This window comes from Streptomyces sp. NPDC001732 (assembly GCF_053596315.1).
The window spans coordinates 64599-122269 of the sequence record NZ_JBSFFY010000017.1; the positions used below are offsets into that span (position 1 = coordinate 64599).

46 protein-coding genes, 1 tRNA gene and 1 riboswitch (1 of these 48 only partly in view) are annotated in these 57671 nt (G+C 72.5%); of the genes, 10 read left to right on the plus strand and 37 right to left on the minus strand.

Annotated elements, in window-relative coordinates; all coding sequences use genetic code 11:
- Positions 1 to 500 precede the first annotated feature (500 nt).
- Complete coding sequence (locus ACWCXX_RS18860; RefSeq protein ID WP_451128666.1) at positions 501 to 1331, plus strand: hypothetical protein; 831 nt, start codon at positions 501 to 503, stop codon at positions 1329 to 1331.
- Between the two features lie 125 nt (positions 1332 to 1456).
- Here the strand turns inward: ACWCXX_RS18860 and ACWCXX_RS18865 are convergent, their stop codons facing one another.
- The 9 genes from ACWCXX_RS18865 to ACWCXX_RS18905 form a co-directional block, all read right to left on the minus strand.
- Positions 1457 to 1774, minus strand: coding sequence for a hypothetical protein (locus ACWCXX_RS18865; RefSeq protein WP_451128546.1), 318 nt, complete (start codon positions 1772 to 1774; stop codon positions 1457 to 1459).
- Between the two features lie 260 nt (positions 1775 to 2034).
- A complete protein-coding gene (locus tag ACWCXX_RS18870; RefSeq protein ID WP_451128548.1) occupies positions 2035 to 2922 on the minus strand; it encodes a Bax inhibitor-1/YccA family protein in 888 nt (295 codons plus the stop codon).
- A 338-nt stretch (positions 2923 to 3260) separates the two neighbouring features.
- Positions 3261 to 3602 (minus strand): ArsR/SmtB family transcription factor, encoded by a 342-nt coding sequence (locus tag ACWCXX_RS18875; protein WP_451128550.1) that lies wholly within the window; start codon positions 3600 to 3602, stop codon positions 3261 to 3263.
- 273 nt (positions 3603 to 3875) lie between these two features.
- On the minus strand, positions 3876 to 4097 hold the full coding sequence (locus tag ACWCXX_RS18880; protein ID WP_451128552.1) for an alkylphosphonate utilization protein: 222 nt from the start codon (positions 4095 to 4097) through the stop codon (positions 3876 to 3878).
- Positions 4097 to 4549 (minus strand): ATP-binding protein, encoded by a 453-nt coding sequence (locus ACWCXX_RS18885; protein ID WP_451128554.1) that lies wholly within the window; start codon positions 4547 to 4549, stop codon positions 4097 to 4099. The genes ACWCXX_RS18880 and ACWCXX_RS18885 overlap by 1 nt, the downstream gene beginning before the upstream one ends.
- Positions 4546 to 6207 (minus strand): SulP family inorganic anion transporter, encoded by a 1662-nt coding sequence (locus ACWCXX_RS18890; RefSeq protein WP_451128668.1) that lies wholly within the window; start codon positions 6205 to 6207, stop codon positions 4546 to 4548. Before ACWCXX_RS18890 ends, ACWCXX_RS18885 begins: the two co-directional genes overlap by 4 nt.
- 68 nt (positions 6208 to 6275) lie before the next feature.
- A complete protein-coding gene (locus ACWCXX_RS18895) occupies positions 6276 to 6617 on the minus strand; it encodes an ArsR/SmtB family transcription factor (RefSeq protein ID WP_451128556.1) in 342 nt (113 codons plus the stop codon).
- A 201-nt stretch (positions 6618 to 6818) separates the two neighbouring features.
- Positions 6819 to 8906, minus strand: coding sequence for a SpoIIE family protein phosphatase (locus ACWCXX_RS18900; RefSeq protein ID WP_451128558.1), 2088 nt, complete (start codon positions 8904 to 8906; stop codon positions 6819 to 6821).
- Positions 8907 to 9264: 358 nt separating this feature from the next.
- A tRNA-Leu gene (locus ACWCXX_RS18905) sits at positions 9265 to 9351 on the minus strand.
- Positions 9352 to 9803: 452 nt separating this feature from the next.
- Between ACWCXX_RS18905 and ACWCXX_RS18910 the strand changes: the two genes are divergently transcribed.
- Positions 9804 to 10574, plus strand: coding sequence for an ABC transporter ATP-binding protein (locus ACWCXX_RS18910; protein ID WP_356931033.1), 771 nt, complete (start codon positions 9804 to 9806; stop codon positions 10572 to 10574).
- Positions 10575 to 10632: 58 nt separating this feature from the next.
- Positions 10633 to 13161 (plus strand): ABC transporter permease, encoded by a 2529-nt coding sequence (locus tag ACWCXX_RS18915; protein ID WP_451128560.1) that lies wholly within the window; start codon positions 10633 to 10635, stop codon positions 13159 to 13161.
- A gap of 92 nt (positions 13162 to 13253) precedes the next feature.
- On the opposite strand, the gene ACWCXX_RS18920 is transcribed toward ACWCXX_RS18915, so the two are convergent.
- The 13 genes from ACWCXX_RS18920 to ACWCXX_RS18980 form a co-directional block, all read right to left on the minus strand.
- Positions 13254 to 14558, minus strand: coding sequence for a class I SAM-dependent methyltransferase (locus ACWCXX_RS18920; RefSeq protein WP_451128562.1), 1305 nt, complete (start codon positions 14556 to 14558; stop codon positions 13254 to 13256).
- 322 nt (positions 14559 to 14880) lie between these two features.
- Entirely contained in the window at positions 14881 to 16266 is a 1386-nt protein-coding gene (locus ACWCXX_RS18925; protein WP_451128564.1) for an NAD(P)/FAD-dependent oxidoreductase, read from the minus strand.
- A 520-nt stretch (positions 16267 to 16786) separates the two neighbouring features.
- Positions 16787 to 17728: a Ppx/GppA phosphatase family protein gene (locus tag ACWCXX_RS18930; protein ID WP_451128566.1), complete on the minus strand. Its 942-nt coding sequence runs from the start codon at positions 17726 to 17728 to the stop codon at positions 16787 to 16789.
- A gap of 194 nt (positions 17729 to 17922) precedes the next feature.
- Entirely contained in the window at positions 17923 to 18456 is a 534-nt protein-coding gene (locus ACWCXX_RS18935; RefSeq protein WP_451128568.1) for a DUF501 domain-containing protein, read from the minus strand.
- Positions 18457 to 18515: 59 nt separating this feature from the next.
- The gene (locus ACWCXX_RS18940) at positions 18516 to 18986 is read right to left on the minus strand and encodes an FtsB family cell division protein (RefSeq protein WP_451128570.1); all 471 of its coding nucleotides are present in this window, start codon (positions 18984 to 18986) and stop codon (positions 18516 to 18518) included.
- A gap of 122 nt (positions 18987 to 19108) precedes the next feature.
- Positions 19109 to 20395, minus strand: coding sequence for a phosphopyruvate hydratase (eno, locus tag ACWCXX_RS18945; protein WP_451128572.1), 1287 nt, complete (start codon positions 20393 to 20395; stop codon positions 19109 to 19111).
- 336 nt (positions 20396 to 20731) lie between these two features.
- Positions 20732 to 21502, minus strand: a complete 771-nt coding sequence (locus tag ACWCXX_RS18950) for a transglycosylase family protein (RefSeq protein ID WP_451128574.1) — start codon at positions 21500 to 21502, stop codon at positions 20732 to 20734.
- 3 nt (positions 21503 to 21505) lie between these two features.
- Positions 21506 to 21677, minus strand: a riboswitch (cyclic di-AMP (ydaO/yuaA leader).
- 300 nt (positions 21678 to 21977) lie between these two features.
- On the minus strand, positions 21978 to 22964 hold the full coding sequence (locus ACWCXX_RS18955; protein ID WP_451128576.1) for a transglycosylase family protein: 987 nt from the start codon (positions 22962 to 22964) through the stop codon (positions 21978 to 21980).
- 106 nt (positions 22965 to 23070) lie between these two features.
- A complete protein-coding gene (locus ACWCXX_RS18960) occupies positions 23071 to 24588 on the minus strand; it encodes a cytochrome P450 (protein WP_451128578.1) in 1518 nt (505 codons plus the stop codon).
- A gap of 9 nt (positions 24589 to 24597) precedes the next feature.
- Positions 24598 to 25572, minus strand: coding sequence for a nucleoside triphosphate pyrophosphohydrolase (locus ACWCXX_RS18965; protein ID WP_451128580.1), 975 nt, complete (start codon positions 25570 to 25572; stop codon positions 24598 to 24600).
- Positions 25573 to 25618: 46 nt separating this feature from the next.
- Positions 25619 to 26266, minus strand: coding sequence for a SurA N-terminal domain-containing protein (locus tag ACWCXX_RS18970; protein WP_451128582.1), 648 nt, complete (start codon positions 26264 to 26266; stop codon positions 25619 to 25621).
- 203 nt (positions 26267 to 26469) lie between these two features.
- Positions 26470 to 26871, minus strand: coding sequence for a GtrA family protein (locus ACWCXX_RS18975; protein ID WP_451128584.1), 402 nt, complete (start codon positions 26869 to 26871; stop codon positions 26470 to 26472).
- The gene (locus tag ACWCXX_RS18980) at positions 26868 to 27830 is read right to left on the minus strand and encodes a glycosyltransferase family 2 protein (RefSeq protein ID WP_451128586.1); all 963 of its coding nucleotides are present in this window, start codon (positions 27828 to 27830) and stop codon (positions 26868 to 26870) included. The genes ACWCXX_RS18975 and ACWCXX_RS18980 overlap by 4 nt, the downstream gene beginning before the upstream one ends.
- A gap of 123 nt (positions 27831 to 27953) precedes the next feature.
- Between ACWCXX_RS18980 and ACWCXX_RS18985 the strand changes: the two genes are divergently transcribed.
- Entirely contained in the window at positions 27954 to 30590 is a 2637-nt protein-coding gene (locus ACWCXX_RS18985) for a YfhO family protein (RefSeq protein WP_451128588.1), read from the plus strand.
- Between the two features lie 18 nt (positions 30591 to 30608).
- Here ACWCXX_RS18985 and ACWCXX_RS18990 read toward each other — a convergent pair whose 3' ends face one another.
- From ACWCXX_RS18990 to ACWCXX_RS19000, 3 genes are all read right to left on the minus strand, one after another.
- The gene (locus tag ACWCXX_RS18990) at positions 30609 to 32147 is read right to left on the minus strand and encodes a protein kinase domain-containing protein (RefSeq protein WP_451128590.1); all 1539 of its coding nucleotides are present in this window, start codon (positions 32145 to 32147) and stop codon (positions 30609 to 30611) included.
- A complete protein-coding gene (locus ACWCXX_RS18995) occupies positions 32144 to 32902 on the minus strand; it encodes a hypothetical protein (RefSeq protein WP_451128592.1) in 759 nt (252 codons plus the stop codon). Before ACWCXX_RS18995 ends, ACWCXX_RS18990 begins: the two co-directional genes overlap by 4 nt.
- 119 nt (positions 32903 to 33021) lie before the next feature.
- Entirely contained in the window at positions 33022 to 35184 is a 2163-nt protein-coding gene (locus ACWCXX_RS19000) for an N-6 DNA methylase (RefSeq protein ID WP_451128594.1), read from the minus strand.
- Positions 35185 to 35443: 259 nt separating this feature from the next.
- On the opposite strand from ACWCXX_RS19000, the gene ACWCXX_RS19005 reads away from it, so the two are divergent.
- Together ACWCXX_RS19005 and ACWCXX_RS19010 are read left to right on the plus strand one after the other, a co-directional pair.
- A complete protein-coding gene (locus ACWCXX_RS19005; protein ID WP_451128596.1) occupies positions 35444 to 36289 on the plus strand; it encodes a DUF4190 domain-containing protein in 846 nt (281 codons plus the stop codon).
- Between the two features lie 89 nt (positions 36290 to 36378).
- Complete coding sequence (locus ACWCXX_RS19010) at positions 36379 to 37116, plus strand: hypothetical protein (protein WP_451128598.1); 738 nt, start codon at positions 36379 to 36381, stop codon at positions 37114 to 37116.
- A gap of 255 nt (positions 37117 to 37371) precedes the next feature.
- Here ACWCXX_RS19010 and ACWCXX_RS19015 read toward each other — a convergent pair whose 3' ends face one another.
- Positions 37372 to 38112, minus strand: a complete 741-nt coding sequence (locus ACWCXX_RS19015) for an HNH endonuclease family protein (RefSeq protein ID WP_451128600.1) — start codon at positions 38110 to 38112, stop codon at positions 37372 to 37374.
- A gap of 145 nt (positions 38113 to 38257) precedes the next feature.
- Complete coding sequence (locus ACWCXX_RS19020) at positions 38258 to 39124, minus strand: SCO6745 family protein (RefSeq protein WP_451128602.1); 867 nt, start codon at positions 39122 to 39124, stop codon at positions 38258 to 38260.
- Positions 39125 to 39229: 105 nt separating this feature from the next.
- On the opposite strand from ACWCXX_RS19020, the gene ACWCXX_RS19025 reads away from it, so the two are divergent.
- Together ACWCXX_RS19025 and ACWCXX_RS19030 are read left to right on the plus strand one after the other, a co-directional pair.
- Complete coding sequence (locus tag ACWCXX_RS19025; protein WP_451128604.1) at positions 39230 to 39802, plus strand: TetR/AcrR family transcriptional regulator; 573 nt, start codon at positions 39230 to 39232, stop codon at positions 39800 to 39802.
- 220 nt (positions 39803 to 40022) lie between these two features.
- The gene (locus ACWCXX_RS19030; protein ID WP_451128606.1) at positions 40023 to 41462 is read left to right on the plus strand and encodes an ATP-binding protein; all 1440 of its coding nucleotides are present in this window, start codon (positions 40023 to 40025) and stop codon (positions 41460 to 41462) included.
- A gap of 143 nt (positions 41463 to 41605) precedes the next feature.
- Here ACWCXX_RS19030 and mfd read toward each other — a convergent pair whose 3' ends face one another.
- Positions 41606 to 45139: a transcription-repair coupling factor gene (gene mfd / locus ACWCXX_RS19035; protein ID WP_451128608.1), complete on the minus strand. Its 3534-nt coding sequence runs from the start codon at positions 45137 to 45139 to the stop codon at positions 41606 to 41608.
- A 547-nt stretch (positions 45140 to 45686) separates the two neighbouring features.
- On the opposite strand from mfd, the gene ACWCXX_RS19040 reads away from it, so the two are divergent.
- Positions 45687 to 46685 carry a helix-turn-helix transcriptional regulator gene (locus ACWCXX_RS19040; RefSeq protein WP_451128610.1) on the plus strand — a complete coding sequence of 333 codons (999 nt, stop codon included), beginning with the start codon at positions 45687 to 45689 and terminating at the stop codon, positions 46683 to 46685.
- Between the two features lie 59 nt (positions 46686 to 46744).
- Here ACWCXX_RS19040 and ACWCXX_RS19045 read toward each other — a convergent pair whose 3' ends face one another.
- Positions 46745 to 47038, minus strand: coding sequence for a hypothetical protein (locus ACWCXX_RS19045; RefSeq protein WP_451128612.1), 294 nt, complete (start codon positions 47036 to 47038; stop codon positions 46745 to 46747).
- Positions 47035 to 48384, minus strand: a complete 1350-nt coding sequence (locus tag ACWCXX_RS19050) for an amidohydrolase (protein WP_451128614.1) — start codon at positions 48382 to 48384, stop codon at positions 47035 to 47037. The genes ACWCXX_RS19045 and ACWCXX_RS19050 overlap by 4 nt, the downstream gene beginning before the upstream one ends.
- A gap of 214 nt (positions 48385 to 48598) precedes the next feature.
- Here ACWCXX_RS19050 and ACWCXX_RS19055 point away from each other — a divergent pair, with 214 nt between their 5' ends.
- On the plus strand, positions 48599 to 48775 hold the full coding sequence (locus tag ACWCXX_RS19055; protein ID WP_073790073.1) for a thiazolylpeptide-type bacteriocin: 177 nt from the start codon (positions 48599 to 48601) through the stop codon (positions 48773 to 48775).
- Positions 48776 to 48873: 98 nt separating this feature from the next.
- Here the strand turns inward: ACWCXX_RS19055 and ACWCXX_RS19060 are convergent, their stop codons facing one another.
- The 7 genes from ACWCXX_RS19060 to ACWCXX_RS19090 form a co-directional block, all read right to left on the minus strand.
- On the minus strand, positions 48874 to 50841 hold the full coding sequence (locus ACWCXX_RS19060; protein WP_451128616.1) for a TOMM precursor leader peptide-binding protein: 1968 nt from the start codon (positions 50839 to 50841) through the stop codon (positions 48874 to 48876).
- Complete coding sequence (locus ACWCXX_RS19065; RefSeq protein ID WP_451128618.1) at positions 50838 to 51593, minus strand: ABC transporter permease; 756 nt, start codon at positions 51591 to 51593, stop codon at positions 50838 to 50840. The genes ACWCXX_RS19060 and ACWCXX_RS19065 overlap by 4 nt, the downstream gene beginning before the upstream one ends.
- Before the next feature lie 44 nt (positions 51594 to 51637).
- Positions 51638 to 52597, minus strand: coding sequence for an ABC transporter ATP-binding protein (locus ACWCXX_RS19070; RefSeq protein ID WP_451128620.1), 960 nt, complete (start codon positions 52595 to 52597; stop codon positions 51638 to 51640).
- 22 nt (positions 52598 to 52619) lie between these two features.
- Positions 52620 to 53750, minus strand: a complete 1131-nt coding sequence (locus tag ACWCXX_RS19075; protein ID WP_451128622.1) for a M50 family metallopeptidase — start codon at positions 53748 to 53750, stop codon at positions 52620 to 52622.
- Positions 53747 to 54805 carry a lantibiotic dehydratase C-terminal domain-containing protein gene (locus tag ACWCXX_RS19080; protein WP_451128624.1) on the minus strand — a complete coding sequence of 353 codons (1059 nt, stop codon included), beginning with the start codon at positions 54803 to 54805 and terminating at the stop codon, positions 53747 to 53749. Before ACWCXX_RS19080 ends, ACWCXX_RS19075 begins: the two co-directional genes overlap by 4 nt.
- Complete coding sequence (locus ACWCXX_RS19085; protein WP_451128626.1) at positions 54802 to 57549, minus strand: lantibiotic dehydratase; 2748 nt, start codon at positions 57547 to 57549, stop codon at positions 54802 to 54804. The genes ACWCXX_RS19080 and ACWCXX_RS19085 overlap by 4 nt, the downstream gene beginning before the upstream one ends.
- A 117-nt stretch (positions 57550 to 57666) precedes the next feature.
- On the minus strand, positions 57667 to 57671 hold the 3' end of the coding sequence (locus ACWCXX_RS19090) for a nitroreductase family protein (protein ID WP_451128670.1). Its footprint extends 1570 nt past the window's final position; 5 of the gene's 1575 nt are visible here — the last part of the coding sequence; its start codon lies beyond the right edge, outside the window — the gene reads right to left on this strand; the stop codon is at positions 57667 to 57669.

Genomic DNA, 57671 nt, shown 5'->3' on the forward strand with positions numbered 1-57671 from the left:
CGGAGGGTAGGGGTCGTCCGAGGAACGAGGACGGCACCTGCCCGCAGCGGAAACGAAGCGAACGCGACCAACGAACACGCGCGGCTGAGCTGAGGTGCAGCGGAGGGTAGGGGTCGTCCGAGGAACGAGGACGGCACCTGCCCGCAGCGGAAACGAAGCGAACGCGACCAACGAACACGCGCGGCTGAGCTGAGGCCCTAGTCGGCCCGGCTCACGTTTCTCGTTGGAGGGCATGGCTTTCGGCCGATCTCCGGAGCGCGAAGTGGCTGCTTCCGAGCCCCGACCGTGACCGAATCTCCCCCAGGATGTGACCTATCTCCTGGGGGAGAGTCATTCCCGCAGGTCACACCCACACCCGGGTTAAACCTCGGGCCCAAAGACCTGTCCAATTCGTGACGTAATGCACTGACACAGGGCGCAGGTAGGGGACAAGCTGAGGTAGGAAGTCGGGGGATCGATTGAAACCGGGAGTATGTGTGAGCGCCATGCCTCTTGCCCTGTTGCTGACCACCGCCGCCGCCACGGCCGTGGGCGCTGCTGCTCTGCACGCTGCTCACGGGCTGCGCAAGCAGGTCTCGGCCCTCCGTACGGAGCTGGCCGCGGCCCGTGTCCAGGGCGCCACCGTGCCCGCGCAGAACCGCGGTGACATCACCCCCGTCGCCGAGATACGCGCGGCCGTCGCCGAGGCGCTCGCCGAGGAGCGCGAGCGCGAACTCGCCGAGGCCCGCGCCTTCTGGGCCTCCCAGGAGGCCCGTGACGCCGCCGACGCCCCGTCCCTGCTGGGCGGTTCGGCCGGCACAGGGGAGGAGGGGCCGTTCTTCCTGCCCCGGCAGGCGGACTTCGCGGGGCTGGACGCGATGGACCTCGACGCCACCGAGGCCCTGGAGGAGCTGGCGGAGCTGACCGGACTCTCGGACATGACGGAGCTGACCGGGGCGACGGAGTTCGCCGAGGACTCCCCCGAGCTGGCCGCGGCCCGCCGCCGTCACCCCTCGCACCCGGACTTCGTACCGGTGCAGACACCGGTCGTCACCGACCACGAACGCACCGTCAACCGCCTGGAAGAGCTCGCCGACAGCCGTACGGAGCTCGCCGACGTGCGCCCCGGCCCGCTCGGCACCCTCGATGTCTACGTCTTCGCCGACGGCACCACGCTCTGCATGACCCCCGGTCACCGCGAGACGGCCGAGCGGCTGTCCGAATCGCTGCTCTCGGGCGAGCACCCGGTGCTGCTGGGCGGTTCCGGCGTCTCCGGTGCGTACGCGCTGACGTTCTCCTGCGGCAAGGAGAACGTCTACATCCTCGCCGACCGCGTCATCGCCTCGTTCTGACACCCCGACACCCCGGCACCCGGGCGGAACGGCTCTCGCCGGCCACCGCCCCCGCCGATCCTCGGTCCGTCCCCCGGACCCACCGACCACGGCTGCCGGCTCCCCCTCCGGCCACCGGCCACCGGCTAGGCGAACGCCCGCTCAGCCGCCTCCGCCACGAATCGCACGGCCTCGTCGAGCTCGGTCGACGGGGCCTTTTCCAGTGCCACCGCCAGATCGCGCCCCGCCACGGCGAGTTGGTCGCCGACCACGAAGACCCCCGCGTCCGGCATGGTCCGGGGCTCCCGGTCCGGCGCCTCGATCCGCTGGGCCCGCAGCGCCAGCTCCCTGGCCGTGGCGAGGGCCTCGGCGGCGGCGCCGCGCTGGAGACGGCTCTGCGGGGCGGCGCGCAGCCGGTCGGAGAAGCGGTCCACGGCGGTGATCAGCGGGGTCGTATCGAGCACTCCGCGACCCTACGCGTCCCGGCGGGGTGGCCGCCAACGGGCCGTCGCCCGGCTGCGGAGACCGGCGCCGGGGACCTGCGCCGCAGAGACCGGCACCATGAGGACCAGCACCGCAGGGACCGGCCCGCCCCCGCACAGAACCGCCGCGCACGCGCGAGGGGCCCGGAAAGCGGAAACAGAAGCGGGAACGGCCCGCAGGCACTGTGCCTGCGGGCCGTTCCCGTCGTGCGGGTACCGCGTGCTGCGGTACTGCGCGGTGATCAGTCGTCGCCGCTCAGGATGGAGAGCAGACGCAGCATCTCCAGGTAGATCCACACCAGGGTCATGGTGAGGCCGAAGGCGGCCAGCCACGACTCCTCGCGCGGGGCGCCGAACGCGATGCCGTCCTCGACCTGCTTGAAGTCCAGCGCCAGGAAGCAGGCGCCGAGGATGATCCCGATGACACCGAAGAGGATGCCGAGGCCACCGCTGCGGAAGCCCAGGCCGTCACCACCGCTGAAGACGGTGAACAGCAGGTTGACCACCATCAGGAGCATGAAGCCGACGGCGGCGGCCATCACGAAGCCGTAGAAGCGGCGGGTCACCCGGATCCAGCGCATCTTGTACGCGAGGAGCACACCGGCGAAGACACACATGGTGCCCATCACCGCCTGCACCACGACGCCCGGTCCGATGTACGTGCTGACCGCGCTGGAGATCACTCCGAGGAAGACGCCCTCGAAGGCCGCGTACGAGACGATCAGCGCCGGGACCGGCCTGCTCTTGAAGGACTGGACGAGCGACAGGACGAACGCCACCAGCGCGGCGCCGATCGCGATGCCGTAGGACTTGCCGAGGTTGGCCGCGTCGACCGGCAGCAGGGCCCAGGCGAGCGCGGCGCCGAGCACCACGGTGCCGAGCGTGATCGCCGTGCGCGTGACGACGTCGTCGATCGTCATCGCGCCGGAGCGCGCCGGAGCCTGCGGGGCACCGTACTGGGTGTCCGGCTGGGCGTAGGGGTTGGTGGCGTACGGGTTCGCGGCGGCGCCCTGCGCGTACGGGTTGGCACCCGCTGCGGGGGCCCCGGCCTGCGGCGCCGCGTTGAAGCCCGCGTATCCGTTGTCGCGGCTGAAGCCCCGTCGCGAGAAGACCGGGTTGCTGCTCCTCATCTCACTCCTCCATGGCCACCCTGCGTGGCCTTCCCACAAGAGTAATGGGTAGGCAAAAGAATCAGACTAGTGCTTGGGGAGGATCTTTACAGAACCGATGAGCGGGCCGCCGCTCGTGTGGAGCGGCTCCGGGCCGGAGCCGCCCGGGTCCTGAGCCCCGGCCCCGGAGCCGTTCGCTCCCCCGGAGCGTGACGCCGACGGCCCGCGTCACCACCTCGGACCACCGGCGGCCACACCACTGGCGGCGGTCCGGTCGGCAACGCGGCCGGCGGCGGCGCGGCTGGCAGCGGTCCAGGTCGCCCTAGTGCTGTGGCCGGAAAGGTTCACCGGCCACAGCACTAGCGGCGGTCCGGCTCCGCCGCGCGCAGGTCGGCCAGTAGCTCGGCCTGGCCGGCCAGGACCCCCGACAGGATGGTCCTGGCCACCTTCAGCAGCTCCGCCACCTGCTCGCTGGCCAGCGAGTAGTACACGCCCGAGCCCTCCCTGCGCGTGACCACCAGGTTCGCCCGCCGCAGCACGGCCAGCTGCTGCGAGAGGTGGGCGGGCTCGACGCCGATCTCGGACAGCATCTCGGACACCGCGTGCTCCCGCTCGCTGAGGAGCTCCAGCACCCGGATCCGCACGGGGTGACCGAGCGTCTTGAAGAACTCTGCCTTCAGCTGGTACAGCGGCGCACTCATCGAAGCGGCCTCGCGTCCTCGGCCCCGGCCGTCCGGCCGGCCCGTCGCGGTCGTGCGTGTCCCGTGCATCGCGTCCACCCAAAACTCTTCGCCATGAAGCCATCCTCGCGCGTCCGCTCCGACGTGCTGACCTCATGAATTGCCAACGTTAGAAACTTGGAACGCCACGGACCGCCCCGCCGGACCACCGCCCCGCCCCGGCCGGACAGCCGTGTGCCCCGCCCGTCGGGAAACCGGCCGGGCGGGGCACGGACAGGGGCCGGGGCGGACCCGTCAGGCCTTCTTCAGGAACTCCGTCCGGAGCACCAGCCCCTTGACCTTCTTGGTGTTGCACTCGATCTCGCCGGCCCTGCCGGTGAGGCGGATGTTCTTCACCAGCGTGCCGCGCTTGAGCGTCTCGGAGGTTCCCTTCACCTTCAGGTCCTTGGTCAGTGTGACGGAGTCGCCGTCCGCCAGGACCGTGCCGTTGCTGTCCTTCACGATCATTTCGGTCATCATGCGTCCTTGCTCGTGCTTCCCGTGCTCTGCAGAGGCACGGTGATCCAGATGCTCTTGCCCAGGCCGTCCGCGTCGTCGCGCACGACGGCGGTGCCCCCGAGGCCCAGGGTGAGTTCGGCGACCGTGGCCAGGCCGCCGCCCGCGACGACGGCCGGTGAGTACAGGGCGGGCCGGTACGGGTGGCGGTCGTGGACGCCGAACGCGAAGGTGTCCGGGCCCGCCGCGTAGAGCACGGTCACGTTCGGGGACAGCACGGCCGCGTGCCGGACGCTGTTGGTCACCAGCTCGCTGAGGATCAGCAGGGCCGGGCCGACGCTGGGGTGGTTCAGGCCGATGCCCCATTCGACCAGCACCTGCTCGGTGGTCTCGCGCGCCGTGCGGACGGCGGCGCCCATCGTGGGCAGGGTCAGTACGTGGCGCAGGGGCAGGGCTTCGAGCCGGTCCGTCATGAGCCGGGCACCTCCCCGGGCACGACGGGGGCGGGGGCCGGAGCGCCGGGCACGACCCCGGCGGTGTGCAGCCGGGCGCGGGCCGCCGCGATGGCCTCCGGGGTGGTGGCGTGGTCCCGCCCGTCGGGCCGCAGGAGGTCCAGGGCGCCGACGGCGTCCAGCGCGCGGCGCTGACCGGGCCGGATTCCGGAGGCCAGCACGGTGATGCCGCGCCGGTTGAGCTTCCGTACGGCGTCCTTGAGCACCAGGGCGCCCGTGGCGTCCATGGTCGTGATCCGCGACATCCGCAGGATGACGACGCGGACGTCGGCGACCTCGGAGAGTTCGAGGAGGAAGCGGTGGGCCCCGGCGAAGAACAGCGGCCCGTCGATCCGGTAGGCGACGATGTGCTCGGCCAGCAGCGCGTGCTCCTCGTCGCTGTGGTCGCCGGGCAGGTCGGGGCGGAGGTCCACCCGGTCCATCCGGGCCTGGCGGGCCACCGCCCGCAGGGCCAGCGCGCCGGCCACCACCAGACCGATGATCACCGCCTGGACGAGGTCGAGGACGAGCGTGGCGACGGCCGTCAGGACCAGGACCGCGGCGTCGGACCGGGTGGCGCGGGCCATCGCGCGCAACGCGCCGACCTCGACCATGCGGATCGCGGTGGCCAGCAGCACACCCGCCAGCGCGGCGAGCGGGATGCGGGAGACCAGCGGGGCCGCCGCGAACACGATGACGGCGAGGACGGCGGCGTGGGTGAGCGAGGCGAGCCGGGAACCCGCGCCGGTACGGACGTTGACCGCGGTACGGGCGATGGCGGCCGTGGCGGGGACGCCGCCGAACAGCGGGGCGGCCAGGTTCGCGATGCCCTGCCCGAACAGTTCCCGGTCCGGGTCGTGCTTCTGCCCCACCGTCATGCCGTCGGCGACGGTGGCCGACAGCAGCGACTCCAGCGCCGCGAGCGCGGCCACGGCGACCGCGGGTGCGAGCAGCGAGCCGAGCGCCGAGGGGTCCAGGAAGCCCAGGGAGGGCGCGGGCAGCCCGGACGGCAGGTCGCCGATCGGCTCCGCCCCGGCCGGCCGGAACACCTGGACGACCAGGGTCGCGGCGATCACCGCGACGATCGAGAACGGGATCGTGGGCCGCAGGCGGGCGCCCAGCAGCATCACGGCCGCCACACCGGCGGCGAGGGCGACGGCGGTCCAGTTCGGCGCCTTCACGAACTCGCCGGCCGCCCGCCAGGCCACCGCCAGGACCTTCTCCCCCTCGGGCTCGGGCACGCCGAGCGCGCCCGGGACCTGCTGGAGCGCGATGACGCAGGCGATGCCCAGGGTGAACCCCTCGACCACCGGCGCCGGGACGTACCGCATGTACTGGCCGGCCCGCAGCAGGGCCAGCCCGATCAGCAGGACCCCCGCCAGTACTCCCACGGTCAGCACCCCGCCGGGCCCGTACTCGGCGACGATCGGCACGAGCACGACCGTCATCGCCCCGGTCGGCCCGGACACCTGGAGGTTGGAGCCGCCGAACAGCGCCGCCAGCGCCCCGGCCACCACCGCGGTCGCGAGCCCCGCCTCGGCGCCGAGCCCGGAGGAGACGCCGAAGCCGAGCGCGAGCGGCAGTGCCACGATGGCGACGGTGAGGCCGGCCAGCAGGTCGCGGCGCGGGTCGCGGCGCATGGCGGCGAAGTCGGCCCGGCGGGGCAGCAGCGCGCGCACCCGGTCCACGAGCCGCCCGGAGAAGGTGTTCACTCCGCCGCGACCTCGGCTTCCCGCAGTTCGGCCAGGAGCTCGTTGCGCCCGGCCAGCATCTCGGTCAGGATCCGCCGGGCCGCCCGCATCAGCTCCGCGACGTCCCCGCCCGCGAGTTCGTAGACCACGCTCGAACCCTCCCGGGCCGAGGTCACGATCCCCGAGCGGCGCAGGATCGCCAGCTGCTGCGAGAGTGCCGCGGGCTCCACCTCGATCGCCGCGAGGAGTTCGCGCACCGGCATCGGGCCGTTCTGGAGCAGTTCCAGCACTCTTATGCGCACCGGGTGTCCCAGCATCCGGAAGAACTCGGCCTTCGCCTGGTACAGCGGAACCGGCACGACCACGGACCTCCTTCGCCCCGGGTCCCGGGGCATCGCTGGACACCGGCACGCCCGCGGACACTTGCAGACACGCCGAACCCAGCATGTAGTTAATTGCATAATTTTGCAATTCACTCATACCGAATCTGCTCCCCGGAGCCGGTTGCCGGAGCTGCTTTCCGGAGCCCTCGCCCGCCGGCCCGCTACGGTCCGGGCCGCTCAGCCCTGGTCGGGAGTGAGCTGCGCGATGAGCAGGGCGACGTCGTCGTCGTGGCCGGGGTGACGCAGGACGGTCAGCACCCGGTCGCAGGTCGCCTCCAGGGAGGGGCCGGGTTCGGCGAGCAGACGCAACAGGGAGCACAGGCGGTCGTCGATGGACTCGTCGCGGGTCTCCACCAGCCCGTCGGTGTAGAGGACCAGGCTGTCCCCGGCCCGCAGGTCCAGGGACACGGTCCGGAAGGGGACGCCGCCGACACCCAGCGGCGCCCCGGTGGGCAGGTCCAGCAGGCGGGGTGCGCGGCCGGGCCGGAGCAGGACGGGCGGCGGGTGGCCGGCCAGCGCGACGCGGTACGTGCGGCGGTGGGGATCGAGGGCGGCGTAGACACAGGTGGCGGTCGTCTCGTGCAGGTCGGCGGTGACGCGGTCCAGGTGGTGCAGCACCTCGGCGGGGGCGAGTTCGAGTCCGGCGAGAACGCGGGTGGCGGTGCGCAGCTGTCCCATCGTGGCGGCGGCGTGGATCCCGTGGCCCATCACGTCGCCGACGACGAGGGCCGTCCGGCCCTGCGGGAGGGGGATGGCGTCGAACCAGTCGCCGCCGATCCCGCTGTCCGCCTCCGCCGGCTGGTACCGATAGGCGATCCGCAGGCCGGACGGCTGCGGGGGCCGGTGCGGGAGCAGATGGCGCTGGAGGGTCAGGGCGGTGCCGCGCACGTGCTGGTACCAGCGGGCGTTGTCGATGCACACGGCGGCGCGGGAGGCCAGCTCGCAGGTCATCGCGACGTCCTCCTCGTCGAACGGCCGCGGGTCGCGGGTGCGTACCAGGTCGAGGACGCCGAGGACCTGGCCGCGGGCGGTCAGCGGCACGGCCAGATAGGAGTGCACGCCCGCCTCCTTCATCGGGCCGATGGCCTTCTCGTGGCGGGCGATGCGGCGCAGGTCCCGGTCGGCGACCTCGGCCACGAGGACCGGGCGGCCGGTGGTCACGCAGCGGGTGACCAGACGCTCCCCCGCGTGGACGGCCGTCTCCCCGGGCGGGTCGGCGGCGAGGAGGCCGGGGTTCTCGTGGGTGGCTGCCACGGCCAGGGAACGGAAGGCCTGCGGACCCCGGACGAGCGGGGCGGCCGGCTCGGAGGAGGCGGTCAGGACCGAGTCGAGGACGTCGACCGCCGCGATGTCGGCCAGCTCGTCCACGACCACCTCCGCCAGTTCACGGGCGGTGAGCTCCAGGTCCAGGGCGGTGCCGATCCGCTCGGAGGCACGGGCGATGACCGCCAGCCGCCGCCGGGCCTCGGCGGCCTCGATGGACGCCCGGTGCTGCTCGGTCACGTCCGACATGGTCAGCGCGGCACCGACCAACCGCCCGACGGAGTCCTCCAGCCGGTAGCACGACAGCGACCAGGCACTCTCGTGGTCGGGGTCGGCGGGGGCGCGGCCGGTCAGGAACCGGTCGCGCACGGGGAGGCCGGAGGCCAGCACCCGGCGTACGGCGGACTCGATCCCGTCGCCGTCCAGGAACGGCAGCAGTTCCCGGGGGCCGCGGCCCAGGTGCTCGGTGGCCGGCCGGCCGGTGATCCGCTCCAGCGCCGGGTTGACCAGCAGGAGGCGCAGCTCGGGGTCCAGCACGGCCAGCCCGAAGGGCGACTGCGCCACCAGGCGGGCATGGAGCACCAGATCGAACTCCATGCCGCGCAGCGTGGCCTCCTCGCAGACGATCCCCAGGGCGTACGCGTCGCCGCGCTCGTCCAGCAGCCGCATGTTGCGGAACTCCAGCCGGCGGGTGGAGCCGTCCTTGTGCCGTACGGGGAAGACCCCGGCCCAGGTGCCCTTCCCCGCCATGACGGCCGCGAACAGCTCCACGACCCGGTCCACGTGCTCCTCCGCGACCATCAGCGAGGCCGCGTACTGTCCCAGCGCCTCCTCGGCGCTCCAGCCGAACAGGTCCTGGGCCTGCGGGCTCCACAGTGCGATCCGTCCGTCGGCGCCGAGCACCACCGCGGCCACGCTCAACGCGTCCAGCAGCCCGCCCGGAGCGGACGGGACGGCCCTCTCCGCCCCGGTCTCCGCCCGCCACGCCTCCGACGCCACCATCGAACGGACCTCCTTGCCCACGCCCGCGACCGCCCGCGGCAGGACAGCTCCGCATCCCGCCCGGCCCGCGCAGCCGTCCTCCCATCGTCCCCCCGCACCTCCGCCCCGGCAGCTCAGCCACCGTCCCGGCCACCCGTCTGCTTTCCCACGGGTCCGCCCGTCTGCTTTTCCACGGGTTTCGGGTGCCGCAGGCCGGGCACGAGCCGTACGGAGAGGTTCTCGCCGCCCGTCCGCGAGAGGCAGGGCCCGGCCGCGCGGGCACGCGCCGTCCCTCCCGGCAGCGGAAGCGTGCTCCCGGGAGGGAGGAACGGGTCAGGGGCGGTGGGTCGTTTCCGCCCGCCCGGTGACATGTGTGCAGTGGTGCCTGGAACCGGACTCGAACCGGTACGCCCCCCGAGGGGCAGCGAGGTTTAAGCTCGCCGTGTCTGCATTCCACCACCCAGGCTGGCGCGCGGCTCTGCGTTGGCACATGACCCTATCCGGGGACTTCCCCCGAACAGCGGATCAGTGGCGCGATGTTGTCTTATTTTATTGATCGTTTGAGGGGGCGTCAGCACTCGTCGGAAGACATCGTCACATGCCTGGGCGGGGTAGCGGGCACCCCGGCCGGGATTCCGGAATGACGTAAAGTCGCCGCACCCGGACGGCGCATTCGCCGGACTTGTGACGAGGGCGCCGCCGAGGCGGCCGGAGGACCGGCCGAATGGTCCCCGAGACGGGTGGCCTCGGGGTCGGTGTCATACCGCAGGAGGAGCCGCGGGCTTCCCGGTGCGACTCAAGACGGCCCCGGGAACGGGCACGGGGACTGACGTCCGGCGGCGGACCGGCGGTGAGGATGGAAGGGTTCCGATCCACTCCCGGACGATGCCTCGGCCGGAGCCCCAACAGGAGATTCCCGTGACCACCGTTTCCACCGCACCCCGCGCCACCACGGTGGCCGCCCGCGCCACGGATCTGTCGAAGGTCTACGGGGAGGGCGAGACCCGGGTGACGGCCCTGGACGGCGTCACCGTGGACTTCCCCCGGGGCGAGTTCACCGCGATCATGGGCCCGTCCGGCTCCGGCAAGTCCACGCTGATGCACTGCGTGGCCGGCCTCGACAGCTTCAGCAGCGGTTCGGTGCGGATCGGCGACACGGAGCTGGGCTCCCTGAAGGACAAGCAGCTCACCCAGCTCCGCCGGGACAAGATCGGCTTCATCTTCCAGGCGTTCAACCTGCTCCCCACGCTGACGGCGTACGAGAACATCACGCTCCCCATGGACATCGCGGGCCGCAAGCCCGACGCCGAGTGGGTGCGCCGGGTCATCGACATGGTGGGGCTCTCCGACCGGCTGACCCACCGGCCCACCGAGCTCTCCGGCGGACAGCAGCAGCGCGTCGCGGTGGCCCGTGCCCTGGCTTCCCAGCCGGAGATCATCTTCGGTGACGAGCCGACCGGGAACCTGGACTCCCGCTCCGGCGCCGAGGTCCTCGGCTTCCTGCGCAACTCGGTGCGCGAGCTGGGACAGACCGTGGTGATGGTGACCCACGACCCGGCCGCCGCCTCCTACGCGGACCGGGTCATCTTCCTCGCGGACGGCCGGATCGTCGACCAGATGCTGCACCCCACCGCGGACGGGGTCCTCGACCGGATGAAGGCGTTCGACGCCAAGGGCCGCACCAGCTGAACCCCGCCCTCCCCCGCGTCCTCGCCCGGAACCCCTCCCCATCCCAGGACTGACAGACATGTTCCGTACCGCCCTGCGCAATGTGCTCGCGCACAAGGCCAGACTGCTGATGACCGTCCTCGCCGTGATGCTCGGCGTGGCCTTCGTCTCCGGCACGCTGGTCTTCACCGACACCCTCGGCAACGCCCTTCGCAACCAGTCGGCCAAGAGCTACGACGACGTCGCCGTCGCGGTCACCACCTACGCCGACCAGCGCGACGAGAAGACCCCCGGCATCACCGCCGCCACCCTGGAGAAGATCCAGCGCCTGGACGGCGTCGACGCCGCCACCGGCCGGGTCTCCGGCTTCGCCGGGGTCGCCGACCCCGACGGCAAGCTGATCGGCAACGGCTGGTCGAACACCGGCGGGAACTACTTCCCCGGCAAGGACGGCAAGGACCCCGCGTACACCTTCGTCGACGGCACGGGCCCGGCCTCGGCCGACCGGATCGCGCTCGACAAGGAGACCGCGCGGAAGGGCGAATACCACGTCGGTGACCGGGTCCGGGTCGCCACGAACGGCCCGGTGAAGGAGTACGTCCTCTCCGGCGTCTTCACCACCGAGGACGGCGCGGTCAACGCGGGCGGCAGCCTGGTCCTCTTCGACACCGAGGTCGCCCAGAAGCTGTACCTCAGGCCCGGTGTGTTCCGGGAGGCCACCGTGTCCGCCGCGCCCGGCGCCTCCGCCGACGAGCTGCTGACCGCGGTGAAGCCGCTGCTGCCCAAGGACGCCGAGGCCAAGACCGGCCAGGAGCTCGCGGACCAGCAGGCCGAGGACATCGAGAGTGGTCTGAGCACCATCAACACCATGCTGCTCGCCTTCGCCGGCATCGCCCTGTTCGTCGGCATCTTCCTGATCGCCAACACCTTCACGATGCTGGTGGCCCAGCGCACCAAGGAACTGGCCCTGATGCGCGCCGTCGGTGCCTCCCGCCGCCAGGTCAAGCGCTCGGTGCTCATCGAGGCCGCCGTGGTCGGCGCGATCGCCTCGGTCATCGGCTTCGCCCTCGGTCTCGGCCTCGCCGTCGCGCTGCGCTCCGCGATGGGCATGTTCGGCGGGAAGATCCCGGCCGGACCGCTGGTCGTCTCCCCCACCGCGGTCGTCGCCGCGTTCGCCGTCGGCGTCCTGATCACCCTGCTGGCCGCCTGGCTGCCCGCCCGCCGGGCCGCCAAGATCCCGCCGGTCGCGGCGATGAGCAGCGTGCACGCGACGGCCACCGTCAAGTCCCTGGTGCTGCGCAACTCGATCGGCGCGGTGCTCACCCTGCTGGGCTCGGCGGCGATCGTGGCGGGCGCGGTCAAGTCCGGGTCGGCCGGACGGACCTTCATCGCCGCGGGCGCCTTCCTCGCCCTGATCGGTGTCATCGTGCTGATCCCGCTGCTGTCGCGGCCGGTGATCGCGCTGGTCCGCCCGCTGCTGAAGCGGCTGTTCGGGGTCTCCGGCAAGCTGGCCGCGCAGAACGCGGTCCGCAACCCGCGCCGTACCGGCGCCACCGCCTCCGCGCTGGCGATCGGCCTCACCCTGGTCACCGGCATCTCGGTCCTCGGCGTCACCCTCGGCCAGGCGGTCGACCGGGTGACCACGGACAACATCAAGGCCGACTACATGGTGACGATGGCGAGCGGCAGCCCGCTCGACAAGACGGCGCTCACCGCCCTGGAGAAGGCCAAGGGCGTCTCGGCGGTCTCGCCGCAGCAGGCCACCGCGCTGCAGGTCAAGGACGAGTACCACTCCGTGTCCGCCGTCACCCCCGGTGACGTGCAGCAGGTCTTCGCGGTCAAGACCGTCTCCGGCTCGCTCGACGCGCTCGGCAGGGGCGAGATCGCCGTCTCCGAGAAGACCGCCAAGTCGAACGGCTGGAAGACCGGCGACACCCTGCCGGTGAAGTTCGAGGACGAGAAGAAGGGCGAGCTGAAGGTCGGCGCCGTCTTCGAGGAGAACGAGTTTCTCTCCCCGGTCCTGCTCCCGAAGGACATCGCCGACCGGCACGGCAGCCTGACCAACATCCGGGAGGTCTGGCTGAAGATGGACGGCGGCGCGACCGACGCCAACGAACAGGCCCTGGTGAACGCGCTGGGCGACAACCCGGCCATGAGCATCATGGACCGTCAGGACATCCGTGACATGTTCGGCGGCTCGGTCAACCTCGCGATGAACATCATGTACGGACTGCTGGCGATGGCCCTGATCATCGCGGTCCTCGGGGTCGTCAACACCCTGGCGATGTCGGTCTTCGAGCGCCAGCAGGAGATCGGCATGCTGCGGGCCATCGGCCTGGACCGGCGCAGGGTGAAGCGCATGATCCGGCTGGAGGCCGTGGTCATCTCGCTCTTCGGCGCGGTGGTCGGTGTCGCGCTCGGCATGTTCCTCGGCTGGGCGATCGGGCAGACCATCTCGTCGGACATCCCGGAGTACGCACTGGTCATCCCGTGGGACCGGATCGCGGTCTTCCTGGCACTGGCGGGGGTCGTGGGCGTGCTGGCCTCGCTCTGGCCGGCCCGCAGCGCCGCGAAGCTGAACATGCTGACGGCGATCAAGACCGAATAGCGGCCGGGCCGGTACGGCCCGGGGTCCGCACGGCCGGGGGCCGGTACGCGCAGCACGGAGCTGCGCGTACCGGCCCCCGGTCCGTCGTGGGGTCAGCCGGTCGCGGACGCCGTCCAGTCACGGGCCCTCAGCGGCATGCGGGAGGACCCGCCCTCCGCCGGACGCACCGCGAGGATCTGGTTGACGCCGATCTTGTTGTGCTCGAAGGAGAGGGCGGAGGCCGCCATGTAGAGGCGCCAGACCCTGGCCCGCCCGTACGAGGTCAGCCGGACCGCACGGTCCCACTGCTTCTCCAGGTTGGTGACCCACCGACGCAGGGTCAGGGCGTAGTGCTCGCGGATCGACTCCACGTCACGGGCCTCGAAACCGGCCTCTTCGAGGGTGGTCACGGTCCGCCCGACCGGGGCCAGTTCGCCGTCCGGGAAGACGTAGGCATCGATGAAGTCGTCCACGTGGTACGCGGACTCGTTCCGCTCCGGGCGGCGGGCGATCTGGTGGTTGAGGAGCCGGCCGCCGGGCCTGAGGAGCGCATAGAGGTCGTCGGCGTACTCGCGGAAGCGGACCGCGCCGACGTGCTCGGCCATGCCGATGGACGAGACGGCGTCGTACGGCCCGTCCCTGACGTCCCGGTAGTCCTGGACCCGGATCTCGACCCGGTCGGCCAGGCCCTCCTCCGCGACGCGTTTCCTGGCGTAGGCGGCCTGCTCGGCGGAGAGCGTCACCCCGGTGACCCTGGCGCCGTACTCGCGGGCCGCGTGGACGGCCATGGAGCCCCAGCCGCAGCCGACGTCCAGGAGGCGGTCGCCCTCCTTCAGCGCGAGCTTGCGGCAGACCAGGTCGAGCTTGTCCCGCTGGGCGTCCTCCAGCTCGCCGCCGTCCTCCCAGTAGGCGCAGGAGTAGACCATGGACGGGCCGAGGACCAGTTCGTAGAAGTCGTTGCCCACGTCGTAGTGGTGGCTGATGGCCTCCTTGTCGCGGCGCCTGGTGTGCAGGGGGCCGGTGCGGTGGCGCACTTCCTCGGGTGGCGGGGGCGGCGGGAGCCAGGGGCCGGCCAGTCGCAACAGCCCCTTGGCGAAGGCCCGTACCTTCGGGTCACGGACCGGGTGGACGCCGCCCCCGGCGGTGTCGGGACGTTCCCAGATCAGTGAGGCCATGAGGTCCAGGGCCTCGTAGAGGTCGCCCTCGACGTCGATGTCGCCCGCCACCCAGGCGCGGGCCAGGCCCAGTTCGCCCGGCTTCCAGAGCAGCCGCCGCAGCGCGCGGCGCCTGCGGACGACGAGCACGGGCGCACCGGGCGGTCCGGATTCGCTGCCGTCCCAGGCCCGGATCCGGACCGGCAGCCTTTCTCCCAGCAACTCCTCGACGAGAGCGGTCAGCCGCAGCGCGGCGTCTGCCATGGCGCACACCTCCGTGGTGGTGTTCCCGATGTGCCCGAGCACGCTCGGGCATGCCGCGGCCGCCCCGGGCACCGGAGGGCGCCGCGACGAGCCGCATACCCGTCAACTGTCCGCGGAGCGTGCCTCATCCCGCTACCGCCCAATGGAAGGGCAAAATGGCTGCGTTTTACATGCATCCGCTGCTGCGGCGACCACCGGGGCCCGGCTCCGGGCCGCGCCGCACGGAGCCGGATACGCCGAAGGGGCCGTCCGCACCACGGATGGCGGACGGCCCCTTCGGGGTTGTGCGTGTGCCGTGCGGACGAGTGGGTCCGCGGTCGGGCTAGGAGGCCTTGGCCTTCTCGCCCTCGGCCTTGGCGGCGGCCGGTGCCGGGGCCGGCTTGGCGGCCTCGTAGAACTCCTCGCGCGGCGTCTCCATGGCGCCGAGCGAGACGACCTCGCGCTTGAGGAACATGCCGAGCGTCCAGTCGGCGAGGACCCGGATCTTGCGGTTCCAGGTCGGCATCGCCATGCCGTGGTAACCACGGTGCATGTACCAGGCGAGGCGGCCCTTGAGCTTGATCTTCATCTTGCCCATGACGATCATCGCGACGCCCTTGTGCAGCCCCAGACCGGCGACGGCACCCTTGTTGGCGTGGCTGTACTCGCCCTGCGGGAAGCCGCGCATCCCGGAGATGACGTTGTCGCCGAGGACCTTGGCCTGACGCAGTGCGTGCTGGGCGTTGGGCGGGCACCAGGCGTTGGGGTTGCCGGCCCGGCGGCCGACCATGTCCGGGACCTGGGCGTTGTCGCCCGCGGCCCAGACGTAGTCCATGCCGTTGACCTGGAGCTTCTCGTTGCAGTCCACGTGGCCGCGGGGGCCGAGCGGCAGACCGAAGCGGGCCAGCGCCGGGTTCGGCTTCACACCGGCGGTCCACACGATGGTGTTGGAGTCGACCTCCAGGCCGTTCTTCAGAACGACGTGGCCGTCCACGCAGGAGTCCATGGAGGTGGAGAGGAAGACCTCGACGCCACGGGACTCCAGGTGCTCCCGGCCCCAGGTGCCCAGCTTCGGGCCGACCTCGGGAAGGATCTTGTCGGCGGCGTCGACGAGGATGAAGCGCATGTCCTCGCGCTTCACGTTCGTGTAGTACTTCGCCGCGTCGCGGGCCATGTCCTCGACCTCGCCGATGGTCTCCGCACCGGCGAAGCCGCCGCCCACGAAGACGAACGTCAGCGCCTTGCGGCGGACTTCCTCATCGGTCGTCGAGTCGGCCTTGTCCAGCTGCTCGAGAACGTGGTTGCGCAGGCCGATGGCCTCCTCGATGCCCTTCATGCCAATGCCCTGTTCGGCGAGGCCGGGGATCGGGAAGGTGCGGGAGACCGCGCCCATCGCGATGACCAGGTAGTCGAAGGGCAGCTCGTAGGCCTCGCCGACGAGCGGCGCGACCGTGGCGACCTTGCGGTCCTGATCGATAGTCGTGACACGGCCGGTGAGCACCTCGGCCTTCGGCAGGACGCGTCGCAGCGGGACGACGACATGCCGAGGCGAGATGCTGCCGGCAGCAGCTTCGGGGAGGAAGGGCTGGTACGTCATGTACGAGCGCGGGTCGACGACCGTGACGGTCGCCTCTCCGTAGCGCATCTTCTTCAGAATGCGTCGAGCTGCGTACAGGCCTACGTACCCACCGCCTACTACGAGGATCCTGGGACGCTCCGTGGTGCTCATGCCATCGAGTATCCACCCCCCTCCAGGGGAGGGTTCGTGAGCCCCTTCACAAGGTATGGGCGACCCTCTGCTACACTTCGCCGCCCACGTGACCCAGGTCATGGGAGCCCGGGGGAACCACGAGGCGCTCGCGAACGTTATTCACCGCTTGTGAGCTGGCCCTTGACCCTGAAAGAGGGTCGGATCACCGCTCCGGCGCACACCTCGCAGGCACCCCGGGAGCGCTTCCCGGACGGCGCGGAATCCCTCCTTCCGCCGCTTCGGACGCCCGTACGGACCGGAACCGCCCTTCGAAGGGCCGAATTCCTTGTGAAGAAGTTCACGAACTTCGTCGCGCCGGGTCGCCCGAACCCCTCCCGAATCACCCGACAGGGACTCAGAAGTGCAGGCAGCGGTGCGCATGAGCGCCTTCCCGCCGCTGCGGGAGGCGCCCCGCGCAACCGCCCCGCGCGACCGCTCCGGCCGACCCTCCTCGGGGCGGGCCTCCGTCCGGCCGGCGCTCCGTCGGGACGGGCGGAACCTACGCGATCGACCAGCCGATGCCGTCGAGGATGTCGTGCTCGCTGACGACGACCTCCCGGGCCCCGGTCCGCTTCATCACGGCGAGCAGGATCAGCGCCCCGGAGGCGATCACGTCGACGCGGCCCGGGTGCATCGCGCCGATCGCGGCCCGCTCGGCGTGGGTGGAGGCGAGGAGCCGGGAGGTGATCTCCTGCACCCGGTCGAAGGAGATCCGGGAGTGGTGGATCGCCGCCGAGTCGTACGCGTCGAGCCCCAGGGCGATCGCGGCGATCGTGGTGACCGTCCCGGCGAGGCCGACGAGGGTGGCGGCCCCGGCGAGCGGGACGCTCTCCTCGGCGAGGTCGAGGGCGGCCTCGATGTCGGCCCGGATCGCGTCGATCCGGCCGGCGGACGGCGGGTCGGTCACGGTGCCGTCGTGGACGAGGTGACGCTCGGTCATCCGTACGCAGCCGATGTCCACGGAGCGCGCGGCCCGGACGTGGTCGTCGCCGACGACGAACTCGGTGGAGCCGCCGCCGATGTCCACGACGAGGTACGGCTTCGCCAGGTGGTCGCGGCCCGCGAGTTCCTTGGTGGCGCCGGTGAAGGAGAACTCCGCCTCCTGGTCGCCGCTGATCACCTCGGGCTCGACGCCCAGGATCTCCCGCACGCCGCGGACGAACTCGTCCCGGTTCTCCGCGTCGCGGGAGGCGGAGGTGGCGACGAAGCGGATCTTCCGCGCGCCGTGCTCCTCGATCACCGCCGCGTACTGACGGCAGGCGGCGAACGTCCGTTCCAGGGCCTCGGGGGCGAGCCGTCCGGTGCGGTCGACGCCCTGGCCGAGGCGGACGATCTCCATCCGGCGGTCGAGCTCGACGAGTTCGCCGGTGGCCGGGTCGGCGTCGGCGACGAGCAGACGGATGGAGTTGGTACCGCAGTCGATGGCGGCCACGCGGGTCATGAAGTACTCCCAGATCGAGCCCCTCCGAGGAACGAGGAGCAGTTCGGGCCCCTCCGACGGCCGAGGAGCAGACCAAGCCCCTCCGGCGCCCGAGGAGCGAATCGAGCCCTTCTCCTGACGCCCGAGAAGCAGACCAAGCCCCTCCGGCGGTCGAGGAGCAGGGGTCCGGGGGCGGAGCCCCGGGGAGGGGCCGGTCAGTCCTCGTCCGGCACGCCGCACGGCGAGACGCACGGCCCCTTGCGCCACCACTCCGGCAGCATCGCGATCGCCTCGTCGCCCAGCGGATTCACTCCCGGCCCCGCGGCCAGCGAGTGCCCGACCAGGACGTGCAGGCACTTCACCCGGTCCGGCATGCCGCCCGCGCTCGGGAAGCCCTCCAGCACCTCGATGGCGTCGCGCCGGGCGATGTAGTCCTCGTGGGCGGCCCGGTAGGCGGCGGCCAGCTCGGGGTCGGTGGCGAGGCGCTCGGTCATCTCCTTCATGACCCCGTTCGCCTCCAGCGTGCCGATCGCGGACGCGGCGCGCGGGCACGTCAGGTAGTACGTCGTCGGGAACGGCGTACCGTCCTCCAGCCGGGGCTGCGTCTCGACCACGTCCGGGTTGCCGCACGGGCAGCGGTGCGCGATCGCGCGCAGGCCGCGCGGCGGCCTGCCCAGCTGCTGCTGGAACGCGGCGATGTCCGCCTCGGTGGGTGCGGTGGGCTCGGTGTGGGGAGGGGGCGTTTCCATGCCTGCCTAGGTTCTGGTCGGGCTGCTCGAACTGCGGTTCTGCAGACGGGTGGAGAGGGTCAGTCGTGGTCGGCGCTGTCGACGCCGTCCCAGAGGTTGGAGTGCCACGGTCGGCCGGACTCGTCCGACTGGCCGTTGCGTTCCTTGACCGCGTCGGGGTCGATCACCGTGTAACCGGTCTCCCCGGGAAGAAGGTAGTGCAGATGCGTACGGGCCAGCTGCCTGATGTACGCGTCGTCCTGGAGGCGCGCCTTCTCGTCGCGCAGCTCCTCGGTACGGGCCCGTGCCTGCTCCGCCAGGCGCTCCTGCTCGGCGATCTCGTCCCGTTGCGAGACGTAGCTGCGCATCGGGTACGCGAGCACGACCACCAGGGAGCAGACGACGAGGGCGAGGAACGCCGCCCGGCCGGTGAGCCGCGAGCGGCGGGCCTGGCGGCGGTTCTGGGACCGGTAGACGCGGGCGGCGGTCTGCTCGCCGAGCAGCCGCAGCCGGGTCGCGGTGGAGAACCGGTCCCGGTCCTTCGCGGCCATTTCTCCGCCTCCCCAATACGCACGTCCGTCCCCGCACACGGTACGGGACCGAGTGCGGGGACGGACGGACGCCATGGCCCCGTGCCCGCGCCGGGGCGGACGAGCTGCTTTCGGCACCCGCCCTAGTTCGCGGAGCGGAACCGGGGGAACGCCGAGCGGCCCGCGTACACCGCGGCGTCGTCGAGGATCTCCTCGATGCGCAGCAGCTGGTTGTACTTGGCGACGCGCTCGGAACGGGCCGGGGCGCCGGTCTTGATCTGGCCGCAGTTGGTGGCGACGGCGAGGTCGGCGATGGTGACGTCCTCGGTCTCGCCGGAGCGGTGCGACATCATGCACTTGAAGCCGTTGCGCTGGGCCAGCTCCACGGCGTCCAGGGTCTCGGTCAGCGAACCGATCTGGTTGACCTTGACGAGCAGGGCGTTGGCGGAGCCCTCCTCGATGCCGCGGGCCAGACGCTCCGGGTTGGTGACGAACAGGTCGTCGCCGACGAGCTGGACCTTGGAGCCGAGCTTGTCGGTGATGACCTTCCAGCCGGCCCAGTCGTCCTCGTACAGCGGGTCCTCGATGGAGACCAGCGGGTACGCGGAGACGAGCTCCTCGTAGTACTCGGTCATCTCGGCGGCCGAGCGGGACTTGCCCTCGAACTCGTACTTGCCGTCCTTGTAGAACTCGGACGCGGCGACGTCGAGCGCGAGCGCGACGTCCTTGCCCGGGACGTAGCCGGCTTCCTTGATGGCTTCGAGGATGAGGTCGAGGGCGGCGCGGTTCGAGTCCAGGTTCGGCGCGAAGCCGCCCTCGTCGCCGAGACCGGTCGACAGGCCCTTGGACTTCAGGACCTTCTTCAGCGTGTGGTAGACCTCGGTGCCCCAGCGCAGGGCCTCGGAGAAGGACTCCGCGCCGATCGGGGCGATCATGAACTCCTGGATGTCCACGTTGGAGTCGGCGTGCGAGCCGCCGTTGAGGATGTTCATCATCGGAACGGGCAGCAGGTGCGCGTTCGGGCCGCCCAGGTAGCGGAACAGCGGCAGGTCCGAGGCCTCGGACGCGGCGTGGGCGACGGCCAGCGAGACGCCGAGGATGGCGTTGGCGCCGAGCGAGCCCTTGTTCTCCGTGGCGTCCAGGTCGAACATCGCCTGGTCGATCAGGCGCTGCTCGGTGGCGTCGTAGCCGACGAGCTCCGGGCCGATCTGCTCGATCACGGCGAGGACGGCCTTCTCGACGCCCTTGCCCTGGTAGCGGTTGGGGTCACCGTCGCGAAGCTCGATGGCCTCGAACGCACCGGTGGAGGCGCCGGACGGGACGGCAGCACGGCCGGTGCTGCCGTCGTCGAGGCCGACCTCGACCTCGACCGTGGGGTTTCCGCGGGAGTCGAGGATTTCCCGGGCTACGACGACGTCGATGGACGGCACGAGGCATCTCCTTCTGGGATATGACGCTGGTTGTGCAGGGCCGCTTGGGCCTTGCGACAAGAGCCTAACCGGCTCGGCCCGATCGGCCCGACGACCGCCCGTCCCCTGGGACGAAAAAGGACTCGGGGGCGGACATTGCAGGACGAACAGTCAGGTTTTTACTAATCAGTAACTACAGAAGTTGAACGGTCGCCTCTCTTCCGCCGCGCCCCTCCTCCTTCGGAGGAGGTCCTTCCCGGAGCGGCGGGAGCCGCCGGAGCGGTGAAGGCGGAAACCCCGGCCCGCGCGTACGGAAGGGTCGCGCGGGCCGGGGCGCCGGGGAGGAGAGAGCCGTGACTACTTCGTCAGGTGCAGCTGCTGACCCGGGTAGATCAGGTCGGCGTTCTCGACGATGTCCTTGTTCAGCTCGAACAGCTTCTGCCAGCCGCCCTCGACGCCCTGGTCGGCGGCGATCTTGCTCAGCGAGTCGCCGGTGACGACCTTGTACTCGCCGTCGCCCTTCTTGACCTTCTTGCCGGTCGGGGTGGTGACGGTCTTCTTCACCTCGGCCTGCGGCGCGGCGGAGCGCTCGGAGCGGGAGGCGGCGGGGGCCTCGGTGCGCTCCTGCTTCGGCTGGGCCTGGCGGGTCGGCTGCGACTGCTGCTTCGGGGCGGCCGGGGCGCTCTGCTGCTGGCTGGAGCCGGACTTCTCGGTGGACTTCGAGGAGCCGGTGTCGACGCCCGGGTCGACGCCGTCGTTGGTCAGGCCGCCGGCACCGGCGCAGGCCCAGGCACCGGGGCCCTGCATGTCGAGGAGACGCTCGGCGGTGGCGATCTGCTGGGCCTTGGTGGCCAGGTCGGCGCGGGGGGCGTACTGCAGGCCACCGGCGGCGGCCCAGCTCGACTGGGAGAACTGCAGGCCACCGTAGTAGCCGTTGCCGGTGTTGATGGACCAGTTGCCACCGGACTCGCACTGGGCCACGGCGTCCCAGGTGGCGACGGAGGCGGCGGAGGCACTGGTCGCACCCATCAGGGGGGCGGCGACGGCGGCACCGGTGACACCGGCGAGCGTGGCGATGCGGACGGCCTTGGACGGGCGGCGGTGCTTGCCCTTGCTGGAAAACAGCATGGAACTTCTCCTCACCGACGCCTACGAGGTGAGCTGTCGGGTTCGGGCCAAGTGAGTTGCCCGGTCGCACGTCCTAGCACGCGACTTCACCCCAAGCCGGTCCCGATGCGTCTTTCGACGATCAGGGCCGGCGCCTACCTGGGTCCCCCGCTCCTGCCTACGGCGCTTTACGCGTCTGTTCCCTCCGACCGACGGCAGGATTCGGCGTGACGGTCGACGGGGCCCGCGGTGCGAGCGGTTCCGACCGTAAACATACGCAACCCTCACATTCAAAGATGGACACATCGGACAATAGACCCGTACTCGTATCTGAGGATCCATCGTTTCCGCAGGTCGGACCCGATGCGAAGGGGTTCGCGGCGCGCGACACGCCAGTTGACGCAAAGAGACCCATGTCTCACTTACGCATAAGCGGACATAGGTCTCCGAACTGCCCCGGGCTCGGGGACTTTTTCAGCCGGTCGTCAGACCGCTCTCACTCGGACTTCACGCCGAGGTCGAGGCTCTGGCCGGGCAGGATGAGATCCGGATCGACGCCGATCTCGTCCTTGTTCGCCTCGTAGAGCGCAGCCCAGCCACCAGGGATCTTCTGTGCGTCAGCAATGGCCCAGAGGTTGTCGCCGGGGCGGACGGTGTACGGGTCGCCGACGCTCGGGGCGTCCGCGTCGCGCGCTCCGTCGCCGCCGCGGGAGGCGTGACGACCCGACTCGCGGCCACCGTCCGCGTCGGCCCCGCGGTCACCCTCGACGGCCGGCGCGCCGCGGTGTTTGCCACCCCGACTGCTGGGTGATTCGGATGAACCAGAAGGAACGGACTTCTCGGGCGTGTCGGACGGCGCCTTCGGAGAGCCGTCCGAGGAGGGGGTGGTGGGGGTCCCGGACGAGGGGTCCGGTGACGGCGTGGTCGCCCCTGACGGCTCGCCGGCGCCGTCCGGTCCGTTCGAACCGTCCTCGCCGTCAACGGCGCCCGTGCCGTCCGACGGCGTGGTCCCGTCGGCCGGGGCCTTCGACGGCTCCCCGGACGGCTTCCCGCCCTGCTCCGGGTCGGCGGAGGGCGCGTCCCCCGGGTCGACGCCGGGCAGCGTTCCGTCCGTCGCGAGGCCGGAGATGGCCGCACAGCTGGGCCAGGCCTGCGGCCCCTGGTCCTTCAGGATCTTCTGGGCCACGGCGATCTGCTGCGCCCGGCTGGCCAGGTCGGCGCGCTCGGCGTACGACTCGCCGCCGTACGCCTTCCAGGTCTCCGGCGAGAGCTGGAGCCCGCCGTAGGAGCCGTTGCCGAAGTCGGCGCTCCACGTGCCGCCGCTCTCGCACTCGGCCACCCGGTCCCAGGTCGTGGCATCGGCCGCGTGCGCGCCGGACGCGCCGAGCAGCGGGATGGCGATGGCCGACCCGGTCACGCCCGCGGCGACGACGATGGCGGGTGCCTGCCGGGGGCGACGGTGTTTGCCGTTCGCGGAGCCCATGGGGTTTGCCTTCCGTGTAGCTGACGTGTGACTGGTGGGTCGAACGGTGAACCTAGCTGGACTCGAACGGGAGTCACAAGTCGATGCAGCGCGGATCACGTAAAAGTCACAGACTTGACGGTTCGTCACTTCCGACCCGTCCGGACTCCGGGGCGAACTCCACGGGGAGGGTGCGCAGTCCGCGCATGATGAGTCCGCCGCGCCACCGCAGATCGCCGGGTTCCACCGCGAGCCGCAGGTCGGGAAGGCGTCTCAGCAGCGTGGCGAGCGCGGTCCGGCCCTCCAGCCGGGCGAGCGGTGCCCCCAGGCAGTAGTGGATGCCGTGCCCGTATCCGAGGTGCTGGTTGTCGCGCCGGGCGAGGTCCAGGGTGTCGGGGTCCGTGAAGCGTTCCGGGTCGCGGTCGGCGGCGGCGAGCACGACGAGAACGGGGTCCCCGGCCGCGATCTCCTGTCCGCCGAGCGTCAGCGGTTCGGTGGCGAACCGCCAGGTCGCCAGCTCGACCGGACCGTCGTACCGCAGCAGCTCCTCGATCCCGGTCTCCAGCAGCCCGTCCTCCCCCGTTTCGAGGGAGCGCTGGAGCCGGGCGCGCTGTTCCGGGTCGCGCAGCAGGGAGTGGACGCCGTTGCCGATGAGGTTGACCGTCGTCTCGAACCCGGCGAAGAGGAGGATGAAGGCCATGGCCGCGGCCTCGTTCTCGGTGAGGTGCTCGCCGTGGTCGCTGGCCCGGATCAGCCCCGAGATCAGGTCCTCCCCCGGGTTCTCGCGCTTGCGGTGGATCAGTTCGGCGAGGTAGCCGCGCATCTTCTTCACCGACCTGGCCACCCCGCCGCGCGGGCCGCCGCCGTGGCGGATCATCATGCCCGCCCAGTCCCGGAAGTCGTCCTGGTCCTCGGGCGGCACGCCCAGCAGGTCGCAGATGGCGTAGATGGGGAGCGGGAAGGCGAAGTCGTGGATGAGGTCGGCCTTCCCCTCCTTCGCGAAGCGGTCGATGAGTCGGTCCGTCAGTTCCTGCACCCGCGGCGCGAACTCGGCGACCCGGCGCGGGGTGAACGCCTTGGATACGAGGCGGCGCAGCCGGGTGTGGTCGGGCGGGTCGATGTTCAGCAGATGCGTCATCAGCTCCGCCTTGCGCTCCCCGGGGATGCCCGTCTTTCCCTTGGCGTGCGCCGGTTCGGCGTGGTGCGCCGGGTTCTTGGAGAGCCGGGTGTCGGCGAGCGCCTGCCGGGCGTCCGCGTACCGGGTGACGAGCCACGCCTCGACGCCGCTGGGCAGCGCGGTCCGGTGCACGGGGCTGTGCTCGCGCAGCCATGCGTAGGCCGGGTACGGGTCGGTGGCGAACTCCCAGGTGAAGAGCTCGGGCGCATCGTCGGGACCGGCACCGGACCGGCCGACGGGACAACCGGCGGGCGCGTCGGCGGACCGGCCCGTGCGCCCGGCGGCGGCCTCGTCGGCGGGAAGGTCCGCGGCGCCGGCGGCGCGCTCGTCGGCAGGACGGGCGGCGGGCCTGCCGACAGGACGGTCCGCGGGGCCGACGGCGGGCCCGGTGGAGGGAAGGTCCGCAGGGCTGTCGGCAGGCTCGTCGGCGGGTCGGTCCGTGGGGCTGTCGGCGGGGCTGTGGTTCACGCCCCGACGTTATCCTTTGCCCTCCGCGGCCCTGATGGCGTCCCGGTAGGCACGGCCCGCGGCCCGCAGCGCGGCCTCGGGGTCGATGCCGTCCCGCTCGGCCCGTACGGCGAGGGCGAGGAGCTCGTAGCCGATGCCGTCGCCGGTGGGCGGGGCCACGTCGAGCCCGGCGGTACGGACCCGGCCGGCCAGTTTCGCCGCGAGCGCCAGCCCCGGCTGGCCGAGCGGAACCCCGTCGGTGATCGATTCGCGCTGTTTCTCGACGGCCTTGGTCCGCAGCCAGTGCGCGTGCACGTCCTCCGGCGTCTCGGCCGTCTCGTCGCCGAAGACGTGCGGGTGGCGGTGGATCAGCTTCTCGACGAGGGTCGCGGCCACGTCGTCCACGGAGAACGGCTCCGCTCCGTCCTCGGGACGGCCTTCCTCGGCGATCCGGGCGTGGAAGACCACCTGGAGGAGGACGTCCCCCAGCTCCTCGCGCAGTTCGTCGCGGTCGCCGTCCTCGATCGCCTCGACCAGTTCGTACGCCTCCTCGATGGCGTACTTGGCCAGGCCCTCGTGGGTCTTGCGCGAGGTCCAGGGGCATTCGGTCCTGATCCGGTCCATGATCTGGACCAGGTCCAGGAACCGGGCGCCCGGCAGGTCGTACGAACCGGGCAGCAGCTCCAGGTCCGGCATCCGCACCCGGCCCGAACCCGCGAGCCGGGCGAGCCCGTCGGTCAGCGGCCCGGAGCCCTCGCCGCCCGCGAGGACGACGATGCTCCGGCCGCCCGCGCAGGCCTCGACGAGCTCCTGCGCGGTGGGCGCGGCGTGCTCCACCGTGACGCCCGCCTCGCGCAGGTACGGCAGCTGCGGGTGGTCCCCCTCCGCGCAGAGCACCCGGTCGGCGGCGTGCAGCGCCTGCCAGGCGGGCCAGGACAGGAGTCCGGGCGCGACGCGGTGGCTGGCGGTGAGCAGGACGATACGGCCGGGATCTTCAGCGTTCACTGTTCGAATCTACTCCGGTCGGGCCGGTGGCCGACCCCTCGGCCGGTCAGGCCCCCGCCACCACGCCCTCCGGCTTGGTGACCTGGCTGATCCACGGGGCCTTGTAGCCGGCGAGCTGGGTCTGCTTGTCGTCCCAGGTGCCGTAGCGCGGGTTGACCTCGACCCGCAGGGCCTTCGACGCCTTGCTGAGCGCCTCGCCGACGGCCTGCTGCCCGGCGGGCTGCTGGATGTCGACGCCGAGCGCCTCGGCCAGCTTCGTCAGCTGGACCTGCTCGCGGAAGACGGCGTCGATCTGGCCGGGGGCGACCCAGCTCTGCCTGAGCATCACCGTGCGCAGCCGGGTCTCTCCCCCGGACTGGGCCGCAGCCGCCTTGCGCAGCTGCTGGATCTCGTTGCGGTTGACGGTGACGCCCGCGTCCTTCGCGGCCCGGTCCAGGACCCGGTCGAAGATGATGCCGTGCAGCTTGGCCCGGCTGAGCTGGCCGGACTTGTCGAGGAGCTCGGAGGCGTCCGCCGCGCCGCGCTGGGCCTTGCGCACGGCCGCCACCTGGCCCTGGAGTGCGGACACCTCGATCCGGTCCCCGCCGACGACGGCGGCGGCGCCCGGGTGGGTCCCGCCGCAGGCGGTCAGGAGTGGGGCGCCGGCGAGGAGGGCGGCGGAGACGGTGAGCGCGGTGCGGCGGCGGCGGTGCAAAGGAACCTCCCGGGGAGACTTTGTGCATCAGTGCACAAGACCTTGCGGTGATCGATGTTAGGCAGTGGAGGTGGCTGGGGCCACCGGTTCGACCAACGATTCGGAAGGAGTTGGGGATGTGGGCCCGCCCGGCGCCGCCCGGGGCCGGGCGGAACGGAGCGGAGCGGAACGAAACGGGGCGGTTCGGGGCGGGGCGGGGCGGTTCAGGGCACGCGCTCGGGCGAGGGCTCCTTGCTGTCCGGCCGCAGCATGATCGTGCGCGAGACGACGAAGGTGACCGGGACGGCCACCACCGCCGCGACCAGCGGCGCGTACCGGTCGCTGAACCCGGCGAGGTCGACCAGCAGATAGACGCCGCCGGTCGTGATGACGAAGTTGGCGACGTTGGTGAGCGGGAAGAGCAGGAACTTCCGCCAGGTGGGGCGGGTGCGGTAGGTGAACCAGGAGTTCAGGAAGAAGGAGCCGACCATGCTCAGCAGGAACGCCACCGCATGGGCGGCGATGTACGGCAGCACGTTCAGCAGCAGGAGATAGCAGCCGTAGTACGTGCCGGTGTTCACCACTCCCACGAGGGCGAACCGGGCCATCTGTGCCGGGACCGTCATCGGTGCACGAACTCCTGGGGTTCCCGTGTCCGTCGCGGCGCCGCCGCGGTGTTCGTGGTCTTGACCAGGAAGTGCGGGCGCCTCTTCACCTCGTAGTAGATGCGGCCGACGTACTCGCCGACCACTCCGAGCATCACCATCTGAACCCCGGCGAGCGCGGTGACCACGACGAGAAGCGTGACATATCCGGGCGTATCAACCCCTCTTACCAGCGCGACACCGACGATCCATGCCGCATAGGCGCAGGCCACGGAGAGCAGCAGCATGCCCAGGTAGAGCGCCACGCGCAGCGGTTTGTTGTTGAAGGAGAGCAGTCCGTCGAGCCCGTAGTTGAGGAGCTTCCCGAAGGTCCAGGCGGACCGCCCCTGTTCCCGGACGGCGTTCTCGTAGCCGAAGGTCGTCGTGGGGAACCCCACCCAGGCGAAGAGGCCCTTGGAGAAGCGGTTGTACTCGGTGAGCTCCAGGACCGCGTCGACGGCACGGCGGGACAGCAGCCGGAAGTCCCCGACGCCGTCGACCAGCTCCACGTCCACCAGCCGGTTGATCAGCCAGTAGTAGGCGCGGGCGGTGACGGTGCGGGTGACGCGGTCGCCCGTACGGGTGCGGCGGGCGACCACCTGGTCGTGGCCCCGGCCGTGCTCGTCGAGCATCCGGCCCACCAGCTCGGGCGGGTGCTGGAGGTCGGCGTCCATGATGACGACTGCGTCGCCCTCGGCGTGCCGGAGACCGGCCAGCATGGCGGCCTCCTTGCCGAAGTTGCGGCTGAAGGAGACGTAGCGGACCCGCGGGTCGGCGGCCAGCTCCTGAAGGATCACCAGGGTCCGGTCCGCGCTGCCGTCGTCGACGTACACCAGCTGGAACTCGTGCCCCAGCCGGGTCATTTCCTCCGTGACGCGCCCATGGAAGCGTTCAAGGATCTCCTCCTCGTTGAAACAAGGAACCACCAGCGAGATCAGCACAGAAGTACATCAGCCGGTACATGTGTCGGAACTCGGCGCTCCGTATGACCGATGGACGTCCATCACGTGAACTGCCTTGCTCCACAACGGATTTGCTCGACCGAAGCTGGCATATTCCCGCGTATGCCGACTTCCCGCCCCCGCCCGTGCGCGGGCCGTCCACGCCTGTGCGCGGGCTCGATCGCCGCGTTGCTCGCCGTCGTCGCCGTCTGCGCGGGCGACGCCCTGGCGCGCGTCTTCCCGTTCGGGCCCCGCACGCGGAGCGTCAACGACCTGGGCAATCAGTTCGTGCCGTTCCACGCCCGGCTGTGGGACCTGCTGCACGGCGACGCGGACGGCGGGGTGCTGCTCAACTGGTCGTCCGGGTACGGGACGAGCTTCCTGCCGGATCTCGGCACCTATCTGACCAGCCCGTTCGCCCTGCTCGTGGGGGTCTTCCCGCGCGACCGGACCGATCTCGCGGTCTATGTGGTGACGGTCCTGAAGACGGCGTCGGCCGCGGCGCTCATGGCCCTGTTGCTGCTGACGCTGCGCGGCGGGCGCCGGTGGGCGGCGGGGATGCTCGGCGGTTCGTACGCGCTGTGCGGCTGGTCCCTCGCCGAGGCGTCGTACAACCCGATGTGGCTGGACGGCCTGATCGCCCTGCCCGTGCTCTGCCTGGCCGCCGAGTGGGCGCGTACGGGGCGGCGGCCCGTCGCCGCGCCGCTGCTCGTCGCGGTGATGTGGGTGGCCAACTTCTACACCGCCTACATGGCGACGCTCGGGGCGGCGCTGGTGCTGGCGGTGCGGCTGTTCACCGAGCGGGACGACCGGCGGACGGCGGTCCGGGCGCTGGGGCGCGCGGTCCGCTCGGTCGGGCTGGGGGTCGGGCTCTCGGCGCCCGTCCTGGTCCCCGTCTACCTGGGGACGAAGCACGCCCACCCCGGCTGGGAGCGGCCGTTCGCGCCCGCCGGCTGGTCCGATGTGCTCGCCCGGCTGCTGCCCGCCACGTACACCTTCTTCACCCCGGCGCTCTTCCTCGGCACCGGCACCCTGCTCCTGGCGTGCGCCCTGGCCTTCCAGCGGTCCGTGCCGGGGCGCGAGCGGTGGGCGTGGGCGGGGCTGGCGGCGGGCGTCGCGCTGTCGTTGCAGTGGGAGCCCACGCATCTGCTGTGGCACGCCTTCGCCACCCCCAACGGCAGCCCGTACCGGCAGACGTTCGTGCTGGCCGGGCTGGTGGTGATCGCCGCCTGGGTCTCGGTCGCGTACGGACTGCCCGACCGGCGGGCGCTGGCGGGCGGGGGCGCGGTACTGGTGCTGGTCGCGGCCGGGGCCGGTCTCAGCGCCCTGATCACGCAGTGGACGTACCCGCTGTTCGCGGCCGGTCTGGTGGCGTCGGCCGGGGCGCTGCTCCTGGTCGGGCGCGGCCGGAGGTGGCTGGTGCCGGCCGCCGTGCTGCTGATCGGGGCGCAGGCCGGGCAGGCCGCCGCGACCACCGCGTTCGTCGACCGGGCGCGGCTGAACCGGCTGGACCACTACGCGCCCTGGGGCGGGCGGCAGCAGGCGCAGGCGGACGTGGTCGCGGGCGCCGACGACTGGCCGCGCACCCGCACGGACCCGGGCCGGGAGCAGACCACCACCAACGACCCGCTGCTGCTGGGCGGGCAGGGCGGGGCGTACTACAGCAGCCACACGCCCGCAGTGCTGACCCGCACCATGCGGGCGCTCGGCGCGGGCTGGACGTCCAACGGCCGGGCCGTGCAGAGCCTCGACAACCCGGTCACGGACGCGATCTTCTCGGTCGGCGTGCGGGTGCACCGGCCGCGCGACCCGTACCAGGCGTGGAACGCGCCGGACGACCGGCCGGTGACGGTGAGCCGTGCCCCGGTGCCGCCGCTGGTGACGGTGCGCCCGCCGGGTACGCCGGCGCCGTACGGGCGCTCCCCGTTCCGGAACCAGGAGAAGCTGCTCGGCTCGCGGGTCTACACGGTGCCGGGGACGGCGCTGCGCGCGGCGGGGCGCGGCGGGGCGGAAGGCCGGGGCGTGGACGACCGGGGTACGGGCGGCCACCGGGGCGCGGACGAGTACCAGGTGGGGCACGGTACGTACACGCTGACCGCCACATGTCCGGCGGCCACGGAGGCGTACCTGTGGGCGCCCGGCCTGTTCGGCTCGGCACGGCTCGGCTCGGCACGGTCCGAGACGGCGCGATCCGAGACGGCGCGGTCCGAGACGGCGCGGTCCGAGACGGCGCGGCTCGGCGACGGCGGGGAGGTCTGGTTCAAGGGGAGGCTGCCGGCCAAGCGCGCCCCCGTGCAGCGCCTGGGCGTGGTGGGCGGGGACGGGGCGGTGCGGGTGACGCTGGCCTCCGCACGCGCGGGGACCGTGCCGCACGGGGCGATCGGCTGCCTGGATCGGCCCCGGCTGGCCGCCGCGGTCGCGGACCTGCGGCGCACCGGCGCGAGCGCCGTGCACGTCACCGCGGACGGCGTCCGGGCCGAACTCCCGGCCGGTGCCTCGGGAACGGTGGTGCTCGCCGCGCCCCGGATCGCGGGCTGGAGCTGCCGGGGCCGGCCCGCCGACAGCTACCTGGGCCTGGTCGCCACCCCGGTGCCCGTCGACGACACCACCGTCACCTGCACGTTCCGGCCCCCCGGCCTGCGGGCCGGCCTGGCGGCGGGGGCGGGTTCGCTCGCCGCGCTCGTGGCCACCGCGGCGGGGCTCGCGTACCGACGGCGGCGGAAGGAGACCGGCCGCGGGCCGGTCCGTGTCCGCCCCTGAGCCGACCGTCCCCGTGGGTCAGCCGCCCCCGACCTCCACCTGGCGCTCCAGCCGGCGGCGGATCTCCATCGGCAGGGGGTGGTGGGGGCCGTAGACCCGCTCGGTGTCGTACAGCAGCGCCTGGAGCTGGGAGCGCGCCGTCGTGTGGTCGCCGACCGCGAGCAGCAGATGACCGATGCGGTTGCGGATCTCGAAGGCGCGGGCCGGGTCGCCGCCCGTGACGTACTGGTTCTCGTAGTACGGCAGGACCGCGCGGTACTCCGCGAGTGCGGCGGCCGGTTCGCCGAGCTGTTCCAGGCACTGGGCGGCGTCGTGGCGGAACTGGAGCGTCTGCGGGTCGGCCGGGCCCGCCTCGGCCGCGCGGTCGTCGGCGAGGCGGCGCAGCTCGGGCAGGGCGCGGCGGTACTGGCCGTCGTCCATCAGCGTGGCCGCGTACTGCTTGCGCAGGATGCGGACCACGGCGGAGTCCTCGCCGTGCTGGTCGGCCGCGACCGGGAGGATCGAGCCGAGGATGTCCACGGCCTGGGTGATGCGGCCCTCGCCGAGCAGCTTCTTGACGTCGTCGACGGCGGCGGCCACGTCGGGTCGGCCGGCCGCCGGGGCGGGTGGGGCCGATGGCGGGGGCGGGGCGGCGGCACGGTCGGGCCACGGGGCGTGCGGGCGCAGGAAGGGCCGGGTCGGGTCGAGCGGCCCGGTGGGGAGGCCGGTGTTCCAGGAGGGGAGCATCGGGGCGAGGTGCTCGTACACCTCCTGGGCGCCGGACGGGCGGTGCTGCGGGTCCTTGGCCAGCAGTCGCAGCACCAGCGTTTCCAGGGGCTCGGGAATGTCCGGCCTGATCCGGCGGACCGGGACGGGCGGCTCGTAGAGGTGGCGGTGCAGCACGCCGAGGGCGGTGGAGCCCGCGAACGGCACGTCGCCGCTGAGGAGTTCGTGGAGGAGCACGCCGAGGGCGTACAGGTCGGTGTACGGGCCGACGGCGCCGCCCATCGCCTGCTCGGGGGCCATGTAGGCCGGGGAGCCGATCGGCGAACCGGTGTGGGTGAGACGGGTGGTGTCGGTGTCCAGGACCGAGGCGACGCCGAGGTCGAGGACGGTGACGGTGCCGTCCGGACGCACCATCACATTGCGGGGCTTGAGGTCGCGGTGGACGATCGGCACCGCGTGCACGGCGCCCAGGACGGCGCAGAGCTGGGCGGCGACCGAGACGGACCACTGCCAGGGGTACGGGTCGTGCTCGGCGAGGTGGTCGGCGAGGTCCGCGCCCTCGACGTACTGCATGACGAGGAACAGGTCCTCGCCGTCGCTGCCCGCGTCGTGGACGGTGACCAGGCCCGGGTGGTCGACCTGGGCGGTGACCCGGCACTCGCGGACGAAGCGGCGGCGCAGTTCTTCCGCGGCCTCGTCGGCGACGGGCCCGGTGACCCGGTCGGGGCGGAGCAGCTTCACCGCGACGCGGCGGTCCAGACGTTGGTCGTAGGCCGTCCAGACCTGGCCCATGCCGCCCTGGCCGAGGATGGTCGCCAGTTGGTACCGCCCGCCGATGAGGCGTCCGCTCACCGGCCCTCCTCCTTGCGGAGGTAGTCGCTCAGCTCGTCCAGCTCGGCACGGACCTGGTCGATGCGCTGCGGCTGGGGGTGCGGGTGGGAATGCGGCTGCGGCTGTGACGGTGCGGCAGCCGACCGGTCGGGCCGGTCCGGCGAGGTCTGCCGGGTCGGTGGGGTCTGCTGGTTCGGCGGAGTCTGCTGAACCGGCAGGGGCTGCTGGGCCACGGGAGTCTGCTGAATCCGCGGGTCCTGCCCGGTCGGCCGCATCGGCCCGTACGACGGCGTCGGCGGCTGCTGCTGCGCCGCGAGCGGTGGCGGCGACTGCGCGGGGGGCGGAGCGAGGGCCGGGCCCGGCGTCCCCGCCGGCACCGTGGTCGCGTACGCGTACCCCGGCGCCGCGTACCCGCCCGTGGGGTGCTGCTTCGTCAGCCGGTCGTGGTGCCGGACGTCCCCGACGAAGTAGTACGCGATCGCGGCCGCCGTCACCAGCAGGAGCAGCACGATGAGGATGCCGTCGGCGGTGGTGGGCTCGTCGCTGCCCTCCCTGCCGAGGATCGGCAGGAGCACGCACACGAACACGAAACCGGCCCCGGTCAGCCACCAGTCGAGGGCCCGGCGGCGCACGATCGCGAGGCGGAGCAGCGGGCTCCACAGCAGCAGCCCGAGCGAGCCCACCGGGAGCACGGTGAACAGCACGCGCATCGAGACGATCCAGGCCCTGCTGGGAACCCGGCGCGGCGGCGTCGGCGGATGACCCGGGGCGTACATGGCTGCTCCTGGAGACCTGGTCGTTGAAGATCCGCGCACACACTCGCGTGCGCAGATCCGAGCGTAAAGGGCGACAACGACGGTCCGCCCCGGGTTGTACGGAACCGTTGTGCTTCAAATCACTCCGGGCGGACCGTGCCGTCCGTCAGCCCGTCGTACATCCCCTGGACCAGTTGTCCGCCGAGCCGTCCGGCCAGCCGGAGCGCGTCCTCGAACCCGGCCAGGGCCCGGAAACGGTCCCCGTAGCGCCGCTGTTCCGCCAGCGGCAGCCGGGGCAGTTGGAGGCGGCGGGCGTCCAGCCTGGTCGCGGTGGAGGCGTAGCTGCTGGCCTGGCGGTTGTTGGCGGTGCCGCGCAGGAAACCGGCGAGGAACCACGGATCGAGCGCGGCCGGGTCGGGGCGCAGCAGCTGGAGGTTGCGGCCCAGCGCGGCGCCCGCGGTCGCCTCGTCGACGACGCGGGCGACGGAACCGCCGCCGAGCACGGGGACGACGACGTCGCCCGCCTCGACGAGGACCGGCTCCTCCGGGGGGCCGTCGGTGGGCAGGCTTCCCGAAGGGGCGGTGGAACCGAGCACGTCGTGCTCCGTGAGGACGGGCACCGGACCGGCGCCGGAGCCGCTGGTGCCGGAGCCTCCGGCGCGGAGCTGGAGGGCGCCCGCGCGGGCGAGTTCACCGACGGTGGTGAGCGGCCAGTGGGCCGGGGCGGAGGGGGTCACGGCCGGCGGGGTGAGGGCGGCGGTGAGGCCGAGCGTCTCGGTCAGCCGTTGCCGTACGCCGACCAGTTCGGCGGGACCGCCCGCGGCGGCCGGGGGCGGCAGGTGGCGGGCGGGGGCCAGGTCCACGTCGTCGTCGAGGAGTTCGATGACCGGGACGGGACGGCCGGCCCCGGCCCCCCTGCCCGTACCCGCGCCCGTACCTGTGGCGGCACCTGCGCCCGTGCCCGTACCCGTGGCGGCATCCGCGCCTGCGCCGTCGAACGATCGCCAGGCGTCGAGGACGGTGCTGTGCACCGCCTGCCAGTCGATCCGGTCGCGACCGCCGGACGGGGCGGTGGAGGCCTGGCCCGCCGAGGCCGGTTCGGCGGGCTCGGCGGTGTCGACGAGCAGCAGTTCGGGCGAGGGGTGCGGGCCGTTCCCGGGCTTGCGGAGCACCCAGAGGTGGAGCGGGATGCCGTACGGGGGTGCGGCGCCCGCCGGGAGGGCGATGACGGCGCGCAGGGCTCCGCGGCGCAGCAGATCGGCGCGGATGCGGCGGCCGGAGCGGCGGGAGGCGGCGGCCGGGGGCATCAGCAGTACGGCGGTGCCGCCCTCGCGCAGATGGGCCAGGGCGTGCTGGACCCAGGCGAGTTCGGACTCGGTGCGGGCCGGGAAGCCGTACTCCCAGCGCGGGTCGTAGGCGAGTTCGTCGTGGCCCCAGTTCCGTTCGTTGAACGGGGGGTGGCAGAGCACGGCGTCGGCGGCGAGCCGCGGGAAGGCGTCGGCACGCAGGGTGTCGCCGGTGCGTGCCGTGACCGTGCAGCCGGTGTCGGCGTGCAGGGCCAGCCGCAGCGCGGTGAGCGCGGCGAGGTCGGGATCGCTCTCCTGGGCGTACAGGGCGGTCGGACCGGTGACGGCGCGCAGCAGGGCGCCGGTGCCCGCGGCGGGGTCGAGGGCGGTACGGGCGGGCCGTTCGCCCGTCTCCACCAGGGCGGCCATCAACTCGGCGAGGCCGGGCGGGGTGAGTGTGTACTGGCGCGGGTTGGCGTCCAGCTGACGGCCGAGCAGGAACTCGAAGGTCTTCGGGGCTCCGCCTTCGGCGGCGAGCTCCGCGACGCCCCGGAGCAGCGGGACGGACGGGAGGAGTTCGGCGCGACCGGGGGTGTGAACGGCCCGCCCCGCTTCCCCGGCCGGTCCGAAACGGTTGGTGAGGAGGTCGTCGAGGGCGAGGGACAGCACACCGGCCATCGGCTCGTCCGACACGGCGGCGATCTCCCGCCAGGCGGCCGGGCTGGTCCGCAGGAGGAGCAGGGCGCAGCCCGCGTGGACGAGCGCGGGGAGGGGGCCCTCGGGGTGCCCGGCGAGCTGCTGCCAGACCCGTTCACGGAGCGGCACCTCGGCGAGTTTCCCCTGGTCACGGAGCCATTGTTCGACTTCGGACAGCGCGAAGGACGGGCTCGTCTCGGTGCCGCCGACGGGCTTGGGGAAGTCGGCGTGGCGGCGGCGCCAGTTGCTGACTGCGGCGCGCCCCACCCCGGCGAGCCGTGCGATCCCCGCCGCGGTCACCTCTGTCGCGTTCTCCGGCACTGGCTGTCTCCCTGGTCCTGGCGATCGTCCCGGTCCTGGCGATCGTCCGGTACCGGCACTGGTCCCGGCACCGGTTCGTCGGTTGTCGGCGAGCATACCGACCCCGTTCACGAGGAACCGATTCACAGCGTGCATCAACCCATCCACCGTGAATAGTGTTGACTCGGTTCACAAGCTCTGCTGTTATTGACCTGTCGCTGCACAAGGGCGATGCACAGATCCGCTCACCACTCATCTGCTTTTGCCGGAGGGCACAGCCATGTCCCAGTTCACGCAGTCGCCGCAGTCCCCGCAGCCCCAGCAGCCGTACGGCCCCGGCCAGGCGCCGGGCGTGCGCCCGGCCCGTAACGGACTGGGCATCGCCGCTCTCGTCCTCGGCGTCATCGGCGCCGTGTCGGGGTTGATCCCGCTGCTGTTCTGGCTGGCGGGCGTGCTCGGCCTCATCGCCCTGGTCCTGGGCCTGGCGGGCCGGGGCCGGGTCAAGCGCGGCGAGGCCACCAACAAGGGGGTGACCACCTTCGGCGCCGCCCTCGGGCTGGTCTCGCTGATCCTCGCGGTGGTGGGCGCGGTGATCACGTTCAAGGCCGTGGACGACGCGGTGAACGACATCGACAAGGCGCTCTCGGAAACCACGGCCTCCGCGAAGCCGAAGCCCGGCGGGGACTCCGCCAAGGGCGGCGACGCGGCCGGGAAGGACGAGAAGAAGGACACCGGCAAGGCGCTGGAGGCCGGGGACTCGGCCGTGTACGACGACGACCTGACGGTCACGGTCGGCGACGCCACCTCGTACACCCCGGACGAGTACGCCGCCGGTCACACCAAGGGCAACAAGGCCTATCGGATCGCCGTCGTCATCGAGAACGCCGGCAAGGAGAAGTTCGACTCCGCGCTCGTCAACGTGACGGCCCGCGGGGGCAAGGAGGGCGTGGACGCCGAGCAGATCTTCGACAACAAGGTCGGCGCGGGCTTCAGCGGCACGGTCCTGCCGGGCAAGAAGGTCACCGTCCAGTTCGCCTTCGACGCCCCCGCGGACGCCAAGGACCTGACGGTCGAGGTCAACCCCGGCTTCACGTACGACGCCTCCCAGTGGGACCTGAAGCTCTGACCCTCCCGCCGGGGCCCCGCCCCTCCCCGGGACTCCGGCCCTTCCCGCCGGGATCCCGCCCCTCCCGTCCCGACCGGAGCCGATCCACCATGCGCCTTCCCGCCCGCGTCTCGGCGGCCGCCCTGAGCGCCGCGACCGCCCTCGCCCTCGCGACGGCCTGCGGCATGCTTCCGGACGAGGCCCCCGACTCCGCCGCCCCCTACGCGCGACTGACCGGCCCCGAGGTCGTCAACAAGTCCCTCGCGGCGACCCGGGCCGCCAAGGCGGTACGCATGACGGTGCGGACGACGACGTCCGACGGCCCGGTCGAGGCGTACGTCGCCACGGACATCAGGGGCACGTGCACGGTCACGCTCTCCATGGGCGCGGCGGGCACCCTGGAACTGGTACGGACGGGCGGCACGGTCCGCACCCGTTCCGACGCCGCGATGCTGCGGGCGGCCTCCACCCGGCAGGGCCCGCGCGAGGACGCCGAGATCGAGAAGCTCACCGGCCGCTGGGTGAAGCCCGCCGCCGGCGACCGGCAGGCGAGGACGGCCGAGCGCTACTGCGACCGGGAGACGTTCCTCGGCCTCCTCGCCCCGACGAGCGGAACGGCCCGCAAGGGGAAGGCGACGACGCCCGCCTCCGGCACGTCCGCCCTGGCCGTCACCGGTGGGGCTGGCGGCCGGAAGTGGTCGGCGAGCATCGCCGCCGACGGCCGCCCCTACCTCCTGAAGCTGCGCGCCGGACCCGGTCCCGACGCCGCGGGGCACGCCACCGCCCCCGTGACGGTCGAGTTCTCGGAGTTCGACAAGCCGTTCACGGCGCAGCAGCCGAAGCCCTGATCCCGCCCGGCCCCTCCCAGGACCGCACCGACGGAACCCGCCCCACTTGGGGCGGGTTCCGCGCATCCGTCACCCACGCCCGGCACCGGGGCCGCCCGCTCCCGAGACGACGCGTCCGAGGGGCCGGCGGTGGAACGGCGAGTCCCTCCGCATCGACGGCGGCGCCGCCCGCACCCTGCAGTACCGCCCGGGGCCGGGCGAACACTCCGCCCGGCCCCGCCCCTCAACTCCCCTTGCGCACCCGATCCATCCGGCTCAGCCGCCGCACTGCTCCAGCATCGTCTTCTTGTCGGCGGCGGTGACGGGCAGTTCGTACTTCAGCGAGACCTGCGCGAACCGCACCGCGTAGGAACAGCGGATCGGCTTGTACGGCGGCAGCCAGGACGCCGGGCCCGAGTCCCGCTTGGCGCTGTTGGCCGGGCCGTCCACCGGGAGGAGGTTGAGCGGGTCGTTGGCGATCCGCTGCCGCTTGTCCCGGTCCCAGCGCGAGGCCCCCATCTGCCAGTCGTACGAGAGCGGCATGACGTGGTCGATCTGGATCCTGGTGGGCCGCTGCTTGCTCCAGTCGATGGTCGAGCCGGTGTACGGGTCCTTGAGGGTCATCGACACGACCACGCAGTCCGAACCGGAGCGGAGCTTCACGTCTTCGCCGTCCCTGGCGAGGAGGTCGTTGCGGGTGTCGCAGCCGTTCCTGGCGAGCGGCACCCCGTCGATCGAGTCCTTCCACGCGTAGCCGAACTCCTCCCGCGCGTACCCGGTCTTCGGCCCCCGCCCCTTCGTCGCCACCTTCTCGATGATCTTCCGGCCGGCCGCCCGGTCCGCCTCGGACGTGAGCGGCGCGAGCCCCGGCTTCGTGCCGTCGGGGTTGTTCAGCGGACTGGCCCCGAACCCGCCGACGACCCGGCCCTCCTCCTCGGAGGAGGACGATTCGAAACTACAGCCGGCCAGAGCCAGCGCCGCTGCCACGCCGAGGGCGGGCAGGGTCACTCGGTACATGCGGGGAGCTATCACGTGAAGCCGTCCTGACGGGGAGAAAGCAGAATCCTGAAATCGTACGAATGCCTTCCCCGCCCGCGAACATTTCATGAGCACGCCACGCGCAGGATGCGGCCGGAATCACACCGTCCGGCCTTCCGGCCGCTCATACCCTCCCGATGCCCAGAGTTGTCTCGGAAGGCAGCAGTCCGGAACCGATCGCCGCCACCCAGAGCGGCCCCAGCAGTTCGACGAGCCGTTCCCGCTCCCCCTCGCCGAGCGCCCGCCACGGGGCCGCGGCCACCTCGTCCGTGCGCCGCTCGACCTCGGCGCGCAACGCCCGCCCCGCTCCGGTCGCCATGCCGTCCTCGCCCAGGAGCCCGCGGTCCACCAGCCGCTGCCGGGCGGCCCGCCACTCCGTGTCGTTCCACCCCCGGCTCGCGAACACCTCCGGGCGCGCCGCACCGACGGCGGCGAAGGAGACCAGCGACTCGACCGGGTCGAGCTCCGCCCCGACGAGCGCCGCGAGATGGCCGTCGCCACGGTGCTCGCGCAGGACCGTCGCCGCCCACCAGAGCGCGAGGTGCGGTTCGTCCGGCGGGGGCAGGGCGGCGTTGGCCGCGGCGAGCGGCCGACCGGCGGTGTCGGCCGCCTCCGCGACGCGCCGCACGAGCGCGGCGGCCTCGCCCGGCTCCGGGCCTGCGACCGCGTCCCCCAGCAGCTTCCGGTACGTGCGGTCGACCGCCCGCGTCCGGGCCGCGAGCACCGCGCCGGGAGAGGCGACGGACCAGATGGCGGGCACGTACTCGCCGACCATCGCCGGGCTGAAGCTGTAGAACGTCTCGGCCACCCGCCCCGCGTCGGCCTCCCCGAGCGGGGCGGCGCGCCAGGCGAAGTAGCCCGGCCACCGCTCGTCGGTGCGATGCCCGAGCGCGGCGACTTCCTCTACGGCCTCCGGCGCGTAATACAGCACGGCGTGCAGGGGTTCCAGCAGGTGCCACATCTGTCGCACCCGGCCCAGTTCCTCGGACATGTCTCCGCCCTCCACGACGCCACTCATCTTGTCGCTGACTAGATGCTCAGAGTGTCGCCCCTCCCGGAACTTGTCAACGACAAGATTCCGCGTAATCTGCTGCACATGACCAGCGAGCGCGCCTACCACCACGGCGACCTGCGACGAGCCGTCCTCGCCGCCGCACTCGACGTCATCCGCACCGAGGGACCGGGCGCGCTGAGCCTGCGCGACCTGGCACGCCGGGCCGGCGTCTCCCACGCGGCCCCCGCCCATCACTTCAAGGACCGCACGGGCCTGCTCACCGCCATCGCCACCGAGGGCTACGTCCTCTTCGCCGACGAGCTGGCCGACGCCCCGGACCTGAAGGAGCGGGGCGTGCGGTACGTACGGTTCGCCGCCGAACACCCGGCGCACTTCCACGTGATGTTCCGGCCGGACCTCTACCGCACCGACGACCCCGAACTGCTCACGGCGAAGGACCGGGCCTCGGCCGAGCTGCGCGCGGGCGTCACCGAACTCCCCTCCACCGGACACGGCGACGACGCCCGGCTGGCGGGCGTGGCCGCCTGGTCACTGGCCCACGGCTTCGCCACGCTGCTGCTCAGCGGCAACCTGGAGGGGGCGGTGGGCACACAGGACCCCGAGGCGGTCTTCCGCTCCCTCGCGGAGCTGTTGTTCGCGCCGGAAAGTTCCTGAACACATCAGCGGGACCGAAGAAGCGGGGGGTACGGGATGAGTTTCCGGCTGGCGGCGTACGCCGTGTGCATCGAGGGCGGGCGAGTTGGGGGCTCCGCCCACTTTGCCGCGAACTCCCACAGAAGCCCCGCCCACGAGGACTACATAACGTACATCCACGTATGTTACATCGATGTACGATTAGCCCACGCATGCTTCATCGAGGTCCGGAAGGCAGACCATGGGCTTCTACGGCCGTCAACGCACGCTCGCCGATCTGGAACGCCGCACACTGCGCATCCGGGAGTCCGGAACGGGACAACTGCTCGCCGTACGCGGCCGTCGGCAGGTGGGAAAGTCCCGGCTCTTCACACACTTCGTCGAGCAGTCGGGGCTGCCCTACCTCTACTTCTCCGCAGTGAAGAACGCACCGCCGGCCACCCAGCTCCAGACCCTCACAGCCGAGCTGCGTACCTCGACGACCCCACTCGCCGATGCCGACTCCCTCTTCTCCGCTGCCCCCGGCGACTGGCGGGACGCGCTGGGCAGGATCGCCGTCGCATGCCGCAGCACCCCCTCCGTCGTCGTCATCGACGAGTTTCCCTGGGCCGCCGCGGCGGATCCGACCCTGGAGGGGCAGCTCCAGAACGCCTGGGACCGCCAGTTGGAGAACACCCCCGTTCTCTTTGTGCTGATCGGCTCCGACGTCGGAATGATGGAGCGGCTGACCGAGCACGACAGGCCTCTCCACGGGCGGGCCCGGAACCTCACTGTCGCCCCCTTCGACCCCGCCGAATGCGCCGAGGCCCTGGGCAGCGAAGGGGACCCGCCGGCCGCTTTCGACACCGCGCTCATCACCGGGGGTTACCCGCGCCTCGTGCTGGACCGCGCACGCGCGCGCAGCACGCGGGCGTTCGTGCACGAACAACTCGGTGACGAGAACAGCGACCTGGCCGTGATGGGACAACGCTCCCTCGACGCCGAATTCCCCGACGCACAGCAGGCGCGGCGCGTCCTGTCCGCGATGGGGGGTGCCGACATCGGAGTCAGCACCTTCACTCAAGTCGTCGGAAGGCTTCCCGAGGAAGGAAGCACCGCGCACACAGCGGTCACCAGGGCCATAAAGGTGCTCACCGACAAGGGAGTGGTCAGCGTCGACGTGCCGGTGGGCGCGCCCGCGAACAGCAAACTGCGGCGCTACCGCATCGACGACCCGTACCTGCGCTTCTGGTTCCGCTTCGTCGAGGAACAGCAGGCCCACATCGCCCGTGGCCGAGCGGACATCGCCCGTACCGCCTTCGACCGGGGCTGGCCGAGCTGGCGGGGCCGCGCCGTCGAACCGCTCGTCCAGGAGGCGGTGTACCGACTCGGCCCGGAGCTGCCGGGGTTGGAGGACGCCGGGCGGGTGGGAAGCTGGTGGAACCGTGACAACAGCCAGGAGTACGACATCGTCGTGCCCGCCGCCTCGGGGAAGCGCATGCTCCTCCTCGGCTCGGTCAAGTGGCATGAGACCAAGCGTTTCAGCGACCGCGACCTCTCCCGCCTCGCCGAGGCCCGATCCGCCGTACCGGGCGCGTCGGCGGCCCCTCTGCTGGCTGTGTGCCCGGCAGGGGTCGATGACGGCGTGCACCCGGATCTGGCTCTCGCTCCCGCGGATCTGCTGGCCGCCTGGCGCGCATGAGGGGCTCCTCCTCCGAGGTGACGCAGCCACGTGAGGAACCGGCAGGGCCGGAGGTCCGTGACAGCGGGCCCGGACGGCCGGTGGTCCGTTCCCCCGGCCCCGCCACATGTGCGGTGGGGCCGGGGGAACGGGGCGTTCCGGGGTCAGGACCCCAGGATCGTCGTCAGGAACTCCCCCGTCCACGCCAGCAGTTCGCGGCCCACCACCGGTTTGCCGCCGATTCGGCCGGTGGTGGGGCGGGGGACGAGGATCTGGTGGGTGGCCGGCTTGATGACCGTCTTGGGGTGGAGGCGCTTGAGGCGCAGTTCCTGCGATTCGCGCAGCTCGACCGGGGCGAACCGGATGTTCGGGCCCTGGAGGACGATTTCGCCGACGCCGCAGGCGCGGGCCAGCATGCGCAGGCCCGCGACCAGGAGGAGGTTCTCGACGGGTTCGGGGAGCTTGCCGTAGCGGTCGGTGAGTTCCTCGCGGACGGCCCTGATGTCGTCCTCCGTGTTGGCGGAGGCGATGGCGCGGTACGCCTGGAGGCGCAGCCGCTCGCCCGGGGCGTAGTCGTGGGGGACGTGGGCGTCGACCGGGAGCTCGATCTTGACCTCCAGCGGCGGTTCCTCCTCGACGCCGCCTTCGAGGGAGGCCCGGTAGTCGGCGACCGCCTCGCCCACCATGCGGACGTACAGGTCGAAGCCGACGCCCGCGATGTGTCCGGACTGTTCGCCGCCCAGGAGGTTTCCGGCGCCGCGGATCTCCAGGTCCTTCATCGCCACGTACATGCCCGCGCCCATCTCGGTGTGCTGGGCGATCGTGGCCAGGCGTTCGTGGGCGGTCTCGGTGAGCGGCTTCTCCGGGGGGTAGAGGAAGTACGCGTAGCCGCGCTCGCGGCCCCGGCCCACCCGGCCGCGCAGCTGGTGGAGCTGGGAGAGGCCGAAGTTGTCGCCGCGCTCCACGATCAGGGTGTTGGCGTTGGAGATGTCGATGCCGGACTCGACGATCGTCGTGGAGACCAGGACGTCGAACTTCTTCTCCCAGAAGTCCACCACCACCTGTTCCAGGGCCTGTTCGGACATCTGGCCGTGGGCCGTCGCGATACGGGCCTCCGGGACGATCTCGCGCAGCCGGGCGGCGGCGCGATCGATCGACTCGACGCGGTTGTGGATGTAGAACGCCTGGCCCTCGCGGAGCAGTTCGCGGCGGATGGCCGCGCCGATCTGCTTCTCCTCGTACGGGCCGACGAAGGTGAGGACCGGGTGGCGCTCCTCGGGCGGCGTGGTGATCGTCGACATCTCGCGGATGCCCGTCACGGCCATTTCGAGCGTACGGGGGATGGGCGTCGCGGACATGGTGAGGACGTCCACGTTGGCGCGGAGCTTCTTCAGCTGCTCCTTGTGCTCGACGCCGAAGCGCTGTTCCTCGTCGACGATGACCAGGCCGAGGTCCTTGAACCTCGTCTCGGAGGAGAAGAGGCGGTGGGTGCCGATGACCAGGTCGACGGAGCCCTCGCGGAGCCCTTCGAGGGTGGCCTTGGACTCGGTCTCGGACTGGAAGCGGCTCAGCGCCCTTACGTTGACCGGGAATTGGGAGTAGCGCTCGGTGAACGTGCCGTAGTGCTGCTGGACCAGGAGGGTGGTGGGCACGAGGACGGCGACCTGCTTGCCGTCCTGGACCGCCTTGAACGCCGCCCGCACCGCGATCTCCGTCTTGCCGTAGCCGACGTCGCCGCAGATCAGCCGGTCCATCGGGACGGACTTCTCCATGTCCTCCTTGACCTCGGCGATGGTGGAGAGCTGGTCGGGCGTCTCCGCGTACGGGAAGGCGTCCTCCAGTTCGCGCTGCCAGGGGGTGTCGGGGCCGAAGGTGTGGCCGGGAGCCGCCATCCGGGCCGAGTACAGCTTGATCAGGTCGGCGGCGATCTCCTTGACGGCCTTCTTGGCGCGCGCCTTGGTCTTCGTCCAGTCGGCGCCGCCGAGCCGGTGCAGGGTGGGCGCCTCGCCGCCGACGTACTTGGTGACCTGCTCCAGCTGGTCGGTCGGGATGTACAGGCGGTCGCCGGGCTGGCCGCGCTTGGCGGGGGCGTACTCGACGAGGAGGTACTCGCGGGTGGCGCCCTGCACGGTGCGCTGCACCATCTCGATGTAGCGGCCCACCCCGTGCTGTTCGTGGACGATGTAGTCGCCGGTCTCCAGCGTCAGCGGGTCGATCGTCTTGCGGCGGCGGGCCGGCATCCGGCCCAGGTCCTTGGTGGCGGTGCGCTGCCCGGTGAGGTCCGTCTCGGTCAGGACGGCGAGCCGGAGCCCCGGGTCGACGAAGCCGTGGTCGATCGCGCCGCAGGAGACGTGGACGACGGACGGGGAGACCTCCGCCAGGTCCGGGTCGAGGCGGGCGGCGACGCCCTCGCCGCCCAGCACCTCGACGGTGCGGGAGGCGAGGCCGTGGCCCTCGGTGACGTACACCGTGCGCCAGCCGTCGGCGATCCAGCCCTTGGTGTCGGCGAACGCGCGGGCGGTGTCGCCGCGGTACGCCTCCGGGGCGTGCATGCCGAGCGTGAGCGTGTCGTCCTCCTCGTCCGCGGCGTCGGCGGCGAACGGGGAGACCGACCACCACATCATCCCCAGCTCGCGGGCCCGGTCCCGGACGTCCGCGATGCCCCACAGGCTCGCCGCGCCGACGTCGATGGGCGCCTCGCCGCCGCCCGCGGTCGCCGCCCAGGACGCCTGGAGGAACTCCTGGCTGGTGGCGACCAGGTCGGCCGCCCGGGTGCGGACCCGCTCCGGGTCGCAGACCAGCGCCATCGAGCCCTTCGGCAACACGTCGAGCAGCAGTTCCATGTCGTCGACCAGGACCGGGGCGAGGGACTCCATGCCCTCCACCGCGATCCCCTCGGCGATCTTGCCGAGCAGTTCGCCCAGCTCGGGGTGGCGCTCGGCCAGGGCGGCGGCCCGCTCGCGCACCTCGTCGGTGAGCAGCAGCTCGCGGCAGGGCGGGGCCCACAGCCCGTGTTCGGCGATCTCCAGCGACCGCTGGTCGGCGATCTTGAAGTAGCGGATCTCCTCGACGTCGTCGCCCCAGAACTCCACCCGCAGGGGGTGTTCCTCGGTCGGCGGGAAGACGTCCAGGATGCCGCCGCGCACGGCGAACTCGCCGCGCTTCTCGACCAGTTCGACCCTGGCGTACGCCGCGGCCGAGAGCGCCTCGACCGTCCTGCCGAGGTCGGCGGCCTGCCCGATGCGCAACGACACGGGCTCCAGGTCGCCGAGCCCCTCGACCTGCGGCTGGAGCACGGAGCGGACGGGGGCGACGACGACGGAGACCGGCCCCGTCTCCGGGTCGTCCTCCCTGGGGTGCGCCAGGCGTCGCAGCACGGCGAGGCGGCGGCCCACGGTGTCCGAGCGGGGCGAGAGCCGTTCGTGCGGCAGGGTCTCCCAGGACGGGAACTCCGCGACCGTGTCCGGCGGCAGCAGGGTGCGCAGCGCGGCGGCCAGGTCCTCGGCCTCCCGGCCGGTCGCGGTGACGGCGAGCACGGTCCGCCCGGTCTCGCGGGCCAGGGCGGCGACGGCGAAGGGCCGGGCGGCGGGCGGGCCGACGAGGTCCACGTGCATCCGGTGGCCGTCGTCGGCGGCCTTCACCGCTTCGGAGAGTGCCGGGTCACGTACGACGACATCCAGCAGGCCGTGCAGACTCATGAAGGGCTTCCGTCCGGGTAACGAGGGCGGGTCCCGGCAGCCGGCTGCTGCCAGGGCCGCGTGGAGGGGCAACGCGAAGGGCCCGACACGTCTCACGGGCCGGGGGAACCCAGCGTACGACGCCGGTGTGACAGCCGCGTGCGCAATCGGCCGGGACCCGGAGGGCGGTCGGCCCGGATCCGGCGGGCGACGGGGCGTCGGCGGCGGGGGGCGGCCCCGTGCGCGATGCCCTCCGGACGCCGCCGGACCGCCGTCCGGAATGCCCTTCGGGTCCCCTCCGGATGCCCTCCGGATGCCCTCCGGAATGCTGTCCGGAATTGTCCTCCGGATACCGTCCGCCGCGCGTCCGGGCCCGCTCGTCGTGGGCCACACACCGTTCGTCTCCACCTCCCACACAGTTGCCTCCGGGATCCTCACAGAAGCGGCCCCAGCGTCTACGCTTTGGCCGAAGATTCCACAGCCAGTGAGCAGAGCAGCCGTCGACCAGCACCCGCGGGCGATCCCCGGAGGTGTACGGCCATGCACGGATCAGTCAGCGGGGGCGCGTGTGGGCGACAACGAGATGTCCGTGTTCGGGGTCTCGGAGACCGAGGAAGAGCTCTACCGGCATTTCCTGCGCAACCCCGGTACCGCCACCGACGACCTGCATCTCCTGCTGCACACCGGCCCGGAGGCCGCCCGTGCGTGCGTCGACCGTCTCCAGGAGCTGGGGCTGATCCATCCGGAGGGCCCCGACCAGCGCATTTTCCCGACCGATCCGGAAGTCGCCCTGACCCGGCTGACCGATCTGCGGCTGCACGCCCTGCACCAGGAGCTCCAGCGCGTCACCTGTTCCCGGCACGTCATCGACGGTCTACGCGCGGAGCAGGGGGCGCGACGCCCCTCTCCGCCGGGCATCGAGCAGCTGGAGGGGCTCGAGCGGATCCGGAACCGGATCGACGATCTCGCCTTCTTCGCCCGGGACGAGATCCTCTCCGTGGAGCCGTACACGAAGCTGTCGCCGGAGAACATCGCCCGTTCGCGCCCGCTGGACCTGCGGTGCCTGGCACGCGGTGTGCGCATCCGGAACGTCGTCGCCCGTGCCGCGTTGCAGGATGCGGCAACCGCCGCATATCTGCGTGAGCTGGTCGAGCACGGGGCCTCGATCCGGGTGACGGCGCACACCGCGGAGCGGCTGCTGGTGTACGACCGCAAGGCCGCGCTGGTCCCGCTGGACCCGCACGACACCTCGCGCGGCGCGCTGCTCGCCCACCGCAGCGGGCTGGTCTCCAACATCATCGCCCTCTTCGAGAAGATCTGGGACCAGGCGGAGGACCTGTCGAAGACGGACGCCGAGGACGCCGGGACGGGCGACACGTGCCTGTCGGACACGGAACGCCGGGTGCTGGTGTCCATGTGCACCGTGGGCAAGGACGAGGCGGGTGCCCGGGAGCTGGGCCTGTCGGTACGGACCTACCGGCGGTACGTCGCCGACCTGATGCAGAAGCTCGGCGCGGCGAGCCGGGCCCAGGCGGCCCTGCTGGCCCGGGAACGCGGCTGGATCTGACCGCGGGACGGGCCGCGGCGGGCCCGGACGCCTCCCCCGCCCCGTCCCCGTCCCCGTCCTCATCGTTCCTCCGTCCAGCCCTCCAGCGCCCGGTCGGCGAGGGCGCCGGAGACGGCGCGGTGGACCGTCGGCCGGTCCACGCTGCGGGTCAGGTCGATGCGGAGGGCGATCCGGTCGGAGCCCACGGAACTCGGGGTGCAGGCCCAGTGGGCGGGGAGCAGGCTCAACAGGCGTACGACGGTGGTCTCGCCGGTCGGTGCGGTGCTGTCCCGGCGGACGGTGACCACGTCGACATGGCCCGCGGGGCACCCCGCCCCCGGGCCGTGGACGGTCTCCCGGTCGAAACGGTTCATGGCGCGTTCCTCTCCGGGTTCGGCCCGTCGTCCCGCACGCGGTCCAGCACCTGCCGGGCGGCCGAGGCCATCGCCGCGATCCCGGTCGGCAGCGCGGTGCGCACGTCCGGGGCGAACTCCGGCGCGTGGTTGGGCGGTACGGGCGGTCCGCCCGCGCGGGCGGCGCGCCACTGCCGTACCCCGGTCGTGCCGAGCAGCCAGTACACCGTGGCCACGGCCGGGGCTTCGGTCGGGGAGCCGAACGGAGCGTCGGCAGGGACGCCGGACGCGGCGCCGAACCACGAGAAGTCCTCGGTGGCCGTGAGGAGGCCGCAGTCCGTCACCCGTTCCGGGCCGAACAGCGCCTCGTGCGCCCGGCGTACCGCCGCGGTGGCGGCGGCGTCGGTGCGCAGGGCGGGCGAGCGCGCGGTGACGGCGAGGTCCGGTTCCCGCGGGCAGCCGGACGCCGCGCTCTCGGCCGCCACGATCCGTCGCACCGCGGCCGTCATCCGGTCGAGCGCCTGCTCGGACGACGCCCGCATGCACAGGGACAGTTCGGCCGTCTCCGGGATCACGTTGCCGCGCTCCCCGGCCCGCAGCATCCCGACGCCCAGCACCGCCTGTTCGGCCGGGGCGGTCTCCCGCGAGACGACGGACTGGAGCCGCAGGACGGTGGCCGCCGCCGCCAGCACCGGGTCGACGGCGAGATGCGGGGTGCCCGCGTGGCCGCCCCGCCCGTACAGGGTGACGTCCACCGCCGCACCGGCCGCCATCAAGGGGGTACGGAAGTCCGCGGCGTGCGCGAGGGTGCCGGCGGGGGCGGGCGAGGTGTGCTGGGCGAGGGCCGCGTCCGGGGTGCCGAACCGCTCGTACAGCCCGTCCGCCAGCATCTCCCGCGCCCCGTTCAGGGTCTCCTCGGCGGGCTGGCCCACGACCAGGACGGTGCCGCTCCACTCCGTGCGCGTGCGGGAGAGCTCGTCCACCGCCCCGGCGACCGCGGCGAGATGGAGGTCGTGGCCGCAGGCGTGCATCGCGCCGGGCACGGTGCTCGCGTAGGCGAGGCCGGTGCGTTCGGTGACCGGCAGTGCGTCGAGTTCGGTGCGCAGCAGCACGGTCGGGCCGGGTCCGTTGCGCAGGACGCCCACGACTCCGTGGCCGCCGCCGACCTTCCGGGTGACCGCGCAGCCGCTCGCCTCCAGCCGGGCGGCGAACAGGCCGGCGGTGCGTGCCTCCGCCCCGGAGAGCTCCGGGTGGGCGTGCACGTCGAGGTACAGCTCGATCGCGGGGCGCAGGACCGTTCGCGAAACGGGCGGGGACGGTACCGGTGGCGGGGGTTCGGGTGGAGCGGAATTCTCCTTTGTGTTCATGCCATCTCACCTCGTTCCGCTGGGGCGGTCTGGGTCCTGTCATGAGCCTGCGCCGGGCCGGTTTCAGAAGTTCGGCGTTCCGCTGTCACGGGGTGCCAGCGATCTGACAGCGAAAGCGCGGCCGATCTGACAGCGGCCCCCGCTGCAATGGCAGCACCGCAGGGGAACAGCGCCGGAGCGGCCGGCCGATCCCCGTGAGCCAAGGGAGAACACCATGGCCCCGAAGACCGAGCTCGCCACCCTCGCCGACGAGATCCTGGAGCTGGAGTCGGAGACCTTCGAGATCTCGGACTACTCGGACGCGGCGGAGGTCGTGCTCGCCGGTTCGACGTCCTGCTCCTCGACGTCGACCTGCTCCAGCACCACCAGCACCACCTCCTGCTGCGCCTGATCCGGTCGCACACGCGGGTACGCGGGCCCTCTTCGCGCCGACGGCGCGGAGGGGGCCCGCGGGCGTCCCGGGAAGGGGCGCGGGGGCCGCGGCGGCCCTCACGGGAAGGGGTGCGGGACGCGCTTGACCGCGGACTCCGGGAGGTCGTCCGCCCTCCGTCCCGAGGTGCGCAGGGCGGTGCGCAGCCGGGGCATCAGCAGGGCCCGCTGCCGGGTCCAGCCGAAGTCCAGCGGCAGCAGGCCGGGGGCGAGGGCGGCGACGGTGTGCAGGCCCATCCGGCGCTGCTCGGGGGTGGTCTGGTCGACCGCGATGACGTCGTGCCCGGCGGCGGCGATCCGGCCGACCAGCAGGTTCAGGTCGTCCCGCAGGTCCCCGGTGCGGGGGCGCAGCGGTTCCCAGTCGGCGAAGGTGTCGGCCGGGGAGCGGACGGCGACGGGGTTCAGGTACTCCTTCGCGTGCTCGGCCATCGCGGGCAGGCCGTGCAGCTGGGCGTGGTCCTTCAGCTGCCGCACGAGGGTGAAGTCCCGTTCCATCGCGACGAGTTCGGCGTGGCGTTCGGCGACCTGGTAGGGCAGGTGCGGGATGTAGGTGAGGACTTCGGACAGGGCGGACTCGACGGTGTCCTCCGGGTCGAACCCGGCCGCGGCGGCGAACGACAGCGTCCCGTGTCCGCCGTCCCCGCGCACCGCGAGGGCCGTGACGACGGGGACGGTCAGGTCCATCCGGGTGTCGAAGGCGTGGACGTCGTAGCCGTGCAGCGCGGCCCGGTCGATCATCGTGCGGACGGCCGGGGAGCAGCAGGCGCCGAGGTCGATCGCGGTGAGGGGGGCGCGGCCGTACCAGGCCAGGAGGAAGGCGTCCCGCTCGACGATCTCCAGCAGCCCGTAGAGGATCGCCTCCTCCAGACTGCCGCCGGTGGCGCAGCCGTTGGAGCATTCGAAGACGAAGTTGTCGGCCTCGACCCCGGCGCTGTAGTGGGCGAGCCGGGCGGGCACCAGGATCGGTCGGTCGTCGCGCAGGGAGTGGCCCCACACCCAGGGGATGGGCCGGTCCGGGTCGAACGGGGAGACCATCGGGTCGCTCGCGTAGGTCTCGGGGGCGTAGAGCCCGCACGCGGCGGGGTCCACGGCGTGGTCGGCCAGTTCGTGGTAGCTGCCCACGACGGGCGAGGTGCCGCGTCTGCGGGTGGTGCCCGCGTACCGTTCCAGGCCCTCCAGGTGGGCGAGGACGCGGCTGGTGTCGTAGCCGTTGGCCTGGCCGCTCCAGGTGACGTCGTTGAGTCCGGCGTAGCCGCGGACGAAGTGGGTGCCGGCGACCGGTGCCGTGGTGGTGGACGTGGGGTTGATCCAGACGTCCGAACCCAGCGCCCCGCAGACCGGGTTGGCGAGGGCCGCGGTCGGCAGGGGGTAGGAGGACAGCGGGCGCAGCCGGTAGCCGTCCGGGTCGGGTTTGGGGGCGGGGCGCAGGACCATGCGGGCCGCGTCGGCGGTGTCGGGGACCTCCTGGACGCAGGCGGGGCACAGGGGTTCGGGCAGCAGCGGGAACGTCGCGGTGGCGAGGGTCACCAGGTCGATCCGGGTGACCCGGGGCAGGGCGCGGTCGGCGGGGGTCGCCTCGGGGGCGTCGTGGCCCCCGCCCAGCGCGGCGCGGTAGGTGGCCCAGACGGCGTCGACCGCGTAGTCCGTGAGGACCGGCCAGTGGGTGGCGCCGTGCGGGGTGCCGCCCCGTTCCAGGGCCTCGCGCTCCGAGCGGCTGCGCAACCGCTGCCAGCGCATGGCCAGGCACTGTCCGCAGGCCGCGGCGTCCGGGGTGCCGCCCCAGGGGCCGATCAGCGCGGCGCGGGAGGTGAGCTGGACGTTGGCGGCGGGGCGGTCGGCGGCGTACGGATCGGGGCGGCCGAAGCCGAGGGTGTCGGCCGCGCCCAGCGGGACGACGAGCGGGGCGGGCAGGGCGGACGGGTCCGCCGAGTGCGCGTGGCGGGCGGTCAGTGCCTGCTGGAGGACGGTGCGGGCGTCCTCCAGCGGGCTCTCGCCGCGCACGGGCGGGGCGGCGGTGGCGGTCGTCATGACTTGTCGCTCCAGCGGAAGGTCTTGAGCGCGATCGCGATCAGGACGAGGGCGAAACCGGCGAGCACCGCGCAGGACAGGCCGATGTCCCCGGCGGTGCCGTCGCCGGTCAGGGCGCCGGATATCCCGTCGTTGAGGTAGCGCAGCGGCAGGACGCGGGAGAGGTTCTGCATCCAGCCCGGCATGGCGTCCAGCGGGAAGAACGAACCGGACAGGAACGCCATGGGGATCATCAGGCAGTTGGCGACGGCGGCGACGGCCTCGGGGGTCTTCGCGTAGCTGCCGACGATGACGCCCAGCGCGAGGAACGCGGTGATGCCGATGACCAGCACGGGCAGGGCGAGCGGCCAGCGGCCGTCCAGTTCCAGGCCGAACGAGGGCAGCAGGGCCACGGCGACGAAGAGCGCGGCCTGCACGGCGCCGATGCCCAGGGCCAGGACGTAGCGGGAGGCGAGGACGGCGGAGACGGGTGTCGGGGTCATCCGGATGAGGCGCAGGATGTCGTCGCGCCGCCACTGCATGAGGACGAACCCGACCCCGAACACGGCCGCGTTGCCGACGCCCCACGACAGGACGCCGGGGGCGATGTAGTTGATGTACGGCTTGCCGCTCTCCTCGACGGTCTGCCCGTGGAAGATCAGTCCGAAGACCACCAGGAAGATGAGCGGGAAGGCGAAGGTGAAGAAGAGGGTGGTCTTGTCGCGCGTGTAGGCCCGGTATCCGGCCTGGCTCAGCGCCGCGTATGCGCTCATCGGGGGTCTCCGTATCGCTGGTGGTGCGGGGGGGGTCGGGGCCGTTACGGCTGCGGGGTGCCGGTGAGCGTCAGGTACACGTCTTCGAGGCTGGCGGTGCGCGTCTGCACGCCCCGGAGTCCGCCCAGGGCGTCGAGGGCGGCCAGCACCCGGCCCGATTCGAGGGTCTCCAGGACGAGCGCGTCCGGTTCCTCGGTGACGCGGTCCACGCCCTCGATCTGCTGGGCGCGGGCGAGGGTCAAGTGGCCCGCGGGGACCACCAGCCGGGTGGTGGGGCCGGCCGCGGCGATCAGGCGGGCGGGGCTGTCGAGGGCGGCGACGGAGCCGTCGACCATGATGGCGACGCGGTCGCAGAGCGCCTCGGCCTCGTCGAGGTGGTGGGTGGTGTAGACGATGGTGCGGCCCTCGCTCTTGAGGTCGCGCAGCACCTGCCACAGGGCCCGGCGGGCCTGCGGGTCGAGGGCCGCGGTCGGTTCGTCCAGGAAGATCAGTTCGGGTTCGTGGACGAGCGCGGAGGCGATGGCGAGCCGCTGGCGCTGACCGCCGGAGAGGTCGTCCACCCGGGTGTCGCCCTGCTCCGTGAGGCCGACGGACTCCAGCGCGCGTTCGGCCGCAGCCCGGTCCGTCCGGTAGAGGGCGGCCATGGTGCGCAGGTGCTCGCGGGCGGTGAGGCGGACGAAGAACGCCGAGGTCTGGGTCTGCACGCCGAGCCGGGGCAGCAGCTCCGGGTTGCGCGGCCAGGGACTGGCGCCGAGGACGGTCACGGTGCCGGAGTCGGCCCTGCGCTGCCCCTCCATGATCTCGACGAGGGTGGTCTTGCCCGCCCCGTTGGGGCCGAGCAGTCCGAAGAACTCGCCGCGCGGCACGGTGAGGGACACCCCGTTCACGGCGTGCGTGTCGCCGTACCGCTTGTGGACGTCCGCCAGGACGACGGCGGTCGGCGGGGGTCCGCCGTCCGGGCCGGTCCCGTTCTCCGGGGACGTGGACGGGGCGGTGGGGGGCATGGCTTCTCCTTGCGGTCGGGGGTCACACGGTCAGCAGATGGCGGGCAGCGGCCACGACGGCGCCGATGATCAGTACGAGCACCAGCACCGAGCCCAGGCCGTAGGCGAGGTAGACGGTGCGGGCGCGGCGCGGGTACGCGGCGGCGGCCGGGTCGCGGCGGACGGCCAGGCGCAGGTACGCGCCGGTCGAGGCGGCCAGGTCGGTGGCCCCGCACAGCTGGCTCACGATCCGGTAGCCGTCCAGCGGCGGGAGGGGGATCAGCATGGCGAACGCCTGCACGCTGCCCAGGAGCAGCAGGGCGCCGAGCGCGTCGTGCGTGGCCTCGTCCAGCGGGGCGAACAGCCACAGGGCGCAGAACGGGAGCAGGAACAGCAGGTTCATCACTGCTCCCGCCAGCGCCGTGTCGACGCGCTGCCGACGGGAGCCCAGGTAGAGGTAGTTGTCGACGGTGCAGTACATGATGATCACGGGCAGCCGCCAGCGCAGACCGATTTCGGCCACCGTGCCGCCGTGGTGCCGGGCGACGACTCCGTGGGCGAGTTCGTGCAGGGCGGTGCTGAACCAGAGCAGGGTGGCGATGCCGACCAGCAGCACCGGATTGGCGAACGAATCCCGGGCGGCCACGAGGAGTTCGCCGGTGCTCAGGACGACGGTCGTCTCCATCGCGACCACCAGGGCCAGCAGCGGCACCAGCAGGCCGGGAACCAGCAGGAAGCCGACCGCCCGGTGCAGCCGGGCGGTGGTGGCGTCCGCGTCGGCGACCAGCCGGATGCTGCCGCGCAGCAGCCCGCGGCCGGGCGGCGCGGCGGGCGCGGGCTCCGGTGCCGCGGGGGGTGCCGCCGCCGGGGCCCCGGCCAGCAGGCCGCGGGTACCGAGCATGCGCAGGATCTGCTGCCAGCGGGCGCCGTCCAGCCTGCGCCCGTACTCCCGCGCGTACTCCTCGCCGATCTCCCGCAGGCTGCGCTCCCCGTCCATCCGGGCGATGAGGAAGTGTTCCTTGGGGCCGACCTTGAAGGAGCTGCCGCTGTCGGTGTCCTTGATCAGGTGCACCGTCGCGGCGCCGTGCAGCAGCGCCTCGCTGAGCAGGACGCGGGGCCGCAGCGCGGGCCGGTACTCGGCGAGCGCGTCGGCGGCACCGGCACCGGCGCTCACTCCGACTCCCGCAGGGCCCGGCCGAGCACGTGCGAGAGGTACGCCTCGTCCCTGATCGTCACGTGCAGCCGGTTGTTGGTCATGTGCATGTACGGGGAGAGCAGCAGCGGCAGGGAGGCCGCCGGGTCGGTGACCGTCTCGTCGCGCTCGCCGTCCCAGGAGCGGAACGTCAGCTCGCCCTTCAGGGTCAGTTCGACGGCCCGTTCGCGCAGTTCGACGCAGTGCTCGGCCCAGCCGGCGAGGAAGCCGGGCAGCCGGGCCGCACCCTCCTCGCCCGCCACGGCGGCCCTGATCCGGGCGAAGCGGGCGGCCAGGCCGGAGGCCATCGAGGCGTAGTTGCGGTCGTACTCGTCGCTGCCGATGAAGCCGGTGCCGGGGAAGGCCCGGTGCCAGAACTCGTAGTAGCTGTCGAGGTAGTCCGCGAGCTCCTCCCGGTCCGGCAGGAAGGCCGCGGCCATCACCATCATCAGCTGGGCGGAGGTGCCGAGCAGCACGGTCCGCAGATGGAGGTTCTTCGTCCGGAAAGCGTCGATGACGAGGTCGCTGGAGTGCCGGAAGTGCCATTCGGCGAGCTCGATCCCGGCCGGGCCGCCGTACTTGCCGTACTCCGGTTCGTACGGTTCCGCGCTGCGCGAGTTGTTGGGGCGCAGCCTCATCCGGCCCTGGTCGTCCGTGTAGTGGCTGCGTTCGGCGCCGGGGAACTCGATGTCGAACAGGGTGTTGTAGAAGTCGTTGAGGAACCCGGAGTCGACCTCGTACAGCGCGGGCCGTTCGGCCAGGAACGTGTCGAGGGCCGCCTCGGTGCGGCGTCGGACCTCCGCCTCCGCCTCGGGGGCGGACGGTTTGATCCGCAGCCGCACATGGGGGCCTTCGAGCCAGTAGTTGATGAAGAAGTAGCCCGCGAGCAGGCCGTCCGCCTCCAGTTCCGCGACCAGGGGGCGGATGCAGTGGGTGAGCATCGGCCGGGGGTTGGCGGCGTAGAAGACGTGGGTGGCCTGCCAGGCTCCCGCCCGGCTGGTCCGCCCGGCTTCCGGGGCGAGGGGGGCTGCGGTCATGACTGCTCTCTCCTTCGGGCGGGGACGGTCTCCACCGCGAGTTCGGCGACGTGGTGGCCCCGGCCGGAGACAGCGTGCAGCGCGTCCTCGTCGGGCAGCATCTCCCGGAACACGACCCGGGCCCCGGCGGTCCTGATCAGTGCCTCGAACGCGGCCAGGGAGAGCGGGCTGTCGAAGTCGACGTAGCCCGGCTTGGCCCCGGTCGCCCCGCGCGCCCCGCTGTCGGCGACGGTGGCGAAGACCCGGTCCGGCAGGCCGTGGGCGCGGCGGAAGGCGTGCCAGCCCAGGAACCATTCGTCGTCCCCGGTGCCGGGTCCGCGCAGCGGCAGCACGGCGGCGGGCGCGCTCCAGCTGCGCCGGGCGAGGACCACGCTGCCGTGCCGCACCCGCGGTCTGTGGGTGACCCCGCCCTCCGCCGCGCCCTCGGGCACCCCGCCCCACACATTGAGCGGGGACATGGAGGTCGGCGAGAGCAGCAGCAGGGTGCGGGGCAGTTCGGGCAGGGCGAGCGGGACGAGGTAGCCCAGGTAGACGGGCACCACCTCCTTGCCCAGCCGGGTGGAGCGCAGGACGAGCCGGTCGGCGTCCCGGTCGTGGACGAGGTGGAGGTCGTCCAGGTGGATGCGGTGGTCGGCGGGCAGGGTGCCGCGTTCGCCGGGGCAGACGATCTCGTACTCGGTGAGCCGGCCGTGCAGGTTGAGGTTGCTGGTGACGGGCCCGCCGGTGACCTCGGCGAGGACGGCGCCCTCGGGCACGAGCCGGGCGGTGTCGTCGAGGAGCTGTCCGTCGAGACCGTCGAAGAGGTGCGTGAACCTGCTGAACGGGAAGGAGACCCCGCCGTAGGAGCGGTTGAGGACGAGCAGCGGGTCGGCGGGCCGGTCCACGATCTGCACATGGTGCGCGAGCGGGGTGAACTGTGCCTCCAGCGAGGTCAGTTCACCGGCGACCTCGTCGAGGACCTCGGCGTCGATCCGGATCTCGTCGCCGCCCCCGCCCGTCCGGTTCCCGCCCGCCTTCTCCCAGTCGGCCCACAGGGCCCGCATCCGGTCCACGAAGGTCTGCCGGGCCGTGTCGAGGGCCTTGAGCTGGGGCAGGGAGAGCCAGTTCTCCTCCGGTACGTAGTTGCCGTCCGCGTCGAACGCGGTGCGCTTGGCGGTGAACGACATGTACTGGTCGAAGAAGTCCTCGTGGAAGTCGTGGACCAGCTTCAGCAGGTCGTCGCAGCGCCCGCCCTGCCCGTACCGGGCGAGGAAGAACCCCTTGAACGTGACGCGCTGCGGGAGCGTCAGGTCGAAGGCGGGCAGTACGCGTTCCACCGCGCCGAGCGGCCCGGCCGCCAGCCGCTCCCAGGCCGGGGCGGACAGTTCGGTGCGCCGCCCGGCCGCCACGTCCTCGTACAGCAGGGTCTGCGGTATCCGGGCCCGGTCCGTGCCGAGTTCCTCCTCCTGGACGGTGCGCAGTGCGGTGCGCAACTCGTCCATCAGCGACCGGCGTTCGGCCGGGGTCGCGGTGGCGAACCGTTCGACGCAGGACGCCGGGGCGTCGAGCCGGCCGGCCAGCCGGTCCGCCCAGGGCCGGTCCAGGCCGCGCAGCGAGGTCTGGAAGGCGCGCAGCGGGTCGGTGTCGTGGACCTCGGTCCGCAGGCAGGGGACCTGGACCATGCCGAGGTCGAGGAGGGCCCGCAGGTAGTGGGCGCACTCCTCCTCGTCGGCGTCCTGGTCCGCGGCGAGCCAGGCGGCCAGTTCCCCGTGGCGCAGGGTGCCGCGCTCCTCGAACAGGCCGAGGAGGCGTTCCAGGGTGCCGCTGCGGCGCAGGAAGAACAGCCGGTCCTTCACGGCGTCGAAGGTGACGGCGGTGTCCTCGTCGCCCTGGGTGACCCAGCGGCGCACGTAGCGGACCCGGTCGTCGTCGCGGTTCCAGCCGGAGGCCGGGGCGACCGGCAGGTCGGCGCGGCGGACCGGGTCCGCGATCACCGCCTCCGCGAGGCGGCCGACGGCGGCGACGTTGAGCCGCAGCAGCCCCGCCCAGTCGTCCTCGACCCGGACCCCGAGCCCGCCTTCCCCGTCGCCCTCGGCGCCCCCGGCGCTTTCGGCGAAGGTGCCGGGGACGACCCCGGTGAACGTGGAGAACGGGCTGGTCTTGCACGCCGTGCGGTAGAGGTACGAGAGCAGCGAGCGTTCGATCTTGCGCCGCTTCTTGTCCGGGGGCGTGTCGGCCGTGTCGCCCGCGTACGCGTCGAGTTGGGCGTCCAGCACCGGGGACGCCAGCAGCAGCCCCTTGCGCAGCCGTTCCTCGCCCGCCAGGGCGCGCAGCGCGGCGCGGGCGCGCCGGGTCTCGTCGGCGAGCAGGGCCGCACCGGCCGCCCGGTGCTCCGCCAGGCGGCGCCGGCCGGTCAGCCAGTCCGCGAGCGCCGCGCCGGCCTCCTCGTCGAGCCCGCGCACCAGGGCGAGGGACCGGTCGGCGGAGGCGGGCGACGGCAGCCTGTTGTTGAAGACGTCCCGGCGCAGCCCCAGGAGCGTGCGGCGCAGCGCCTCGTCCTCGGTGCCGCCGACGAGGCCGTGGATCAGGTCGCCGAGCCGTTCACCGTCGGCCCGCGACCGCTCGGTGGCGTGCAGCACCTCGTCGGCCCAGCGGCGGCTGTCCGGGCAGCGCAGTGCCCGGACGCTCTCGACCGGCAGCCCGGCGACCCGCAGCATGAAGCGGGAGCGGGTGGTGGTGGCGGTGGGTGGGTGGTCCGGCGTCATGCGGGGTCTCCCCTTCTCGTTCCGGTCGCGGGTCGTCGGGCCGAAGTGGCGGCGCTCGGGGCCGGTCGGGCGGGCCTCGGGCCGGGGCTGCCCGGCCGGAGGCCGTCCGGCGGGCTCTCAGG

Coding starts and splice junctions, on each gene's coding strand:
- ACWCXX_RS18870 (WP_451128548.1), bottom strand. CDS start 2,922: ATGAGGAGCAGCAACCCGGTCTTCTCGCGACGGGGCTTCAGCCGCGAC.
- ACWCXX_RS18875 (WP_451128550.1), bottom strand. CDS start 3,602: ATGAGTGCGCCGCTGTACCAGCTGAAGGCAGAGTTCTTCAAGACGCTC.
- ACWCXX_RS18880 (WP_451128552.1), bottom strand. CDS start 4,097: ATGACCGAAATGATCGTGAAGGACAGCAACGGCACGGTCCTGGCGGAC.
- ACWCXX_RS18885 (WP_451128554.1), bottom strand. CDS start 4,549: ATGACGGACCGGCTCGAAGCCCTGCCCCTGCGCCACGTACTGACCCTG.
- ACWCXX_RS18890 (WP_451128668.1), bottom strand. CDS start 6,207: ATGCGCCGCGACCCGCGCCGCGACCTGCTGGCCGGCCTCACCGTCGCC.
- ACWCXX_RS18900 (WP_451128558.1), bottom strand. CDS start 8,906: ATGGTGGCGTCGGAGGCGTGGCGGGCGGAGACCGGGGCGGAGAGGGCC.
- ACWCXX_RS18915 (WP_451128560.1), top strand. CDS start 10,633: ATGTTCCGTACCGCCCTGCGCAATGTGCTCGCGCACAAGGCCAGACTG.
- ACWCXX_RS18920 (WP_451128562.1), bottom strand. CDS start 14,558: ATGGCAGACGCCGCGCTGCGGCTGACCGCTCTCGTCGAGGAGTTGCTG.
- ACWCXX_RS18925 (WP_451128564.1), bottom strand. CDS start 16,266: ATGAGCACCACGGAGCGTCCCAGGATCCTCGTAGTAGGCGGTGGGTAC.
- ACWCXX_RS18930 (WP_451128566.1), bottom strand. CDS start 17,728: ATGACCCGCGTGGCCGCCATCGACTGCGGTACCAACTCCATCCGTCTG.
- ACWCXX_RS18935 (WP_451128568.1), bottom strand. CDS start 18,456: ATGGAAACGCCCCCTCCCCACACCGAGCCCACCGCACCCACCGAGGCG.
- ACWCXX_RS18940 (WP_451128570.1), bottom strand. CDS start 18,986: ATGGCCGCGAAGGACCGGGACCGGTTCTCCACCGCGACCCGGCTGCGG.
- ACWCXX_RS18950 (WP_451128574.1), bottom strand. CDS start 21,502: ATGCTGTTTTCCAGCAAGGGCAAGCACCGCCGCCCGTCCAAGGCCGTC.
- ACWCXX_RS18955 (WP_451128576.1), bottom strand. CDS start 22,964: ATGGGCTCCGCGAACGGCAAACACCGTCGCCCCCGGCAGGCACCCGCC.
- ACWCXX_RS18975 (WP_451128584.1), bottom strand. CDS start 26,871: ATGACGGTCCCGGCACAGATGGCCCGGTTCGCCCTCGTGGGAGTGGTG.
- ACWCXX_RS18985 (WP_451128588.1), top strand. CDS start 27,954: ATGCCGACTTCCCGCCCCCGCCCGTGCGCGGGCCGTCCACGCCTGTGC.
- ACWCXX_RS18995 (WP_451128592.1), bottom strand. CDS start 32,902: ATGTACGCCCCGGGTCATCCGCCGACGCCGCCGCGCCGGGTTCCCAGC.
- ACWCXX_RS19005 (WP_451128596.1), top strand. CDS start 35,444: ATGTCCCAGTTCACGCAGTCGCCGCAGTCCCCGCAGCCCCAGCAGCCG.
- ACWCXX_RS19010 (WP_451128598.1), top strand. CDS start 36,379: ATGCGCCTTCCCGCCCGCGTCTCGGCGGCCGCCCTGAGCGCCGCGACC.
- ACWCXX_RS19015 (WP_451128600.1), bottom strand. CDS start 38,112: ATGTACCGAGTGACCCTGCCCGCCCTCGGCGTGGCAGCGGCGCTGGCT.
- ACWCXX_RS19020 (WP_451128602.1), bottom strand. CDS start 39,124: ATGTCCGAGGAACTGGGCCGGGTGCGACAGATGTGGCACCTGCTGGAA.
- ACWCXX_RS19025 (WP_451128604.1), top strand. CDS start 39,230: ATGACCAGCGAGCGCGCCTACCACCACGGCGACCTGCGACGAGCCGTC.
- ACWCXX_RS19030 (WP_451128606.1), top strand. CDS start 40,023: ATGGGCTTCTACGGCCGTCAACGCACGCTCGCCGATCTGGAACGCCGC.
- mfd (WP_451128608.1), bottom strand. CDS start 45,139: ATGAGTCTGCACGGCCTGCTGGATGTCGTCGTACGTGACCCGGCACTC.
- ACWCXX_RS19045 (WP_451128612.1), bottom strand. CDS start 47,038: ATGAACCGTTTCGACCGGGAGACCGTCCACGGCCCGGGGGCGGGGTGC.
- ACWCXX_RS19050 (WP_451128614.1), bottom strand. CDS start 48,384: ATGAACACAAAGGAGAATTCCGCTCCACCCGAACCCCCGCCACCGGTA.
- ACWCXX_RS19055 (WP_073790073.1), top strand. CDS start 48,599: ATGGCCCCGAAGACCGAGCTCGCCACCCTCGCCGACGAGATCCTGGAG.
- ACWCXX_RS19060 (WP_451128616.1), bottom strand. CDS start 50,841: ATGACGACCGCCACCGCCGCCCCGCCCGTGCGCGGCGAGAGCCCGCTG.
- ACWCXX_RS19065 (WP_451128618.1), bottom strand. CDS start 51,593: ATGAGCGCATACGCGGCGCTGAGCCAGGCCGGATACCGGGCCTACACG.
- ACWCXX_RS19070 (WP_451128620.1), bottom strand. CDS start 52,597: ATGCCCCCCACCGCCCCGTCCACGTCCCCGGAGAACGGGACCGGCCCG.
- ACWCXX_RS19080 (WP_451128624.1), bottom strand. CDS start 54,805: ATGACCGCAGCCCCCCTCGCCCCGGAAGCCGGGCGGACCAGCCGGGCG.
- ACWCXX_RS19085 (WP_451128626.1), bottom strand. CDS start 57,549: ATGACGCCGGACCACCCACCCACCGCCACCACCACCCGCTCCCGCTTC.